The 57,231-nt window shown below is 63.0% G+C and carries 52 protein-coding genes, 1 tRNA gene and 1 riboswitch (1 of these 54 only partly in view); of the genes, 24 read left to right on the forward strand and 29 right to left on the reverse strand.

Annotated features, from left to right (window positions below; all coding sequences use genetic code 11):
• Positions 1-270: 270 nt before the first annotated feature.
• The gene (locus tag AUL31_RS19440) at positions 271-2,211 is read left to right on the forward strand and encodes a M23 family metallopeptidase (protein WP_060610702.1); all 1,941 of its coding nucleotides are present in this window, start codon (positions 271-273) and stop codon (positions 2,209-2,211) included.
• A gap of 15 nt (positions 2,212-2,226) precedes the next feature.
• On the opposite strand, the gene mgrA is transcribed toward AUL31_RS19440, so the two are convergent.
• From mgrA to AUL31_RS19465, 5 genes are all read right to left on the reverse strand, one after another.
• Positions 2,227-3,264, reverse strand: a complete 1,038-nt coding sequence (mgrA, locus tag AUL31_RS19445; RefSeq protein WP_060610706.1) for an L-glyceraldehyde 3-phosphate reductase — start codon at positions 3,262-3,264, stop codon at positions 2,227-2,229.
• 67 nt (positions 3,265-3,331) lie between these two features.
• Positions 3,332-4,312 (reverse strand): extensin-like domain-containing protein, encoded by a 981-nt coding sequence (locus tag AUL31_RS19450; protein WP_060610708.1) that lies wholly within the window; start codon positions 4,310-4,312, stop codon positions 3,332-3,334.
• A gap of 1 nt (position 4,313) precedes the next feature.
• Complete coding sequence (locus AUL31_RS19455; protein WP_244489468.1) at positions 4,314-5,639, reverse strand: L,D-transpeptidase family protein; 1,326 nt, start codon at positions 5,637-5,639, stop codon at positions 4,314-4,316.
• A 123-nt stretch (positions 5,640-5,762) separates the two neighbouring features.
• Positions 5,763-6,176: a hypothetical protein gene (locus tag AUL31_RS19460; protein ID WP_073469589.1), complete on the reverse strand. Its 414-nt coding sequence runs from the start codon at positions 6,174-6,176 to the stop codon at positions 5,763-5,765.
• A gap of 28 nt (positions 6,177-6,204) precedes the next feature.
• Positions 6,205-7,041, reverse strand: a complete 837-nt coding sequence (locus AUL31_RS19465; protein WP_060610712.1) for an aldo/keto reductase — start codon at positions 7,039-7,041, stop codon at positions 6,205-6,207.
• 107 nt (positions 7,042-7,148) lie between these two features.
• Here AUL31_RS19465 and AUL31_RS19470 point away from each other — a divergent pair, with 107 nt between their 5' ends.
• Positions 7,149-7,535, forward strand: coding sequence for a PRC-barrel domain-containing protein (locus tag AUL31_RS19470; RefSeq protein ID WP_060610714.1), 387 nt, complete (start codon positions 7,149-7,151; stop codon positions 7,533-7,535).
• A gap of 56 nt (positions 7,536-7,591) precedes the next feature.
• Here AUL31_RS19470 and clpB read toward each other — a convergent pair whose 3' ends face one another.
• The 6 genes from clpB to AUL31_RS19500 form a co-directional block, all read right to left on the reverse strand.
• A complete protein-coding gene (gene clpB, locus AUL31_RS19475; RefSeq protein WP_060610716.1) occupies positions 7,592-10,213 on the reverse strand; it encodes an ATP-dependent chaperone ClpB in 2,622 nt (873 codons plus the stop codon).
• A 204-nt stretch (positions 10,214-10,417) separates the two neighbouring features.
• Complete coding sequence (locus tag AUL31_RS19480) at positions 10,418-11,713, reverse strand: DUF4167 domain-containing protein (RefSeq protein ID WP_082647034.1); 1,296 nt, start codon at positions 11,711-11,713, stop codon at positions 10,418-10,420.
• A 389-nt stretch (positions 11,714-12,102) separates the two neighbouring features.
• Positions 12,103-12,972, reverse strand: coding sequence for a peptide chain release factor N(5)-glutamine methyltransferase (gene prmC, locus AUL31_RS19485; protein WP_082647035.1), 870 nt, complete (start codon positions 12,970-12,972; stop codon positions 12,103-12,105).
• Positions 12,965-14,044, reverse strand: a complete 1,080-nt coding sequence (gene prfA / locus AUL31_RS19490) for a peptide chain release factor 1 (RefSeq protein ID WP_060610726.1) — start codon at positions 14,042-14,044, stop codon at positions 12,965-12,967. The genes prmC and prfA overlap by 8 nt, the downstream gene beginning before the upstream one ends.
• A 48-nt stretch (positions 14,045-14,092) precedes the next feature.
• Entirely contained in the window at positions 14,093-16,372 is a 2,280-nt protein-coding gene (ptsP, locus tag AUL31_RS19495) for a phosphoenolpyruvate--protein phosphotransferase (RefSeq protein ID WP_060610729.1), read from the reverse strand.
• A gap of 68 nt (positions 16,373-16,440) precedes the next feature.
• The gene (locus AUL31_RS19500) at positions 16,441-17,700 is read right to left on the reverse strand and encodes an aspartate kinase (RefSeq protein ID WP_060610732.1); all 1,260 of its coding nucleotides are present in this window, start codon (positions 17,698-17,700) and stop codon (positions 16,441-16,443) included.
• A gap of 203 nt (positions 17,701-17,903) precedes the next feature.
• Between AUL31_RS19500 and ubiG the strand changes: the two genes are divergently transcribed.
• The 7 genes from ubiG to AUL31_RS19535 all read left to right on the forward strand — a co-directional run bounded on the left by ubiG (position 17,904) and on the right by AUL31_RS19535 (position 25,544).
• Positions 17,904-18,650: a bifunctional 2-polyprenyl-6-hydroxyphenol methylase/3-demethylubiquinol 3-O-methyltransferase UbiG gene (ubiG, locus tag AUL31_RS19505; protein WP_060610734.1), complete on the forward strand. Its 747-nt coding sequence runs from the start codon at positions 17,904-17,906 to the stop codon at positions 18,648-18,650.
• 92 nt (positions 18,651-18,742) lie between these two features.
• Positions 18,743-19,216, forward strand: a complete 474-nt coding sequence (locus tag AUL31_RS19510) for a hypothetical protein (protein ID WP_060610738.1) — start codon at positions 18,743-18,745, stop codon at positions 19,214-19,216.
• A gap of 77 nt (positions 19,217-19,293) precedes the next feature.
• Positions 19,294-22,521: a helicase-related protein gene (locus AUL31_RS19515; protein WP_143190317.1), complete on the forward strand. Its 3,228-nt coding sequence runs from the start codon at positions 19,294-19,296 to the stop codon at positions 22,519-22,521.
• 10 nt (positions 22,522-22,531) lie between these two features.
• Positions 22,532-22,846, forward strand: coding sequence for an RNA-binding S4 domain-containing protein (locus AUL31_RS19520; protein ID WP_060610741.1), 315 nt, complete (start codon positions 22,532-22,534; stop codon positions 22,844-22,846).
• A gap of 161 nt (positions 22,847-23,007) precedes the next feature.
• Positions 23,008-23,346: a ferredoxin FdxA gene (gene fdxA, locus AUL31_RS19525; protein ID WP_060610744.1), complete on the forward strand. Its 339-nt coding sequence runs from the start codon at positions 23,008-23,010 to the stop codon at positions 23,344-23,346.
• Positions 23,347-23,821: 475 nt separating this feature from the next.
• Positions 23,822-24,397, forward strand: a complete 576-nt coding sequence (locus tag AUL31_RS19530; protein WP_039196203.1) for a CarD family transcriptional regulator — start codon at positions 23,822-23,824, stop codon at positions 24,395-24,397.
• 280 nt (positions 24,398-24,677) lie between these two features.
• Positions 24,678-25,544 carry an RNA polymerase factor sigma-32 gene (locus AUL31_RS19535; protein WP_060610748.1) on the forward strand — a complete coding sequence of 289 codons (867 nt, stop codon included), beginning with the start codon at positions 24,678-24,680 and terminating at the stop codon, positions 25,542-25,544.
• A gap of 61 nt (positions 25,545-25,605) precedes the next feature.
• Here AUL31_RS19535 and AUL31_RS19540 read toward each other — a convergent pair whose 3' ends face one another.
• The 4 genes from AUL31_RS19540 to thiB form a co-directional block, all read right to left on the reverse strand.
• Positions 25,606-27,153: a M48 family metalloprotease gene (locus tag AUL31_RS19540; protein WP_244489469.1), complete on the reverse strand. Its 1,548-nt coding sequence runs from the start codon at positions 27,151-27,153 to the stop codon at positions 25,606-25,608.
• Positions 27,154-27,321: 168 nt separating this feature from the next.
• Positions 27,322-28,035, reverse strand: a complete 714-nt coding sequence (gene thiQ / locus AUL31_RS19545) for a thiamine ABC transporter ATP-binding protein (RefSeq protein WP_060610751.1) — start codon at positions 28,033-28,035, stop codon at positions 27,322-27,324.
• Complete coding sequence (thiP, locus tag AUL31_RS19550; protein WP_244489470.1) at positions 28,032-29,630, reverse strand: thiamine/thiamine pyrophosphate ABC transporter permease; 1,599 nt, start codon at positions 29,628-29,630, stop codon at positions 28,032-28,034. Before thiP ends, thiQ begins: the two co-directional genes overlap by 4 nt.
• Complete coding sequence (thiB, locus tag AUL31_RS19555; protein ID WP_060610890.1) at positions 29,620-30,639, reverse strand: thiamine ABC transporter substrate binding subunit; 1,020 nt, start codon at positions 30,637-30,639, stop codon at positions 29,620-29,622. The genes thiP and thiB overlap by 11 nt, the downstream gene beginning before the upstream one ends.
• A 42-nt stretch (positions 30,640-30,681) precedes the next feature.
• Positions 30,682-30,783: riboswitch (TPP riboswitch) on the reverse strand.
• A gap of 48 nt (positions 30,784-30,831) precedes the next feature.
• On the opposite strand from thiB, the gene AUL31_RS19560 reads away from it, so the two are divergent.
• From AUL31_RS19560 to AUL31_RS19590, 7 genes are all read left to right on the forward strand, one after another.
• A complete protein-coding gene (locus AUL31_RS19560; RefSeq protein WP_060610754.1) occupies positions 30,832-31,467 on the forward strand; it encodes a thiamine diphosphokinase in 636 nt (211 codons plus the stop codon).
• 62 nt (positions 31,468-31,529) lie between these two features.
• Positions 31,530-31,606, forward strand: a tRNA-Arg gene (locus tag AUL31_RS19565).
• A gap of 906 nt (positions 31,607-32,512) precedes the next feature.
• Entirely contained in the window at positions 32,513-33,469 is a 957-nt protein-coding gene (locus AUL31_RS20125) for a hypothetical protein (protein WP_244489471.1), read from the forward strand.
• A gap of 441 nt (positions 33,470-33,910) precedes the next feature.
• Positions 33,911-35,017, forward strand: a complete 1,107-nt coding sequence (locus tag AUL31_RS20130) for a DegT/DnrJ/EryC1/StrS family aminotransferase (protein ID WP_159439820.1) — start codon at positions 33,911-33,913, stop codon at positions 35,015-35,017.
• A complete protein-coding gene (locus AUL31_RS19580) occupies positions 35,005-36,000 on the forward strand; it encodes a glycosyltransferase family 2 protein (RefSeq protein WP_200801699.1) in 996 nt (331 codons plus the stop codon). The genes AUL31_RS20130 and AUL31_RS19580 overlap by 13 nt, the downstream gene beginning before the upstream one ends.
• Positions 36,001-36,025: 25 nt before the next feature.
• Positions 36,026-37,012, forward strand: coding sequence for a WxcM-like domain-containing protein (locus AUL31_RS20825; protein WP_060610764.1), 987 nt, complete (start codon positions 36,026-36,028; stop codon positions 37,010-37,012).
• 1 nt (position 37,013) lies between these two features.
• The gene (locus tag AUL31_RS19590; protein ID WP_073469530.1) at positions 37,014-37,385 is read left to right on the forward strand and encodes a GtrA family protein; all 372 of its coding nucleotides are present in this window, start codon (positions 37,014-37,016) and stop codon (positions 37,383-37,385) included.
• A 171-nt stretch (positions 37,386-37,556) separates the two neighbouring features.
• Here the strand turns inward: AUL31_RS19590 and AUL31_RS19595 are convergent, their stop codons facing one another.
• Positions 37,557-37,928, reverse strand: coding sequence for a winged helix-turn-helix transcriptional regulator (locus tag AUL31_RS19595; RefSeq protein ID WP_244489472.1), 372 nt, complete (start codon positions 37,926-37,928; stop codon positions 37,557-37,559).
• An 87-nt stretch (positions 37,929-38,015) separates the two neighbouring features.
• Between AUL31_RS19595 and AUL31_RS19600 the strand changes: the two genes are divergently transcribed.
• A complete protein-coding gene (locus tag AUL31_RS19600; protein ID WP_060610770.1) occupies positions 38,016-38,765 on the forward strand; it encodes an SDR family oxidoreductase in 750 nt (249 codons plus the stop codon).
• A gap of 45 nt (positions 38,766-38,810) precedes the next feature.
• Positions 38,811-39,251, forward strand: coding sequence for a nuclear transport factor 2 family protein (locus tag AUL31_RS19605; RefSeq protein ID WP_244489473.1), 441 nt, complete (start codon positions 38,811-38,813; stop codon positions 39,249-39,251).
• A 10-nt stretch (positions 39,252-39,261) separates the two neighbouring features.
• Here the strand turns inward: AUL31_RS19605 and AUL31_RS19610 are convergent, their stop codons facing one another.
• Complete coding sequence (locus tag AUL31_RS19610; RefSeq protein ID WP_143190316.1) at positions 39,262-39,672, reverse strand: hypothetical protein; 411 nt, start codon at positions 39,670-39,672, stop codon at positions 39,262-39,264.
• Positions 39,673-39,959: 287 nt separating this feature from the next.
• On the opposite strand from AUL31_RS19610, the gene AUL31_RS19615 reads away from it, so the two are divergent.
• From AUL31_RS19615 to AUL31_RS19640, 6 genes are read left to right on the forward strand one after another with little or no spacing between them, the layout of a single operon-like run.
• On the forward strand, positions 39,960-41,003 hold the full coding sequence (locus tag AUL31_RS19615; RefSeq protein ID WP_060610777.1) for an ABC transporter substrate-binding protein: 1,044 nt from the start codon (positions 39,960-39,962) through the stop codon (positions 41,001-41,003).
• Between the two features lie 30 nt (positions 41,004-41,033).
• The gene (locus tag AUL31_RS19620; protein WP_060610780.1) at positions 41,034-41,816 is read left to right on the forward strand and encodes an ABC transporter ATP-binding protein; all 783 of its coding nucleotides are present in this window, start codon (positions 41,034-41,036) and stop codon (positions 41,814-41,816) included.
• Positions 41,813-42,583 carry an ABC transporter permease gene (locus tag AUL31_RS19625; protein ID WP_060610785.1) on the forward strand — a complete coding sequence of 257 codons (771 nt, stop codon included), beginning with the start codon at positions 41,813-41,815 and terminating at the stop codon, positions 42,581-42,583. Before AUL31_RS19620 ends, AUL31_RS19625 begins: the two co-directional genes overlap by 4 nt.
• A gap of 25 nt (positions 42,584-42,608) precedes the next feature.
• A complete protein-coding gene (locus AUL31_RS19630) occupies positions 42,609-43,580 on the forward strand; it encodes a polysaccharide deacetylase family protein (protein ID WP_060610788.1) in 972 nt (323 codons plus the stop codon).
• 9 nt (positions 43,581-43,589) lie between these two features.
• The gene (locus tag AUL31_RS19635; RefSeq protein WP_060610793.1) at positions 43,590-44,420 is read left to right on the forward strand and encodes an NAD-dependent epimerase/dehydratase family protein; all 831 of its coding nucleotides are present in this window, start codon (positions 43,590-43,592) and stop codon (positions 44,418-44,420) included.
• Between the two features lie 22 nt (positions 44,421-44,442).
• A complete protein-coding gene (locus AUL31_RS19640; RefSeq protein WP_060610796.1) occupies positions 44,443-45,195 on the forward strand; it encodes an SDR family NAD(P)-dependent oxidoreductase in 753 nt (250 codons plus the stop codon).
• On the opposite strand, the gene AUL31_RS19645 is transcribed toward AUL31_RS19640, so the two are convergent.
• The 12 genes from AUL31_RS19645 to AUL31_RS19700 form a co-directional block, all read right to left on the reverse strand.
• Positions 45,192-46,085, reverse strand: coding sequence for an IclR family transcriptional regulator (locus tag AUL31_RS19645; RefSeq protein WP_060610799.1), 894 nt, complete (start codon positions 46,083-46,085; stop codon positions 45,192-45,194). The two genes, AUL31_RS19640 and AUL31_RS19645, sit on opposite strands and share 4 nt — an antisense overlap.
• 75 nt (positions 46,086-46,160) lie before the next feature.
• A complete protein-coding gene (locus tag AUL31_RS19650) occupies positions 46,161-46,973 on the reverse strand; it encodes an ABC transporter ATP-binding protein (protein WP_060610801.1) in 813 nt (270 codons plus the stop codon).
• On the reverse strand, positions 46,960-47,946 hold the full coding sequence (locus tag AUL31_RS19655; protein ID WP_060610804.1) for a FecCD family ABC transporter permease: 987 nt from the start codon (positions 47,944-47,946) through the stop codon (positions 46,960-46,962). Before AUL31_RS19655 ends, AUL31_RS19650 begins: the two co-directional genes overlap by 14 nt.
• A complete protein-coding gene (locus tag AUL31_RS19660) occupies positions 47,946-48,920 on the reverse strand; it encodes a FecCD family ABC transporter permease (protein ID WP_060610806.1) in 975 nt (324 codons plus the stop codon). Before AUL31_RS19660 ends, AUL31_RS19655 begins: the two co-directional genes overlap by 1 nt.
• A 37-nt stretch (positions 48,921-48,957) precedes the next feature.
• Positions 48,958-49,887 carry an iron-siderophore ABC transporter substrate-binding protein gene (locus AUL31_RS19665; RefSeq protein ID WP_060610810.1) on the reverse strand — a complete coding sequence of 310 codons (930 nt, stop codon included), beginning with the start codon at positions 49,885-49,887 and terminating at the stop codon, positions 48,958-48,960.
• On the reverse strand, positions 49,884-50,810 hold the full coding sequence (locus AUL31_RS19670; protein ID WP_143190315.1) for a ferric iron reductase: 927 nt from the start codon (positions 50,808-50,810) through the stop codon (positions 49,884-49,886). Before AUL31_RS19670 ends, AUL31_RS19665 begins: the two co-directional genes overlap by 4 nt.
• A 3-nt stretch (positions 50,811-50,813) precedes the next feature.
• Positions 50,814-53,207 carry a TonB-dependent receptor domain-containing protein gene (locus tag AUL31_RS19675; protein ID WP_073469587.1) on the reverse strand — a complete coding sequence of 798 codons (2,394 nt, stop codon included), beginning with the start codon at positions 53,205-53,207 and terminating at the stop codon, positions 50,814-50,816.
• A 155-nt stretch (positions 53,208-53,362) separates the two neighbouring features.
• Positions 53,363-54,313 (reverse strand): FecR family protein, encoded by a 951-nt coding sequence (locus tag AUL31_RS19680; protein WP_060610820.1) that lies wholly within the window; start codon positions 54,311-54,313, stop codon positions 53,363-53,365.
• A gap of 48 nt (positions 54,314-54,361) precedes the next feature.
• The gene (locus tag AUL31_RS19685) at positions 54,362-54,889 is read right to left on the reverse strand and encodes an RNA polymerase sigma factor (protein ID WP_060610823.1); all 528 of its coding nucleotides are present in this window, start codon (positions 54,887-54,889) and stop codon (positions 54,362-54,364) included.
• 329 nt (positions 54,890-55,218) lie between these two features.
• Complete coding sequence (locus AUL31_RS19690; protein ID WP_060610826.1) at positions 55,219-55,503, reverse strand: antibiotic biosynthesis monooxygenase family protein; 285 nt, start codon at positions 55,501-55,503, stop codon at positions 55,219-55,221.
• A gap of 62 nt (positions 55,504-55,565) precedes the next feature.
• Complete coding sequence (locus tag AUL31_RS19695) at positions 55,566-55,973, reverse strand: cupin domain-containing protein (RefSeq protein ID WP_060610829.1); 408 nt, start codon at positions 55,971-55,973, stop codon at positions 55,566-55,568.
• 10 nt (positions 55,974-55,983) lie between these two features.
• Positions 55,984-57,231 carry the 3' portion of an NAD-dependent succinate-semialdehyde dehydrogenase gene (locus AUL31_RS19700; protein WP_060610832.1) on the reverse strand. It continues 156 nt past the right edge of the window, so 1,248 of the gene's 1,404 nt are visible here — the last part of the coding sequence; its start codon lies beyond the right edge, outside the window — the gene reads right to left on this strand; it ends in the stop codon at positions 55,984-55,986.

Here is a 57,231-nt window from a genome sequence, read left to right on the forward strand (position 1 = left end):
CAAAACTGTCGAAAAACCTCAAAAGGCTTTGTACGACAACGACTTGCCTGGACCCTATCTGGGTATCCCCTCCCCCGATGTCAAACCCCAGGGGTGTATTTGCGGCCGAATCTCGGGGAATCGCCCGCCTGAGCCAGCGAATCCCCCGCCTTGGGAGCCCCCCTACGCTCGCCTTATCGACGGCCAAATCGCACGCGAGATTGACAGGCAAGGGATAAACCGGCCAATCGTTTCGCGGTAAGGCCGGGGTGGGTAACGAGCAGGAGCGGAATGAAGCAGGAACGCCATGTGCTCGACGAGTTGGGGGATACGCCTCCGCTGGTCGCCGACAAGCGGCGGCGGCCGGATCGGCGTCAGGTCTCGGCGCGTTGGCTGGCGGGTACGCTTCTGACCGGCGTCACCTCCGTGACGCTGATGGGCATTGCGCTTTCGGCCGCGCATGAGGGCCATCCCGTCCTGGCGCGGCCTGCCGTCCAGAATCTGGCGGCGGCATCCGCGGCGCCCGATGTGCCGACGATCCGCGGCGAGCGCGTCTTTGCGACCGCAATTCCCCTGTCGCGCAGCAAGAAGGTGCTGGAAGTTCCCACCATGATCAGCGACGGCAACCGGGATGTGATCCGGACGGTGCCGATCGCCTATGTGGCGATGATGCTGGGCGCGCGGCATACCGCTACCGAAGATTACCCCGATTTCGATCCGCTGAAGGTATTTGCCGAAGACGACGCCGAGGTCGACGCCGACCGGCTGGGCGAGCAGGGACAGATCTACGGCTCCCGCGTCGAGTCGGATGTCCAGCTTGCCGTCGAGCCCTTCGACATGGCCAGCGCCGACCTGGACGATCTCGACGATATCGGTACGGAAGAGGCCGAGGCGCTGTTGCGCCAGACCGAGGAAGATTTGGAGACGACGCCCGTCCAGGTTGCAGCCTTCCTGCCGTTCGACCCAGGCCGCTTCGATCCGATGAGCGACATCCAGGGGTATGTCCCGGGCTCTGCCTTCCGCGTCATCCAGGAAAACGTCTCCGTATCGCAGGCCGACGACGGCACCGCCCATGCCGGCCGGTATACGGAAGAGATCATTCCGCTGCGCGAGACCTACGGCATCGAAAAGGCGCTGACCGAGAACGGCTACCCCGAGGCAGAGGCCAGCAAGGCGGCGGCGGCACTCGGCAAGCTCTTGGGCCGCACCGAGATGCGCGCCGGCGAAGTGCTCCGGCTTGGCCTCCTGGCGCATGAGGGCGACCCCGGCCTTGTCCGCGTATCGGCCTATCGGGGCATCGACCATCTGGCGACCGTGGGGCGTGCCGATGACGGCGCCTACATGGAAGGTCCGGAACCGCAGCTCAGCCGTTCGGTTGCCGAGGCCTTCGACGAGAACGCCACCGAAGAGCCGATGCGCTCCAGCATGCCGACCGTCTATGACGGCATCTACCAGGCGTCGCTTTCCTACGGGCTGGATGAAAGGCTGGTGCGCCGGCTGGTGCGCCTTCTGGCCGCCGATCTCGATTTCCAGGCGCGCCTGGAGCCGGAAGACAAGCTGACCGTCCTCTATTCGCTGACGGACGGAAAGACGGAAGCCGACGAGAATTCCGATATCCTCTATGTCGAGGCGCGGTTCGGCAATTTCGAGAAGAAATACTACCGCTTCTGGGACCCAGACGCCGGCATTCTCGACTTCTACGACGCCGAGGGGCGCAGTGCGCGCCAGTTCATGCTGCGCAACCCCGTTCCAAACGGGCGCTTCACCTCGTCCTTCGGGTCGCGCCGGCATCCCGTTCTTGGCTATTCGCGCATGCATTGGGGCGTGGACTGGGCGGCACCGCGTGGCACGCCGATCCTGGCCAGCGCATCCGGCACGGTCACCCATGCCGGCTGGACCAGCGGCTATGGACGCCAGACCGTCATCAAGCACGCCAATGGCTACGAGACCTCATATTCGCACCAGAACTCCATCGCCAAGGATGTTGTCGTAGGGGCCAAGGTCCGGCAGGGACAGGTGATCGGCGCAGTCGGATCGACGGGCCTGTCCACCGGCAATCACCTGCATTACGAAGTTTCGGTCAACGGACAGCGGGTCGATCCGATGCGCATCCGCCTGCCGGCAAGCCGCGCCCTGAAGGGCGAGCAGATGGACGCCTTCCAGGAAGAACGCGCCCGTATCGATACGCTGATCGAGGAAGGCGCGGCCGACATGCGGGTTGCCGGCCGCTGACGAAACCTCGCCGCCTCAGGCGGTCGGTTTGATGCTGGAGTGATTGCGCCACAAATCGATGCCGCCCTCTGTGGCGTGGGTATCGATGGAGCGCAATTCCTCTTCTGAGAATTGCAGATTGTTCAGCGCATCCAGGGAATTGTCGAGCTGCTCGACGTTCCTCGCGCCGATCAGTGCCGAGGATACGGCCGGATTGCGCAGAACCCAGGCGATGGCCATCTGCGCCAGGGTCTGTCCACGCGCCTTGGCGATCTCGTTCAGCGCGGAGATCCGCTCGATGTTTTCCGGGGTGATGAGCTCCGGCGAGAATGAAACGCTGCGCGTCGCACGCGAGCCTTCGGGCACGCCATTCAGGTACTTGGTCGTCAGCAGGCCCTGCGCCAAAGGCGAGAAGGCAATGCAGCCGAGGCCGAGTTCGGCCAGCGTATCCAGAAGGCCGTCCTCTACCCACCGGTTCAGCATGGAATAGGACGGCTGGTGAATGACGAAGGGCGTACCCTGCGCCTTGAGAATGCGATACGCCTCGCGCGTCAGCTCCGGCGAATAGGAAGAGACGCCGACATAAAGCGCCTTGCCCGAGCGGACCGCCTGATCCAGCGCTCCCATGCTTTCTTCAAGCGGCGTGTCGGGATCGGGCCGGTGGTGGTAGAAGATGTCCACATAGTCCAGCCCCATGCGCTTGAGGCTCTGGTCCAGGCTGGCGAGGATGTATTTACGCGAGCCGAGATTGCCGTAAGGGCCGGGCCACATGAGGTAGCCTGCCTTGGTTGATACGATCAACTCGTCGCGATAGGGGCGGAAATCCAGGTCCAGCCAGTGCCCGAACTGCTCTTCGGACGAGCCGGCGGGCGGGCCGTAATTATTGGCAAGGTCGAAATGCGTGACGCCCCTGTCGAAGGCGCGGCGCAGCACGGCGCGCCCCGTTTCGAAACTGTCGACACCCCCGAAATTCTGCCAGAGCCCCAGCGAGATTGCCGGCAGTTGAAGCCCCGAGCGCCCCGTGCGCCTGTAGGGCATGTCGTCATAGCGGTTTGCTGCGGCATCGTATGGCATCTGTCGTCCCTCCCGGAAACCTTGAAGTCAGACGCCTTGTAGCTGCGGGGCGACGCAGCCTCAAGTTTCATCGGCAGTAGGTGGAGCCATTGTTGCGTGCAGCGATATCCAGATGGAAATGCGTATCGTGATCGGCATCGGTGCCGGGTCCGAGCACCGTGCGAAACGGACCGCAGGCCGCGCGCCGTGAATCCGCCAGAAACCGATCGTCCGCCGAAGCCGGCTCCTGCCGCTCGACGGTGATGCTCTTGCCCGACCGGAACCCGAAGGCGGCGATGTCGATGGCGCTGCCGCGCGAGTGCTCCGAAATGCGGCTTTCGCTGGCGCGAGCGCGGCACACATAGGTGGATGCGTGCGTGATGGAGGAGAGTTCCTCGTCGGGCAGCGCCTTTTTTGCGGCCGCCACCACGCCCTCGGCCACCCAGATATCCAGCGCCAGTGCCGTGCGGCACAGCATCTGCGTATCGGGGGATACCGTCATGCCGGTGCTGAGGGACTTGATCGTGACCGGGCGCAGCACGCCACAATCACCATCGGCAATCGAATCTCCGATGGAAAATTCGACGCCACGCTTCTTCAACTCGCCCTCGCAGGTCTCCGCATCCAGCAGGGCTTCCGCCGCCTCGACGGATTCCTCCGGCGTCACGGCGGCTTCCGGCGTGGTCGGGGCAGACGGCTCCGGCCTGGTGCGCGCTTTTTCGGGCGGGATATAGGCGGGGCTTGGCTGGGCCGGGCCCTGCGGAGCGGCTTGCGGGCCCTCGGGCATATCGGCGGACGTCGGTTTCGGCTTGGATTCGGGCTCTGGCGCAGGCTGAGGCTGCGGGTCTGCCGCGCCGGGTTCCGGTTGCTCCCCCGGCTTCAGCTCGGGGACAGGGATAGCCTCTTCCGGGATATCCTGCCCTTCCAGGCTGGGAGCGTCCGGTACGGCGGTCTCGCCACCGGGGACCGGCGTCGGAACGGGAGGGTTTTGCTGCGCCCCGGCGGCGCCACAGCCGATGCCGGAAGCGAAAAGGCAAGCGGCGAAGACGACCGGCCGGATGGAGATCATGTCAGTCGTGAAACTCCACGGTTACGCCCGGTTTCACCAGCTTTGCCAGTTCCTGGGCATCCCAGTTGGTCAGGCGGATGCAGCCATGGCTGTTCGTCTTGCCGATCTGCGACGGCTCGGGCGTTCCGTGGATGCCGTAGGTCGGCTTGGACAAGGCGATCCAGACAGAACCGACCGGGCCGTTGGGCCCCGGTGGGATCGTCAGGACGCCGGTGTTGTTGCCCTGCTGGAAATTGATCTTGGGGTTGTACGTATAGTTCGGGTTCAGCGCGATGCGCGCCACGGTATGCGTTCCGGTGGGGGATGGTGTCGCGGATGAGCCGATCGTGGCGGGATAGGCAACGACCAGCCGGCCGTATTCGTCGTAGGCGCGCACCTGCTCGCGGCCCTTGTCGGCCACCACGCGGGCAACCGGCGTCTTGACGTTGGAGCCCGTATCCATCACCCGCAGGATGGTGCCCGGACGGCTGAAATCGGCGCCGGGGTTGATTTCCTTCAGATACGCCTCGTCCATGTGGAACCGTTCGGCCAGCATTTCCGAAACGCGCTCATAGGACATCGCCGGCAGCGTGGCCTTTTCGGCATAGTCCGAAGGGATCGAGGCGACGAAGGGCCCGGCAACGTCCTCGTTGGTGATTTCATACTCCACGACCGCCGGGCCGCCCGTCGCATACAGTTCTTCCAGCAGCGCCTGCGGGCTTGTCGCGTCCAGAAGGCGACCCGTCATTTCGTGATAGGCGGCGACGGCCTTGTTGACGTTGGACCCCATGCGTCCGTCGATGACGCCCGGAGATACGCCCGCGCGATCGAGGATCACCTGCAGCGCGGCCACTTCGGCCTTCGCGTTGCGCCCGGTCGGGCCGGCGACCGCCGGTGCGGGGTTGGTTTCGATCATCGGCTGGCCGGGCGCCGGCATGGCCGGCTCTGCCGGGTTGACCGAGCCCGTATAGGTGTTGTCCACCGGCGGGATACCGGCGCGCTGCGAGGCGCCCGGCGGCGGCAAGGGCATGGAATCCGACGGGCCGGCTCCGTAATTGCCATACGGATCGTATCGCTCTGCCGGTCCTTCCAGAATGGCGCCGGCAGGCGGCGCACGGCGGGCCGGCTCCTCGATCGAGACGACGCGGCCATAAGGATCCACCGTCACGATGCGTCCGTCTTCGTCGATGAAGCGGCGGACGTCTCCCATATTCTGGTTATCGTAATAGGGATCGCGCGCACCGTAGGGATCGCGCCCGTAATCATAGCCGTATTGCGCCTGCGCGGAGGTCGCGGCCAGCGGCAGGATCGCCAGGAACGCGAATGTCCAGCGAGAACGCAACGCCATCATCATCAATCCTTTCCAGCCGAGACGCTCGACCAGAGGTTTCACCGTCCCAAACGAATATGTTCAGGCTTCATTCTATCGCAAGATATGGTTACCGAATGGCAAATACCGAGCAACGCCATCTTATGATCCCGGCCGTGCCGGCCCCTGTTCGGCCCGGCGCAGGCGGAAGCGGACGGGATTGGGCTCGTGATCGTAGATTGCACCGGAATAGACGTCGACGCCGGCACCCACCACGCCCACCCCGGTCATGACGTTGCGTGCCGCCCCCGTGGCTCCAGCGAGGCTGACCCTGGATCGCACCTCCACCGTCTGGCTGGCATAGCCGGGCTTTTCGGCGGTAACGGTGAAATCCTCGGCGCGCGGCGCACGGATCTTGCAGGGGCCGCGGCACACCCGGCCGTAGCTGGTGCGCACCAGCGCGTCCGCCGGCTCCACCTCTATCGTCACGTCATCGTTTGTCCCACGCGCAATCGTGCCGCAGGCCGTAAGCGTCGATAGTGCCAGGCAGAGAAGCGCAATCGCTCGCAGGTTCATCGAAACCTCGTCCAAAACCGATATCGGGTCAGATTATAGACAGTGGGACCTTGCGCGACGGCGGCGGAAATGCGGCGTCCAGCACCGCCATATCCTCGGCCTCCAGATGAAGGTGCAGCGCAGCGGCATTCTGCCGCACATGCTCCTGCGTGCCGGCTTTCGGAATGGCGATCACGTTTCCATCGCGGATCGCAAAGGCCAGCGCCACCTGCGCCGGGCTGACACCGTGCCTTCCGGCAACGCGGGCAAGAGCTTCATGCCGCAGCAAGCTCCCACCCTGCCCCACGGGCGAGTAGGCCATGGCCGGCATCCCCTCGCGCCGCATCCACGGCAGAAGGTCATATTCGGTTCCGCGTTCCTCGGGATTGTAGAGGATCTGGTTGGTGGCGCAGGCGCGGCCGCCAGGCGTTTCCATCAGTTCCTGCATATCGTCCGTATCGAAGTTCGAGACGCCCCACATCAGGATCTTGCCTTCCTGACGCAGGCGGCCCAGCGCATCGACCGTCTCCGCCAGAGGAAAGCCGCCGCGCCAATGCAGCAAATAAAGATCGATCCGGTCTGTGCGCAGGCGCTTGAGACTTGCCTCCAGCGCGCGGATGGTGCCGAGAGACGACGCATGCGACGGGGCGACCTTCGAAACGACGAAGAGTTCGTCGCGGCGCCCTTCCATGGCCTCGCCCACCAGCTCTTCCGAAGCGCCGCCGCCATAGATTTCGGCCGTATCCACCAGTGTCAGGCCGAGATCGAAACCGACGCGCAGCGCCTTGATCTCCTCATCGCGCAACTGGTGGCCCTCGGCCATCATCCAGGTGCCCTGCCCGATGGCCGGAACGCCGTCGCCATCGGCGAAATCTATAATCCGCATTTGTTGTCCAGCCTTTCGATCCTGCTTTCGACAATGCCGAACCGGAACGAGCACGCGGCTTGCGTCGTTCCAGAAGCGGACCAAGGACGAAAAAGGGAGGTATCCCCATGTCCTCGACTTATGAGGTAAGCCCGAACGGTGACGTACAGGTTGGTGCTGACGCCATCGAAGCAAGCCGGGTCAATGGAACGAAAGTCTACAACACCGAAGGCGACAGCCTTGGGCACATCTACGATCTCGTGATCGGCAAGCGCGACGGCAAGGTCAAGTATGCGATCATGTCGTTCGGCGGCTTCCTGGGGATCGGCGAAGAGTACCATCCGCTGCCCTGGGAAGTGTTGAAATACGACGAGCGGCAAGGCGGCTATGTCGTCGGCCTGACACGCGAGCAGCTCGAAGGCGCACCGCATTACTCGGAAAGCGACCGGCCCGACTGGGTCGATCCGGCCTATGGGCGGCGCATCAACGATTATTACGGCCTCGGCTACTACTGACCGGAGCCTGATAGGCAAATAGAAGGGGCGGCCGCGAGGCCGCCCCTTTTTTTGGCTTATGCAGCGAACCGGTCGCCGGGTGTCTCGGCCTTCGAGCCGACAACGTAGAATTGCAACCTGTCGTTGCCAGCCGAAATCTTGACGCTGTCCTCGTCCTTGATCTCGCCAAGCAGGATGCGCTCGGCCAGCGGGTCCTGCACCTCGCGCTGGATCACCCTTTTCAGGGGGCGCGCGCCATAGGCCGGGTCGTAGCCCTTTTCCGACAGCCAGTCGCGTGCCGACGGTTCGAGCTCCAGCGTGATCTTGCGCTCCTGCAACAGCTTTTCAAGCCGCCGCATCTGAATATCGACGATCGCGCCCATCTCGGAGCGGTGCAACCGGTGGAACAGGATCGTCTCGTCGACGCGGTTCAGGAACTCGGGGCGGAAACTGGCCCGCACCACATCCATCACCTGCCCACGCACCAGTTCGACATCCTCGTCGTCCTTGAGCGCCACAAGATACTCCGCGCCCAGATTGGACGTCATGATGATCAGCGTGTTGCGGAAATCGACCGTACGGCCCTGTCCATCCGTCAGCCGACCATCATCGAGAACCTGCAGCAGAACGTTGAACACGTCCGGATGCGCCTTCTCGATTTCGTCGAACAGGATCACCTGATAGGGCCGGCGCCGAACCGCCTCGGTCAGGACACCGCCCTCTTCATAGCCGACATAGCCGGGAGGCGCGCCGATCAGCCGGGCCACGGAATGCTTTTCCATGAACTCCGACATGTCGATGCGCACCATCGCGGTTTCCTCGTCGAAGAGGAAACCGGCCAACGCCTTGGTCAACTCCGTCTTGCCGACGCCCGTCGGGCCAAGGAAGATGAACGATCCGATGGGCCGGTTGGGGTCCTGAAGGCCGGCACGCGCACGCCGCACGGCGCGCGAAACGGCCTGCACCGCCTCGCCCTGTCCCACGACGCGCTGCCCGAGGACATCTTCCATCCGCAGGAGCTTATCGCGCTCGCCTTCCAACATCCGGTCCACGGGAATGCCGGTCCAGCGGGAAACGACCTGCGCGACATGATCGGCAGTGACGGTCTCTTCGACCATCGAACCCGTCTGCGACTGGTCTGCCGTTTCGGCTTCCTTCAACTGGCGCTCGAGGTCCGGAATCTGGCCGTAAGCCAACTCGCCGGCGCGCTGGAATTCGCCATTGCGCTGCGCGATGGCAAGCGCATTGCGCGCTTCGTCGAGCTGGCGCTTGAGTTCGGCGGCATGGCCGAGCTTCGACTTTTCGGCCTGCCAAGTGGCGGTCAACGCATCGGACTGCTCCTGCAGGTCGGCCAACTCGGCCTCCAGCCGCTCCAGCCGGCTGCGGGCGCCATCGTCCTTTTCCTTCTTCAGGGCCTCGCGCTCGATCTTGAGCTGCACGATGCGACGGTCGATCTCGTCCAGCGCTTCCGGCTTGGAATCCACGGCCATGCGCAGGCGTGCCGCGCCTTCGTCGACAAGGTCGATGGCCTTGTCGGGCAGGAAGCGGTCGGTGATGTAGCGGTTGGAAAGCTGCGCAGCCGCCACCAGGGCAGAGTCCGATATCCGCACCTTGTGGTGCTGCTCGTACTTCTCCTTCAGGCCCCGAAGGATCGAGATCGTATCCTCGACCGTCGGCTCGTCCACGAAGACGGGCTGGAAACGACGGGCAAGCGCCGGGTCCTTTTCGACGTGCTTGCGATACTCGTCCAGCGTCGTTGCGCCGACGCAATGCAGCTCGCCGCGCGCCAGCGCGGGCTTCAACAGATTGGACGCATCCATGGCGCCATCCGCCTTGCCGGCGCCGACCAGCGTGTGCATCTCGTCGATGAACAGGATGATGTTTCCGTCGGCCGACTGCACTTCCGACAGAACGGACTTCAACCGCTCCTCGAATTCACCGCGATACTTCGCGCCGGCAATCAGCGCGCCCATGTCGAGCGCCATCAACTGCTTGTCGCGCAGCGATTCCGGCACGTCGCCATTGACGAGGCGCAGGGCCAGCCCTTCGGCGATGGCCGTCTTGCCGACGCCAGGCTCGCCGATGAGAACCGGGTTGTTCTTGGTGCGGCGCGACAGAACCTGGATCGTGCGGCGAATTTCATCGTCGCGGCCGATCACCGGGTCCAGCCGGCCTTCGCGGGCATCCTTGGTCAGGTCGCGCGCATAGCGCTTCAACGCATCGTAGCCCTGTTCGGCGGATGCGCTGTCGGCAGTGCGGCCCTTGCGGATCTCGTTGATGGCGGCGTTGAGGGAATTGGCCGTCAAGCCGGCCTTGGCCAGGATCTCGGAGGTCTTGGCGCTTTTCTCCATGGCCAGGGCAAGCAGCAGCCGCTCCACCGTTACGAAGCTGTCTCCTGCTTTCTTGGCGATGTCCTCGGCCGTGGCGAACACCTTGGCCGTCTGCGGCGCAAGATAGATCTGCCCTGCCCCGCCCGTCACCCGGGGGATGGCGTCAACGGCGGCGTCCACCGCCAGCCTTACGTCCTGCGGCCGGCCACCGGCGCGTTCGATCAGGCCCGTGGCCATCCCTTCCGGATCGTCCACCAGAACCTTCAACAGATGTTCGGGAAGGAATTGCTGGTTGTCGCGCGTGAGCGCGAGGGTCTGCGCGGCTTGTACGAAGCCCCGCGCACGCTCCGTGTATTTCTCGATATTCATCCGGTCATCTCCTTTACGGCGACGGCCCGATCTTCGGCATCCATCGCCACACCGTGGAGTCGGTTCCCTTCAGGCGAACCGCTGCAGCGGATATGGGATGGGTCGAGCCTGCCGAAAAGATGCCCCGGTAAAAGATTGGGCGCAAAGAAAAAGGGCCGGCAAAGCCGGCCCAGATTCAATCCGATCCCATGCAGCAGATGGCGATCAGCTATCCGAACCCACAAGAAACGCGGGCAGATGGTTCTCATCGGATGCGTCGTCATCTTCCGCCTTCTTGCGGCGGGCGCGGGGGGCCGGCTTGCGCTTGGGCGCTTCCGAACCGGCGTCATCGCCCTCAACCTTGGCGGCGGCGCGGGTACGCCGGCGCGGAGCGGGCTTCGCATCGGCATCGACCGCGTCGACGGCATCGGCGCTTACGGTGGCGGGGGATTGCCCGGCGGCCGGAGCCGGAATTTCGGCATTCACCGGTGCATCGGCGCCGGCTGCCGCCTCGTCTTCATCGCGGCGCGGGCGACCGCGCCGGCGGCCCTGCTCGGCCTTCACCTCGACGGACGGCGTCGTCGACGCGTCGTCGGCGAATGCAGGCGAATCGATTTCCGGCTGCGGTGCGCCCACGGCGCCGACATCCTGGCCATCGCTGCCGACCTGCCCGTCGCCACGCTCGCGGTTGAAGCGTTCGCGGCGCTCGGCAAAGCGGGTGCGACGATCGTCCCGGTCACGACGGAAACTGCCGTCATTGCGGTTGTTGTTGTCGTTGCGATTGCCGTTCTGGTGATTCTGGCCGTCTTCACCTTCGGCCACAGCCTCGGATGCGTAGCCTTCGCCATTGCCCTGCCGGTCGCGGAAATTATTGCGACGGTCGCGGTCGCGGTTACCGTCGTGGCGCTGGTTATCCGACCGGCCGCCATCCTGACGGTTCTGGCCGTCGTCACCTTCGGACCCGGCCTCGGACGCGTAGCCCTCGCCATTGCCCTGCCGGTCACGGAAATTGTTGCGGCGGTCGCGGTTGCCGTCGTTGCGCTGATTGTCCGACCGGCCGCCATCCTGGCGGTTCTGGCCGTTGTGCTGGCGCTCGCCGCCATTGTGTTGACGATCGCCATTGTGCTGACGCTCGCCCCCATTGTGCTGACGATCGCCATTGTAGCCGTTGTGCTGGCCGTTGTTGTGCTGGCCGTTCGGGGCGCTGCCCTCGACCGGCAGATCGTCGCCCTCGTCCTCGTCGCCATCATAATCGCGCTCATTGGACTGGAGTTGGAAACTCCCCTGCGCGGCGGCGACGATGCGCCCGTAATGCTCGGCGTGCTGAAGATAGTTTTCCGCCATGACGCGGTCGCCGGAGGCCGTCGCATCGCGCGCCAGCGTCGTATATTTTTCGGCGATGTGCTGGGCCGTGCCGCGAATCTTCACGTCCGGTCCATTGGATTCGTAGCTGCGCGCCAGCGGATTCGGGCCCTTGCGCCCACGTCCACGCATACGCTTGTTCTGCTGTTGTGGCCTCATGCTTTTCCTGTCTTTGGATCACACGGTCCGTTTCGGTCGGCGCATGAAAATCGCGCTGCCTGTTCGTCCGGTCTGGCCCCATCTTTTCGGGCGGCACAGGCCGCCACGCATGAAAATCAGCGTTTGAGCAGTTGCGGCAGAATCCGCTTCAGCGAATGCGCCGCCCATGCTCGCCATGTTTCGTGTTGGTCGTGTCCCGCGAGTGTTCACCGACACCTGGACGGATCGGAGCCTTTTCGGGGGGCTTTCGGCGCGACCGCCTCGTATGAAGCGCTGCGCCAGCCCTGCCGAATATCCGTCTCTGGATTTAGTCCTAGTGGCTCCGAAGCGCGCTCACAAGAGGTTTGTTGGTCCTCTTCCTATTTAATTGTGCATTGTGTTCGTAATTGTCATCGGGCGGAACGCCGGAACAGAAGTGCACGCTCGTGCCCGCCGAGGTCCGCCTTGGACGTGACGAAAGCAAGCCCCGCATGCTCCATCAGGTTGCGCACGTCGTCGCCCTGGCCAGCGCCGATCTCCAGCAGCATGTCGCCGCCCGGCCGCAGAATGTTCGCCGCGCCATCAGCCAAGGCGCGGTAGGCATCGAGACCATCCGCACCGCCGTCCAGCGCGCGGCGCGGGTCGTGACAGCGGACACCGACATCCAGCCCATCGATCTCGTGTGAAGGAATATAGGGTGGATTGGAAACGATGGCGTCCAAAGGCTCGGTAATCGAGCCCATATAGTCGGATACAAGCGGGCGGATGCGGTCAGAGACGCCGGCCTGCCGCGCATTCTGCATAGCGGTGTCCAGGGCGCCCTGCGCGATGTCGACGGCGATGCACCTGGCAAGCGGAAACGCGGCCAGCAGCGACACCGCTATGGCGCCCGTGCCGGTTCCGATATCGGCAAACAGAAACGGCGTTTCCCGCCCGAAGCGGGCGGACAGCGCCTCGATGGCCAGATCCACCAGGGCCTCGGTGTCCGGCCTTGGTTCCAGCGTATCCGCCGACAGCGTGAACTCGTGGGCGTAGAACGGACGATAGCCGAGGATGCGGTAGACCGGCTCGCCCGAAATCCGCCGCAGAAGCCTTTCCCGGAACGGCTCCACCGGCTGCGCAGGGCGTTGCCCGGAGCGCAGGTGAAGATCCGTCGACGTCAGGCCCAGGCTGTCCATCATCAAAATGCGGGCATCCGCCGCAGCGCTGTCGATGCCGGCCGCAGCCAGCTCGGCCCGCGCCTCTGCCAGAAGCTCGCCGATGGTGGGCACCTCAGGCATCGACACCCATGGATGCCAGTTGCGCCGCCTGATGATCGGCGATCAACGCGTCGACCAGCTCGTCCATCTCACCTTCGATGACGCGGTCGAGCTTGTAGAGGGTCAGGTTGATGCGGTGGTCGGTCACGCGCCCCTGCGGGAAGTTGTAGGTGCGGATGCGCTCCGACCGGTCGCCCGAGCCCACCTGCGAGCGGCGCGCCTCGGACCGTTCGCTCTCGACCCGCTGCCGCTCCATGTCGAACAGGCGCGCGCGCAGAACCTGCATGGCCCGCGCGCGGTTCTGGTGCTGGGACTTTTCGGACGAGGTGACGATGATGCCGGTGGGCAGGTGGGTGATGCGCACGGCGGAATCCGTGGTGTTGACATGCTGGCCGCCGGCGCCGGATGCGCGCATCGTATCGATGCGGATATCTTCGGCGCGGATTTCGATGTCCACATCCTCGGCGACGGGCAGCACGGCCACCGTTGCCGCCGACGTGTGAATGCGCCCGGACGATTCCGTTGCCGGCACGCGCTGCACCCGGTGCACGCCCGATTCGAACTTCAGCCGCGAGAAAACCCCCTTGCCGCGCACCTCGGCGATCACCTCGCGATAGCCGCCGACTTCACCGTCCGAGGCGTCGAGGATCTCCACCTTCCAGCCACGCAACTCGGCATAGCGCTGGTACATGCGGAACAGGTCTCCGGCAAAAAGGGCGGCCTCCGAGCCGCCGGTGCCGGCCCGGATTTCCAGGATGGCGCCCTTCTCGTCGGCCGCGTCCTTGGGCAGAAGCAGGATCAGGATGTCGTCCGACAGCGTCTCGATGCGGTCGGCCAGTTCGTCCATCTCCGCCGCGGCCAGATCGCGCATTTCGCGGTCGGCGCTCGGGTCGTCCAGAAGGCCCTTCAGGTCGGCGCGCTCGCGCGTGGCGGCATTATAGGCGCGGATGGCCGCGACGACGTCTTCCAGCCCGGAATATTCCGCGGCCAGGCGCGCATAAACCTCATGCTCCGGTCCCTTGGCCATCTCGGCCTCCAGGTGCTCGGACCGCTTGAGGATTTCGTTCATCGTATCGGCAGGCAAGATCGCCATGGGATTCCTGAATTGATGCGTTTGGCTGTCGGCGCGCGCAGCGCCGGCCTAAAGCGGGATGGAGTTGCGGGCGGCGTAATCCCGCAGGAAATCTCGAAGCCGGCCCTGCCGGAACCTGTTTTCCAGGAAGGCGTCGAGCTCGCGCGACAGGTCCCCGGCATCGAGCTCCAGCAGCATCGCCTTGACCGGTCCGATCGAGGACGTGGTCATGGATATGGATTTGAAGCCCAGCGCAATCAATGCCATGGCCGACAATGGCTGTCCCGCCATCTCGCCGCACAGCGTCACGGACACGTCGTTGCGCTCTCCCGCCCGCAGGATTTCGCGCAGCGCCTTCAGGAAGGGCGGAGACAGGTCGTCGAAGCGCCCGGCAATCTGCGCATTGCCGCGATCCACGGCACAGAAGAACTGGAACAGGTCGTTGGAGCCGATGGATACGAAGTCCACCAGCGCCATCAGTTCGTCGAGCTGGTACAGCATCGACGGCACCTCGATCATCGCGCCCAGCTTCAGGCGGCGCGGCATGACATGGCCAAAGCGCGTCTGCTGCTTGAACTCGCGGGAGATCAGGTCGCGCGCCTGCTTCAACTCCTCCATGTCCGTCACCATGGGGAACATGACGCGCAACTCGCGCCCGCCTGCCGCGCGCAGCAGGGCGCGAAGCTGGGTGCGCATCAGGCCGGGCTTGTCGAGCGCCAGCCGCAAGGCGCGGTAGCCGAGTGCGGGGTTTTCCTCGGCCGACTGGTGCAGATAGGACAAAACCTTGTCGCCACCGACATCGAGTGTGCGGAACGTCACGGGCTTGTCGCCGGCCGCATCCAGCACGGAGGCGTAGAGCCGCTCCTGTTCGCTGGTCTTTGGCATTGCCGAAGCAACCATGAATTGCAGCTCCGTCCGGAAAAGACCGACGCCGTCGGCGCCGGAATCGGCCAGTTGCGGCAGGTCCACCAGAAGGCCGGCATTGACCAGCAGCCGGATGCGGCGTCCGTCCTTCGTCTCCGACGGCTGGTCGCGTAGCTGCCGGTAACGCTCCTGGCGCAGGGCCCGGAAGGCCACGCGCTCGGCGTAGACGTCTTCGATGTCGGAGGGCGGGCGCAGATGGACCACGCCCTTTTCCCCGTCCACGATGATGGCGTCGCCCTTTTCGGCCATCGAGACCGCGCCCTTGGCCTGTCCCACCACCGGGATGCCCAGCGCCTTGGCCACGATGACGACGTGGCTTGTTGCCGCGCCCTCTTCCAGCACCAGGCCGCGCACCTGCTCGCGGCGGTAATCCAGAAGCTCGGCCGCGCCCATGTTGCGGCAGACGATGATGGCGTCGCCCCCGCCATCCTCGCCGAACAGGTCGGCGGCCTGCCCCATCAACTGGCGCAGCAGGCGGTTGGCCAGATCGTCGAAATCGTGCAGTCGCTCGCGCAGATAGGGGTCGGCCATGTGCATCATGCGCGCCCGCATGTCCGACTGCACTTTCTCGACCGAGGCTTCCGCCGTCAGGCCGTTGCGCACCGCCTCTTCCAGCTTGCGCACCCAGCCCCTGTCATTGGCGAACATTCGATAGGCTTCGAGCACCGCGCGATGCTCGCCCTCCGCCGCGATGTCGCGGCGGGACAGCATGTCCTCGATGGAGATGCGCAGTGAAGACAAGGCACCGTCCAGGCGCGCCACTTCCCCCTCGACATCCTCGTTGAACAGGTTGGTCACCACGACGCGCGGCTCGTGCAGCACCACGCTGCCGAGGCCGATGCCATCGGCCAGCGCCGCACCCTCGATCATCACCGGACGCGACAGATCCAGCACCACGCCCGGCCGCGACAACCCCTCTAGGCTGCCGGCGGCCACCATCTCGGCCACCACCATGCCGACGGTTTCGAGCGCTTCGGTCTCCTCGTCGCGGTAGACGCGCTTGGCCTTGTTCTGCACCACCAGCACGCCCAGGATGCGGCCCGCCCTCAGGATCGGCACCCCCAGGAAAGAGTTATAGATCTCTTCTCCCGTTTCCGGCAGATAGGTGAAGGCCGGATGCTTCTGGGCATCATTGAGGTTGAGCGCACGGGCCGTCGCGGCGATGGTGCCGACCAGGCCCTCGCCGAGGCGCAATTGCGCAAGGTGGACCGAGCCGGGGTTCAACCCTTCCGTCGCATAGAGTTCGAGTACGCCGTCGGCGCGCAGGATATAGAGGGAGCACACCTCCGCCACCATGTTGGCGGCGATCTGCCGGACGATTTCGTCCAGCCGCGCCTGGGGCTCCAGCGGCTCGGCCATCAGTTCGCGCATGCGGCGCAACAACACCCGCGGCCCGGGGGAATCGCTTCGCGTCAAGGGCGTCATCCGTCCGTCACGTTGGGACATCGCCCGCGGGGCGATGTCGATTCGGGCGTTCGAGATGGCGCCCGTGCTCAGGGACGAGCTTTGTCGAGACCGTACACCGAATGCAAGGTCCGAACCGCCAGTTCGGAAAACTCGCCGTCGATCAGAATGGAGATCTTGATCTCCGATGTGGTGATGGCGCGGATGTTGATGCCCCGGTTCGCCAGTGCCTTGAAGGCCGTCGCCGCAACACCCGTATGGCTGCGCATGCCGATGCCGATGACGGACACCTTCGTCAGGCCGCCTTCCGACTGGATGACGTCGAAGCGCATGTCCGACTTGGCGTTTTCGATGATGGTTGTCGCCTTGTCGAGGTCGCTGGCGGGCACCGTGAACGTCATGTCGGTGCGCGTGCCGTCCTCGGAGATATTCTGCACGATCATGTCGACGTTCACGCCGGCATCGGCCAGCGGGCCGAAGATGGCGGCGGCGATGCCGGGCCTGTCCTCGACGCGGCGAAGCGATATCTGCGCCTCGTCCTTGGCGTAGGCGATGCCGGTAACGACCTGCTGTTCCACGATTTCATCCTCGTCGCAAATGAGGGTACCCGGCGGGTTTTCGAAATCGCCCATGCCGGGCGCATCCGGATCCTCGAAAGAAGAACGCACGAATGTGCGCACCTTGTGAACCATCGCCAGCTCGACCGAGCGCACCTGCAGCACCTTGGCGCCCAGCGACGCCATTTCCAGCATCTCCTCGAAGGAGATGCGGTCCATGCGGCGGGCCTTCGGCTCTATGCGCGGATCCGTCGTGTAGACGCCGTCGACATCGGTATAGATGTCGCAGCGGTCGGCCTTCAGCGCGGCCGCGACGGCGACGGCGCTGGTGTCCGATCCGCCGCGTCCGAGCGTGGCGATCCGCCTGTCGGGCGCGATGCCCTGGAAGCCGGCGATCACCGCCACCTGCCCCTCGGCGAAACGGCGTATGATATCGGACCCGTCGATATCCTCGATGCGGGCCGCACCATGGGCAGTGTCGGTTGCAATGGGGATCTGCCATCCCATCCAGGAGCGGGCATTGACGCCCATCGACTGCAGCACGATAGCCAGGAGGCCGGCCGTGACCTGCTCTCCGGATGCGACGACGGTATCGTACTCGCGTGCGTCGTGGATCGGCGATGCCTCGCGGCACCAGCTCACAAGCTCGTTGGTCTTGCCCGACATGGCGGAAACGACCACCGCCACCTCGTGACCGGCATCGACCTCGCGTTTGACGTGACGGGCCACGTTGCGGATACGGTCGACATCGGCCACCGAGGTGCCGCCGAATTTGAGGACGAGACGCGCCATGGGACAAAGAGCTTGATGTTGTCCGGCAGCGTGACACCGCCGAAAAGTTGAAATGACACGCGACACCAGGCCGCACCTGCAGCCCGGATCGCGAAAGCGCCGCTCAGTAACCGAAATTACGGCTTGCTGCAAGAAGCCTCCGGTTGACTTGCCGGACGGGGCAGCCCATCCACCTAACCCTGACCAAGGCAGGCGGAGGCATCATGTCCGACAACAAGGCGACGACGATCGACGCGGCGGAGGTGGAGCGTTTCTCCCGGCTGGCCGCCGAATGGTGGAACCCGCATGGCAAGTTCCGGCCGCTGCACAAGTTCAACCCCGTCCGCCTCGAATGGATCCGCAACGAGATCGTGCGGCATTTCGGCCGCCATGCGCTGGCGCCGCTTCCGCTGTCCGGCCTGCGCGTCCTGGATATCGGCTGCGGCGGCGGCCTCGTCTGCGAGCCGCTGGCCCGGCTGGGCGCCGCCATCACCGGCGCCGATGCCAGCGCCACCAATATCGAGGTTGCCCGCCTGCATGCCGCCGAAGGCAACCTTGACATCGACTATCGCGCCACGACGGCCGAGGCGCTGGCGGAAGCGGGCGAAACCTACGACGTCGTCCTGGCGCTGGAGATCGTCGAGCACGTCTCCGACGTTCCGTTTTTCTTGGCCACCTGCGCCGGCATGGTGCGGCCCGGCGGGGTGATGGTGGTTGCCACCATCAACCGCACGATGAAGGCGCTGGCGCTGGCCATCGTCGGCGCGGAGTATGTTCTGCGCTGGCTGCCGCGCGGCACCCACTCCTACGAGAAACTGGTGCGCCCCGAGGAAATCGAGCGCCCGCTGGAGGCCGCCGGCCTGACGCTGGCGGCACGGACGGGCGTCGCCTATAACCCGCTGGCCGGCAAATGGCGTGCGACCTCCGACACGGACGTCAACTACATGTTGTCCGCCACCCGCCCGGCTTGACGCCGCGCACTGGAAATTCGAAATGCAGTCTGATAGTTGAAGCTGAGATCGGCGATCATGTTAATGGCCGCCCGGACTGCGGGAACCGTCGAATGACCTCGTCTGCATCGCGCAAAACCGTATACCAGCCCGAAGGCAGGGTTCTGGCGTTTCCCGCCTGCCCCACCTCGTCACGCATCATGCCGGCGCTGGAGACGCTCGACGATTCCCAGCGCATCCTGCTCGACCGCCTGCGCTGGCTTGCCCTGCGCAGTCGGCTTGCCCCGAAGCCGAATCTGGAAAAGGCGTGCTTTCTGCTTGCGGCGGGGCGCGAGGCTTCGTTGGAGCGCTATTCCGTATGCTTCTTCCGCGGGCTGGCCGACCACGCCCGCCGCGACATGGAAATCTACCGTCCTGGCGCCCGGGCGGTCAGCGACGACGAAACCTGGTTGCTGCGCCTGATGGCCGCATGGCGGCGGAACGAGCCGCGCGCCGCATCAGCGCTCGTCGCATGGCGGGTGGAGCCTTCGCACCAGCGTTGGCTGCGGTTCCTGTCCGAAGGCCTGTCCACGGCGCTGGATGCCTGAAACCTGTTGACGGTCGTCGCGCGCACCACGGGGTGATTGCGTTACGCCCGCCCATGTCCCAACTATCGGGTGACATGATGGACATGCGCCCGATCAATACCAGACCGCCTGCCCGGCCCGAGCGCTTCGACGCGACCGGTGTCAAAGCGGTTCTCGGACCCACCAACACCGGCAAGACGTGGCTCGCGATCGAGCGCATGGTCGCCCATTCGTCGGGCGTCATCGGCCTTCCCCTGCGCCTTCTGGCGCGCGAGGTGTATCAACGGGTCGTCGACCGGGTCGGCGTCGGGGCGGTTTCGCTGATCACCGGCGAAGAAAAGATCAAGCCGCCGAACGCCCGCTACTCCGTCTGCACCGTCGAGGCGATGCCCGTGGATTCGGGGGCGGCCTTCGTCGCCATCGACGAGGTGCAACTGGCCGGCGACCTGGAGCGCGGCCACGTCTTCACCGACCGGATCCTGCATATGCGCGGCCGCGAGGAAACGCTCCTCCTCGGCTCCGCCACCATGCGCGGCGTGCTGGAGCGCTTGATGCCGGGCATTGCGGTGCAGACCCGGCCGCGCCTGTCGCAACTTCTCTATGCCGGCTCCAAGAAGATCACCCGCCTGCCACGCCGCAGCGCCATCGTCGCCTTTTCGGCGGACGAGGTCTACGCCATCGCAGAGCTGATACGGCGCCAGCGCGGCGGCGCCGCCGTGGTGCTGGGCGCGCTCAGCCCGCGCACGCGCAATGCGCAGGTAGAGTTGTACCAGAATGGCGATGTCGAGTTTCTGGTGGCCACCGATGCCGTCGGCATGGGGCTGAACCTCGACGTGGACCATGTGGCATTCGCCCAGGACTGGAAGTTCGACGGCTTCCAGTACCGCCAGCTTTCGCCGTCCGAATACGGCCAGATCGCCGGGCGCGCCGGCCGGCATGTCCGTGACGGAACCTTCGGCGTGACCGGACAGGTCGATCCGCTGCCGCAGGAACTTGTCGAGGCGCTGGAAGCCCATCGCTTCGAGCCGCTGAAGGTCTTGCAATGGCGCTCGCGGCAGCTCGACTTCGCGTCCTGCGACGCGCTGCGCCAAAGCCTGGACGCGGCGCCCAGCGCGCCCGACCTGACCCGCAGCCTGCCGTCCGTCGATCAGCGGGCGCTTGGCCTTCTGGCGGCCGATCCCGGCATTGCGCAAATGGCCAGGGGCGCGCGCGCGGTGGAACTTCTGTGGGAGGCCTGCAAGCTTCCCGACTATCGGCGAATCGCTCCGGCCCAGCATGCGGACATCATCGCGTCCATCTACCGGGACCTGATCGGGCGCGGCCATGTCGCCGAAGATTACATGGCGGCGCAGGTTCAGCGGGCCGACTTCACCGAAGGCGATATCGACGCGCTGTCGCAGCGGATCGCGGAAATCCGCACCTGGACCTATATTTCGCACCGGCCCGGATGGCTTGCCGATCCGTCACACTGGCAGGAAAAGACGCGCGCGATCGAGGACAGGTTGTCCGACGCGTTGCACGAGCGGTTGACGAAACGCTTCGTAGACCGCAGGACAAGCGTCTTAATGAGGCGGCTGAGAGAGAACGCATTCATGGAAGCTGAGATCGGCGGCGACGGCAAGGTGCTCGTGGAGGGTCACCATGTAGGCGAGCTGCAGGGGTTCAGGTTCACGCCGGACGCCAAATCCGACGGCCCCGATGCGAAAGCCGTGCGCGCCGCGGCGCAGAAGGCCCTGTCCGGAGAGTACGACAACCGGGCGGAGCGCTTCGCGAACGCACCAAATGGCGATTTCGCCCTCGGTTCGGATGGCCTTCTGCGATGGCTTGGGGCCCCAGTCGCCGTGCTGAGCGCCGGCGACTCGCCCTTGCGTCCGCGCATCGTGCTTCTGGCCGACGACCAGTTGGCCGGCGCCCAGCGCGACAAGGTACAGGCCCGGGCCGAGCGTTATGTCACCTATCAGGTCTCGACCGTGCTGAAGCCACTGGTGGACCTGGAGGCCGGCGAAGGCCTGGAAGGCACGGCCAAGGGCATCGCCTATCGCCTTGCCGAGAATTTCGGGATTCTGCAGAGACGCGAGATCGCCGATGACGTCCGCAGCCTGGATCAGGACGCCCGCGCGGCCCTGCGCGCCCTGGGTGTACGCTTCGGGGCCTATCACATCTTCCTGCCCATGCTGGTCAAGCCTGCGCCGGCGCAGCTTATCACCCTTCTCTGGGGCATCCGCAACGACGGTCGCGATAGGCCCGGCTTCGGCGAGGTACCGCAGCTTCTGGCCACAGGGCGCACCTCCGCGCCGCTGGATGCCGGCTTCGACCCCATCTTCTATACATTGTCCGGCTATCGCGTTCTTGGCCGCCGCGCTGTGCGCGTCGACATACTGGAGCGCCTTGCCGATCTGATCCGCCCGGCTCTGGCTTGGAAGCCCGGCGTCGGCAAGCGCCCGGAGGGTGCATTCGACGGCCGCGAGTTCCAGGTGACGGCGGCGATGATGTCCATTCTGGGCGCGACGCCCGACGACATGGACGAAATCCTCAAAGGACTCGGCTATCGGGCACGCAGCGTCGAACAGGCCGAGGTAGAGCGCCTGGTCGCCGCGCAGGAGGCCGCATCCGCGCCGGCCCTGGCCGAACTGCCGTCCGAAGACGCCAAGATCATCGAGGAAGCCGCAATCGCCGCGCCCGCCGAGGCGATATCGCCGCGCGAGGAAAGCGAGGCGGCCTCGCCGGACGGTTCAGCCGAGACACAGGCCGAAAGCCCATTGATGCAGCCCGCCGCGGCCGTCACCGACGAAGAAGCCGTCGAGACGGTGCCGGAAGACGCGCCTGTTCCCGTCGATGCCATCCTGTCCGACAATACGCCGGCAGATACGGTGGACATCATAGCCGGCGAGGCTGTGGCGGATGATGAGGCCGTGGCCGCAACCGATGATGCGGCGGACGCGTCGGTGGACGCCGCTGCGGAAGAGCCGAAACTTGTCCAGCTCTGGAAGCCGCATCGCGGCGAGGGCCGCGGCGGACGGCGCGACGATGCGCGCGCCAATCGCGGCGGCCAGCAGCAGCGACGCCGCCCGGGGGGAACCCAGGGTGCCCAGGCCGGTGCACCCGGCGAAACAAGGCGCAACGACCGCGAGGGCCAGGAGGGTGCGCAGCAGCGCAAGCCCTGGCAGAAGCCCAAGCGCGCGGAAGGGCGTGGCAAGCCGAGGCCGGACCAGGATGAGCGCAAGCCCGCCATGCGGGAAGACAGGCGTCCCGAGCGGCAGAAGCCGCTGGACCCCGACTCCCCGTTCGCCAAGCTGGCCGCGCTGAAGGATATGCTCAAGAAGTAAGGGCCGGGGAATGGCGGCAGGGGAGCAGCGTATCGACAAGTGGCTGTTCTTCGCGCGCGTCGTCAAATCGCGCAGCCTTGCGCAGAAGCTGGCCATCTCGGGTGCTGTCCGCGTCAACCGCGACAAGGTGGACCATGCCGCACGGCTCGTGCGGCCGGGCGATGTCCTGACCATACGCCTGGACAGATCCGTTCGTGTGTTGCGTGTGCTGACGTCCGGAGACAGGCGCGGCCCGGCCAGCGAGGCGGCCGCCCTCTTCGAGGAGCTGACATCCCCGGCCCCACCCGCCGACACGGATGAGCAAGGGAAATCTTTATCGCGATAAGGGCTTATGGCGACAAGCTTTGCTCTTGCAACGCAACCGGCAAGGGGCTACCTCCGCCCGGCGTGGCGACCTTGTCCCAATGTCGGGTCGCCGCAGCCAGCCTCATTAACCAACCGGCGTGATCCTGACCGTTCCGCCGGTGCGTCCGGGAACAGGGTGACATGACCTACGTGGTGACTGACAACTGCATTCGTTGCAAGTACACCGACTGCGTGGAGGTTTGCCCCGTCGACTGCTTCTACGAAGGCGAGAACATGCTCGTCATCCATCCGGACGAATGTATCGATTGCGGCGTCTGCGAGCCGGAGTGCCCGGCCGAGGCGATCAAGCCGGATACAGAGCCGGGCCTCGACAAGTGGCTGCAGCTCAATGCCGACTTTGCCGAGAAATGGCCCAACATCACGATCAAGCGAGACGCTCCGTCCGATGCCAAGGATATGGATGGCGTGGAAGGCAAGCTCGAGAAGTTCTTCTCCACGGAGCCCGGCGCCGGCGACTGACAAGCTTTACGCAGGGTTAGGCCGCTAACAATCCTGGCTGAGGGTCGCTCAGCCGGCCTTCGGCTGACGCACTGCGGCAAATTTCAGGGCACCACTGCCCACTCGAAGTTGAATCGAGAACAAAGGCGTCGATATGCGATATCGGGCCGCATGCTGCGGCGCGCATACGATCCCTGCAATTTCCTTGAGTTTTATGCGGAATTAGGGTATTATTTTCGCAACAGTCGAATGCTGGCTTGCTTCAACTTGCATCACCCGGCTTCGTGGCACTTCCGAAAGGCGTTTCTTCGTCACCGTTGGTTGCACTCATCCGGCTTTGGCCGGACAGGCAATCTTGGCCCCGCGAAACCCTGACGGCAGTGCAGACTGTCGTGCCATCATGAGGTGGCCCGCGCTCTAATCCGGCGACCCTGCGTGTCGTCCCCGTGCATAGCGGCACTCGAGGCCGCGCACAACAGGGAGTTTTATCAGGCGTATGAGCATTCAGAAGAAGACCTCCCAGCGTCAAGGTTTCAAGACTGGTGAAAGCATCGTCTACCCCGCCCACGGCGTCGGTCAGATCGTAGCCATCGAAGAGCAGACGGTTGCGGGGATGAAGCTCGAACTCTTCGTCATCGACTTCGAAAAAGACAAGATGCGGCTGAAGGTGCCGGTTGCCAAGGCGGAGTCCGTCGGCATGCGCAAGCTGTCCGAGACGGATTTCGTGGACAGGGCGCTGAAGGTCGTGCAGGGCCGCGCACGCGTCAAGCGTACGATGTGGAGCCGCCGCGCCCAGGAATACGACGCAAAGATCAATTCCGGCGATTTGATTTCCATCGCCGAGGTGGTCCGCGACCTGTACCGCGCCGACAGCCAGCCGGAGCAGTCCTACTCCGAGCGTCAGCTTTATGAGGCGGCCCTTGGGCGCATGGCGCGCGAGCTCGCGGCCGTCAACGAAGTGTCCGAGACGGAAGCCGTGCGCCTGATCGAGATCAACCTCAACAAGCGCCCGGCCCGCGCCAAGGTTGCCGAAAACGACGAGGACGAGATCGAGGCCGACGAGGCCGCCTGATCCACAGTCTGACGGCCCTCTTAAGAAAGCCGGCCTCTGCGCCGGCTTTTTCTTTGCGCGGGCTTTCCCGCACGCCCCTTGTCAATGCCGAAATACCGCCTGCGACCATTATGACCACCCTTGTCCCTTGCCGCGGCGGCCGGGCGATCTATCTCGCAGAAATATTCCACCTTCCGGGAACCAACGGTTGCGTGCGGGGTTATCCTCGTGCGTGAGACGATGGGGGTGGGTACGAGCCTCGCGTGACACGTACTGTCAGATTTCAGCGAAAGGCTCCGAGATGAAATCCCAGTCCGCAGGCCGCGTAATGATCCGGGCAGCGATGGCCGCGCCCTATCTCCAAAGAGACGAGGAATACCAGCTCGCAGTTCGTTGGAAGGACCTGAAAGACCAGGATGCGCTTCATCGCATGACGGCCGCCCATATGCGGCTGGTGATCTCGATGGCATCGAAGTTCCGCCATTTCGGCCTTTCGATGAACGATCTCATCCAGGAAGGACATGTCGGCCTGCTGGAAGCGGCAGCCCGCTTCGAGCCGGAGCGTGAAGTTCGCTTCTCTACCTACGCGACCTGGTGGATCAGGGCGTCCATACAGGATTACATCCTGCGCAACTGGTCGATCGTCCGTGGCGGCACGTCCTCTGCACAGAAGGCGCTTTTCTTTAATCTTCGTCGTCTGCGTGCCCGTCTGAGCCAGGGGTCGGAGAGCCTGGCCTCGAGCGAAATGTACAGGGAAATCGCGCAGGCGCTGAACGTGTCGGTGGGTGACGTCGCGCTGATGGACAGCCGTCTTTCCGGACCGGATTCGTCTCTGAATGCACCGTTGATGGAAGACGAGTCGGGCAGTGCCGACAGGCAGGATTTCCTGGTATCGGACGCCCCGCTTCCCGACGAGATGGTATCCAGCTCCATCGACGACGAGCGCCGCGTTATCTGGCTGACGGACGCGCTGGATGTGTTGTCGGACCGCGAACTGCGCATCATCCGGGAACGCCGGCTGCAGGACGATGGAGCAACGCTCGAGGCGCTCGGAAGCGAGCTCGGCATCTCCAAGGAGCGTGTCCGCCAGATCGAGACGCGCGCACTGGAAAAGCTCCGCGCTGCCCTTCTGGCGCGCAACCCCGATCAGGCGGCCTATGTAAGCTGAGGCTTGAAGGCGGCTTATATCCGAAAGGGCGGTGTCCAGCGACGCCGCCCTTTTTCATGCGCTATTCGGAGATGATCTTGTAGCGTGAGCCGGTCCGCACGCCGCCGGCGTCACTCAGGCCGTTCAACAGCCGGAACAACTCCACCTTGCGGTCCACACCCTGCATGCGCGCGGCGATCGAGGCTTCGGTATCGCCGATGCCGGCCGTGACGACGCGGATGCGCAGCGGCTTTAGGCCCTGGCGCTCTTCTGCCGTCATCGTACGGAAGCTCTGCGAGATTTCCCGTGCGATCGGCTCCAGCCGGCTCGACGATGCCGCCGGCATGGCGGTCAGGAAGCGGTAGACCTGTCCGCCGACACGGATCACGGTGATGTCGAAGGCATAGGCGCCGCCCTGCGCCTTGGCGTTGACCGCCTCAAGTCCGTGCACGCGCATCGGCTGGACGGATGCCTGGTCGAGGCCGCCGATCCACCCGCTGCGCACATAGTCTTCAAGCGGCGTGCGCTCGGACACCGCGACGCCATCGAAGCGGATCGCGGTGTCTCCCGGTCCGGTCGCCAGCACCGCCTCGGCCGTATTGTCGATCACGAAGTCACGCGGCACGCTGAATGATATGCCGAGGCCGGGGTGGAAGAAATTGCGCTCGCGGACATAGCCTTCCGCAGCCGTATCGCCGAACAGCATGCCGTCGATGCCGGTCAGATAGCGGTCCCTGTCGGTAACGCCCGTTCCCGGTCCGCCGAACTCTGCAGCATGCCGGCGCGCGAAATCTATGCGCTGCGCCGATGCCGGATGGGATGCGAGGAAGTCCAGTTCCGGGTTGGTGGCCTGGAAGGCGTTGCGGAAACGGCTGAAGGATTCCATCGCCTCCAGGAAGCGGGCGGCTGCATAAGGATCGTAGCCGGCCCGGCCGACGTGGCGGATGCCGAGGGCATCGGCCTCGAGCTCCTGGTTGCGCGAGAAGCTGGCAAGGCTAAGCTGGCCCTTCGCCAGCGCCGCCTGCCCGGCCTGCGGGCTGGACAGAACCTCGCTCACCACGCGACCGGCCAGTTCCGCCGCCTGCTCGCGCTCCTGGCGCTTGATGCCGTGATTGGCAGAGACGTGCCCCATCTCGTGCGCCAGCACGGCGGCAACCTCTGCCGAGTCGTTGGCCAGCGCCAGAAGGCCGCGCGTGACGTAGAGATAACCGCCGGGCAGCGCGAAAGCGTTGATGTTGGGCGAATTCAACACCGTAATCGAATAGGCCCTGGTCGGATCGTCGGAATAGGCGGCCAGCCGTCCGACGACGGCGGCAAGCGCGCGCTCCAGTTTCGGGTCCGAATACGCACCGCCATAGGCGGCCAGGATTCGCGGATGCTGCGAGCGTCCGATCGAGGATTGCGGATCGCTGGATTGCGCGCTCTCGAAGCTGATCGGCTGACGCTGCTGGGCCGGCAGGAAACCTGTCTGGTTCGACGCGCCGGAAGCCATGTCTTCCATGCTGGCGCCAAGCGACGTGCAGGCCGACAAGGCCAGCCCCGCCGAAAGACAGGCGAGTACGCGCCAGCCCGCGCGCCTGTCGCGCAGGCCGGCAGGATCGCCCCGTCTAACCGACATGGTGGCCGTCATGATTCCCCTAACCCCTCGTCGCGGCACTGCATTGCGCTGTATTGGTAGCGTGCCCGGCAGCACCCGCGAAAGCACCGAGGCGCAACAGGTGCGCGAATAACCGTCGATAGCCGATTGCCCGCCAAATCCGACCGAAATATGGGGGCCCACCAACGGCGGTGCCAGCCTTTACCCGGTAAGATATGCTGCCAGCGCGGGGTTGGGCGGAGGACCAAGCATCTCGGACGTCGTACCGATGGCGGCGATGCGCCCGTTTTCCACATAGGCGATGCGGTCGGCATAGCCGATTGCGTCGTCCGGCTGGTGCGTCACCATAAGGATCGTCAGTCCGGCCTCGCGCCGAAGGCGCGCCATCAGCGCCAGGATATCCTGCCGCATTGCCGGCCCGAGGGCCGCGAGCGGCTCGTCCAGAAGAAGCAGCGGCCGTTTACGCACCATCGCACGCGCCAGAGCAACGCGCTGCCGCTCCCCGCCCGACATGGCAGCCGGTAGCCGCTTGCCGAAACCGGCCAGACCGACCGCGTCGAGCGCGGCCAGCGCCGACTGCTTCTCGGCCGGGCTCGCACGCAACGCTGTCGTCAGCCCCAGCAGCACGTTGGCCTCGGCCGTCAGGTTGGGAAACAGGTTGTTTTCCTGGAAGACGAAACTCACCGGCCTGTCGGACGGAGCCGCGGTCGTCATGTCGCTGCCATTGAACAGCACCCGGCCCCGGTCCGGTTGCAGAAACCCGGCCACGATATCCAGGAGCGTCGATTTGCCGGCGCCGCTGGGGCCGATGATTGCCAGCCATTCTCCGGCGGCCACGTGCAGATCGAACCGCAGCGTCAGGCCCTCATGGGCAAAGGCTACGTCGTCTAGGACAAGGGCGTTTTGCGCTGTCATGGCGTCCTGTCGGTTTGGGCGCCGCGCTCGGCAAGCCACATCAAGGTCAGGCAGGTTGCGGCCAGGATCAGGGCGATGCCGGCCGCATCGGCGGTACGATAGCTGCCCATGCGCTGCAGCAGGAGATAAGGCAGCGTGACAAGGTCCTGGCTGCCGAACAGGGCGACGACGCCAAGATCTCCGAGCGAAAGCGACAATCCGAAGGCGAGCGCAAGCCCCAGCGGACGCCGCAGCGCCGGCCAGAGCACCAGCCGCCAATAGGCCCATTCGCGAATGCCCAGATGGGCGGCAAGCCGGGCGCGCTGCGCCTCCGCGCGGTCCATGGCCGGCGTCAGGACGCGCAACATGAAAGGGACGGCCATCACCGCATTGGCCGTCACCACAACCAGCGGCGCCAGCGATGCGACTGCCGCAACCTCACGCAGGATCAGGAACCAGCCCGCACCCACCACGATCGGTGGAACCACCAGCACGACGCTACCGGCATAATCGACAAGGCCGCGTCGCCTGCCCTGCCGGCCGAGGGCAAGCGCCAGCGAAAGGGCAAGGCCCATCGCCGTGGCCGAAACGGCGATCGCAAGGCTGGTCAGAAGGGCGCGCTGTACGGCTGGCTGCATCGCAAGCCCGCGAAGATCGGAGGCAAGGCCATTCCAGAGGATGGCGCCAAACGGCGCCAGGATGAAAGCCAGGCCCATCACGATCAAAGCGGTATCGCCCAGGCGGGCGGCAGGGCCGTCCTTGTCGTAGCGGCGCGCCCTCCCCCCGAGCGACGTGATGCCGCCATCCGGCCGGCCGAGGACGGACGATACCGCAAGCACGAGGGATACGACAACGATCTGCAGCAGCGACAGCGCGGTCACGCGGGCCGGGTCGAAATCGTAGCGGAGCGCCTGGTAGATGGCCACTTCCAGCGTCGTGGCCGAGGGCCCGCCACCGAGAACCAGCACGATGGCGAAGCTTGTGACGCACAGCATGAAAACCAGCGTCAGGATGCCAGGGAGAGCGGCGCGAATGGCCGGCCACTCGACGAGCCGGAAGGTAGCCCGCCGCCCCATCGACAATTGCCCCGCCAGTTTCCAGCTTTCCGCCGGAATGGCCGACAGGGCCGCAAGCATCAGCCGCGTGGCCAGCGGCATGTTGAAGAACACATGCGCGATCAGGATGCCAGTCAGGCCGTAGATATCCAGCCGGCCGATCCCGGCCGCCGCCAGCGCCGAAGACAAGACCCCCGAGCGGCCGAAGACGGCGAGGATGCCGAGCGCCGCAACCAGGGTGGGCAGGGCCTGCGGCAGCAGCATGACGCGCAGGATGAGTTGTCGGCCGGGAAAGACACGACGGTGCATCGCAAGGGCCAGGGGCAACGCGAAGAGTGCCGACAGAAGCGCGGACAGCCCCGCCTGCATCAGGGTAAAGCGGAGCACGCCGTGGACATAGGGGTCGGCCGCGACGACAGCCAGGGCCGGACGTGCCCCGGTGGCCAGCGGCAGCGCCAGGAAAGGCGCAAGCAGCACCACCGCGATGAAGGCGAGGCCAAGCGTCCCGGCGAGCCGGCGCCCGCCGCTTGGTTTCATCCGCAGGATGGCGTCAGCGGCCAATCGCCTGCAACCATTCCTGCGTCCAGGCCTGCCGGTTGGCGGCTACGTCCTCGGGATCGATCAACAGCGCCTTGGCCGGGGATACGAGTTTGCCGAAGGCGTCCGGCAGAGACTGCGATGGTGTGACCACCGGTAGCGTCCAGTTGGTCACCGGAATGAAGGACTGAACCTCCGGCGACACCAGATACTCCAGGAAGGCCTTGGCAAGGTCCGGGTGTTCCGAGGTTTTCAGAACCCCGGCGATCTCGACCTGCATGTACTGCCCTTCCGAGAAGCGGGCAGCCTTGTAGCGCTCGGTTCCTTCCTCGACCATGTGGTAGGCCGGCGAGGTCGTATAGGACAGGACGATGGGCGCCTCGCCGCTGGTGAACAGCCCGTACGCCTCGCTCCATCCCGGCGTCACCGTAAGGATACGTGGGCTCAGTGCCTTCCACTTTTCTGCGGCGGCGTCGCCATAGACGGCCTTCATCCACAAAAGCAGGCCAAGGCCGGGCGTAGAGGTGCGCGGGTCCATGATGACGATCTTCTCGTCGGCCGGCCCGGCGATCAGCGCGTCGAAGCTCTCGGGTACGTTGGAAACCGTTTCGCTGTCGTAGACGAAGGCCAGCGGCGCATAGTCGAACGGCACGAAATCGGCATCGTCGTAGGCGACGGGCAGATCCAGCGTCGACAGGTCGATTCCCGACGGCGCGAACAGGCCGGTCGCGCGCAGTTCCGGGATGAGATCGGTGGTCATCCCAAGGGCGACATCCGCCTTGGTACCCTCCCCTTCGAGACGCAGGCGATTGAGGATGCCGACGCCGTCGTCGAGCCCGACGAAGCGCAGGTCGCAGCCGCAGATCGCTTCGAAGCCCGTCTCGATGCGCGGACCCGGCCCCCAGTCCGGTACGAAGCTGTCATAGGTATAGACCGTCAGGACCGGTTTTTCCGCATCCTGCCCGAGTGCTTGAGACAGGGGAGCGGTCGCCAGAGTCGCAAAAAGAAGGGAGGGCAGCAGCAGCGTGCGCATGAGGCATCCATGGTAGCCGGAAGGCGCAAGCGGCAGCCGGGGCCGGCGGCCATCTCCCATCCCTCCGCCGGTACGAGCCGGATCAGGTTCTTCGGGTTGGCTCTTGCCTCTCAGCCCCCGTATGGGGCACCCCGTGAGTGGACGCCATTTTAACGCCTGCCAGTTCGGGCGCAAGCGCAAGGGAACGCCGCCGTGACTTCTTTCGCCCTCTTGCTTGCAGGCGATATCAGCGCCGGTGCCGCCTTGCGCGCGGCGATCGCGGGCCGGCGCGTCATCGCCGCGGACGCAGGCTTGCGCCATGCGGCCGCGCTGGGCGTGACGCCTGACCTGATCGTCGGCGATTTCGATTCGGTCGATCCAGCCACCCTCGACGCCTACCCGCTCGTGCCTCGCCACGACCTTCCGCGCGACAAGGGCGAAACCGACGGAGAAACGGCCTTGCGCCTGGCGGCAGACATGGGCGCGGTGGACCTGCTCGTCATCGGGGCGCTTGGCGGCGCCCGGACCGATCATGCCTTCTCCAACCTCAACATGGCGGTCGCCCAAGCGGACCGGTTCGACAGGCTATGGCTTTTCGACGGGCGGGAGCATGTCTTTCCGCTTGTGCCGGGCCGGACCCTGCGCCACGCGGCGCAGCGGGGCATGCAGTTTTCCGTCTGCAAATTCTCGGCCCTGTCCGGGCTGACCATCCGCGGCGCGAAATGGCCCCTCGGCAACATCGAGCTTCCCTTCGGGTCTCTTCTCACCCAGTCCAACGAAGCGCTGGGTCCGGTCGAGATCGAGATTTCGGCGGGCCGCGCCTTCGCCATTTTCAGCGCACAGGAATAGTCGGGCACGGACATTTTCCACCTTTGCGGCCGGCCGCTCTTCGCCTATTGTCCGCGCCGGCTGGTCCCATAGCTCAGCAGGATAGAGCACCAGATTCCTAATCTGGGGGTCGTTGGTTCGAATCCAACTGGGATCACCAGACACATCTGGTTGTTACCGCGTGTGTCAGCGAGAATAACGACGCCCCTCCCTCGCCAGGCGCCAGTTGAACTAGGTCTGGCACTCTGCCGCGCAATGAAAGCTTCACAGCCTAGCCGCTTCAGCAGGTCAGCCAAGTTGGTTCTTATACTTGCGTTGATCAACGGTGAGACAGCCTTTGCCATCTCACTGGATCAAACGTTACAGCGTTTCTCCGATCCTGCGCGCCGAGGCAACGGTTGAAGGGAAAGCGTCCAATGGTTGACATAGTCGGCGCTGGCATTGCGAGAGTATTGCCCGGCTGGTCGGCGGCCTTATTATGGGATAGGACATCGATCTCTCTGTTCCATAATACCGCCCGTGATAGCTGGGGTGGCGCGTAGTGGCATCATCGGCCTCTCTGGTGTGCCTCTGGGGGAACCTCAGCAATTCAATGGCTCATGTATCAATAAGCCAGCCGCGCACTGCTTAACGGGATTGCAGGCGAACACTCAACAGACGGTAGCAAAAGAGCAATATGCTTCATATAAATGCAAGTACATTTAAGAGTTCGCGTTTTATCGCATTCTCACTTACGTTCGGAGTAATGGCGCTCTACTGCTACGCTAACTCCGACCTACCTTTCCTAGGTGACGCATATCATACTTGGGAAGTCGCAAGAACACTATACGACGAAAACAGGGAGACATCTTACGTCGAGTATCGTGGGCCATTTACGTTCATACTTTATAACTTGCTATTTAAAATTTCTAACCTGATTGGCGTTAGCGAATTAATTACACTTCGGTTCTCGTTGTCGATGATGTTTGCCTTTCTAGTTGTATACATTTTTCCTAAACTATACGAGTTTATATTATCAAAGCGCATAAGAATACTAGAAATATGCCTATTCTCTTTGTGGAATTTTGTGTTCTTTTCTGGCTATTATTTGTATCCGCAAACCGATACAACAGCTCTATTTTTCTTTGCGACTGGCTTATTAGCCTTAGTCAAGGCCCTGAATGAGGGCAGAGGCCGATGGTACGCGCTAGCAGGTATCCTGGTTGCCTTCTCGATAATGCTCAGGCTGAATTACGTAGTATCAGTTCCGATATTGCTCGTCATTATCGTGCTGCGCCAGAAGCTTTCAAAGCGAACTGCATTCGCTGCAGTTTTTCTCTTGGGATGCTTCCTCATGCCGTTATCAGCTCTGGTTTGGATGAATACGTCAGCCGCTCCAAAAAACAGCGTGCTTGAAGGCCAACTCAAAGGCGGCCTACAGTTTCGCAAAGTTGAGTGGAACGCTGGAGATGCCACATACCCCGGATCACTTGTATTTCCTGACAAACGAGGTGCAGAAATCCTATCGAAGGAAGGCATCAAAAGCAGCAAGGAATCTTTTTTTGATGGCGCCATCCCGGCAACCCATTATGCGCGCTTATGGCTGACATACCCGAAAGACATGGCAATAATTTACGGACAACATTTTTTTTCCGGGATTGATATAAAGTATAATAGTGTTTATATTTATGATTTCTCACGCAACATTATGTTGATTTCCGCCGTCAATTTTTCAGTTCTGTTTATCGCTTTGCTTGCTGCAACCAAATTAGTGCGCTGGTGCGGTGACATGAAAATGCAAAGAATTTTAATGCTGATTGCGTTAGTTTTCCCTGCGTTTTCAGCGATCCCATTCATAGTGGAGGTTCGCTTCTTTATGCCTTTAATAGTCGGCTACAGCGCGTTGGGAATTTTTGCGTTAAGGGATTGTCTCCCCTACATGGTCAGGAAAGATTTTTATGTCCAACTTCTGATATTCGTGGGACTTTGCCTGCTCAACTCGTCGTCCATGTTTGAGACTACTGACCCCGTTCTTCTCTGGTAGCGTCATCCGTCCCATATAATATACCTGCGTCGCAACGGTGTCTTAACGCCAAACACAACGACAGGCCGCGCTTGAAGCGGCTTGCCCGCTTCGCCGTTTAGAGCAGAAAGCTCCGAAGGCGCCATACATGCCCGATCTGATCGCACCAAACAGGCGTAGACTGTAGCTACCCTCTATCTGCCGAGATCGAGACTTTAGTTTGGATCAGATCAGAGATGCGAAGCGGACCCCCCCTCTATGGCATCACTCTTCGGCATGCGGCCCGTGCCGCGCGTCTTTGCCACAAAACTCTAGGTCTTGTGCGGCAACGAAGTAAAAATGCGTGATTGTGATTTGCCTTCAGGTCTCAGGCCTTCCGCGTCGGCGCAAAATGACGTAGCTAACCTTCGGTAGCGGACGGGCGACAGAAAGCGATCACGAGTCAATATGCCGAGAATCCCCTTGAATAACCTGAGACGCAACATCGACGAGTACGCCGCGCCGTTGCTAGAAGCTGCCTCGGAAACACTGGCTTCGGGCTGGTGGCTAAACGGGAAGAAAACTGAAGCTTTCTGCGCCGAATTCGCTGCCTATGTCGGGGTGGAACACTGTATCGGTGTCGCCAACGGGTCAGACGCCCTTGAGATCGCATATCGAGCCATTATCGCATCTCGCCGGCCTGCGGGCCGGGAAGTGATTACAGTTCCCAATGCTGGCGGTTACTCCGCAATCGCCTGCCATCTGACCGGGCTTGTACCCGTCTATGCAGATATCGACGAAGCAAGCCAACTTGTATCGATCGATTCCATACTTTCGTGCGTGAGCCCTGACACTGCGTTTGTGGTTGTAACGCATCTCTATGGTGGGGCAGTGGATGTGCCCGTGCTGCGGCGCCGAATGAACGAGATGGGACGAGGCGATATCGCAATCCTGGAAGACTGCGCTCAAGCTCATGGCGCTCTGGTTGGGGGCAGAAGGGTCGGGAGCCTTGGGGATATAGCGACATTCAGCTTTTACCCCACAAAGAACCTCGGCGCTTGCGGTGATGCGGGAGCGATCGTCAGTAGCGACGCCGATCTGGCGGCCGCTGCGAACGCACTGCGCCAGTACGGCTGGGCCGCGAAATACACGATCGGCGAGCCATTTGGTCGGAACTCTCGCCTTGATGAGGTCCAAGCGGCGATCCTTTCGGTTCTCCTGCCTCGATTAGACGAGGCCAACGCTCGCCGAACCTTCATACTGGATCGCTACGCAGCGGCACTACCGAGCGGGATAGTGCTTGTTCGAGCGCCAACTAATACGGTTGGTCATCTGGCTGTCGTTCTATGCGGTCAGCGGGACAACCTGCGGCAGCACCTGACCGAGAATGGTATCGGCACTGATATTCACTATCCAGTGCTTGATGTCGACCAGCCTGCCTGGGGGAGATTGCCGAGCAGAGAGGCGCCAGGGGGGCTAACTGTGGCGCGGACCAGCGTCCCGCGTCTGCTAACGCTACCCTGTTTTCCGACAATGCGTGAGGATGAAATCAACAACGTTTGCGAGGCGTTGAGCTCGTGGCAGATCTAGCAACCTCTGCCAACGGCATAGCTCCTGAACTGTCTGATGCCAAGTTACGATCCCTCGTAATCCCGATTTACGGCAACGAGGAAAATGTCGAGGATCTGGTCGAGGCCTTGAACGCACTTGATCGCGACGTCGGCGGAATGGAGGTCGTGTTTGTTGTCGACGGCTCACCGGACCGTTCGGGCGAGTTGCTGCTGGCAGCCCGCGAACGCATGCATTTCGAATCGCAGATTGCGTTTCACAGCCGAAATTTCGGTTCCTTTACGGCCATTCGCACAGGTATTGAGTTGAGTAAAGGTCAGGTGATCGCTGCAATGGCGGCCGACCTGCAAGAACCCCCTGAGCTCATTTGCAAATTCTACGCGATACTTGAGAATGATGACGCCGACGTTGTTTTCGGTCAACGCATGGGCCGACATGACGCTTTGCTTCGTGATGCCCTTTCAAACGGCTTTTGGTGGCTCTATCGGAAGCTCGTTGTCAAAGACGTCCCCAAGGGCGGCGTCGACATATTTGGCTGCAACCGGATGGCGGCAGACACGGTCCTCGAAATAGCAGAGCCGAACAGCTCTCTGATTGCGCAGCTGTTCTGGATTGGCTTTCGACGCACCTTTGTACCCTACGAACGGCGCAAGCGGCTGAAGGGTACGAGCTCGTGGAACCTTTCGCGTCGCCTCCGCTACATGATGGACAGCATTTTTTCATTTTCCGACCTCCCGATCCTTTGCGTGCTGTGGTTCGGTGTTGCCGGCTGCTTCCTAAGCCTGACCTTTGGTCTAGTAATAGCCTTTGCACGCATCGCCGGCTTCGTGACAGAGCCCGGCTACGCCGCAATCGTTGTATTGGTTACATTCACCGCTTCGGCGATGCTTGCCGTTCAGGGCATCCTTGGTTCATATCTTTGGCGAACCTTCGAAAATACAAAACGCCGCCCCTTGCGCATCATCAGCAGGGTAGTGACTTCTGTCGGAAGTCCTCGGGCCTAGCATCATCAATCGGCGGAGCTGCAGTTTGTCGCAAGCATCATACAATCAGCCATTCGTCCACCCTCAAGGACTATGTGAAACTGAAAACGTCGGCGCAGGAACAAGGATTTGGGCCTTCGCACACGTGTTGCCAGGAGCCAGGCTCGGACGGGATTGCAACATCTGCGATCACGTTTTCATTGAAAACGACGTCGTAGTGGGCGACGGCGTGACAGTGAAGTGCGGCGTGCAGCTTTGGGATGGAGTACGGTTGGGCGACCGTGTCTTCATTGGCCCCAATGTCACTTTCACCAACGACCGCTTCCCTAGGTCGAAGCAATATCCAGAGGCATTTCTCCAAACGGTTGTGGAGGATGACGCGTCAGTTGGAGCCAATGCAACAATCCTGCCCGGAGTAAAGATAGGTCGCGGTGCGATGGTTGGCGCTGGGGCGGTCGTGACGCGCGACGTTCCGGCCAATGCAACGGTTGTTGGGAACCCGGCTAAAATCATCGGCTACCAAGACAATTCGGCGACAAAACGCGAGGGGACTGAGGGGTCATCGACGATCTCCGAAGGTGAATTGGGCGTGGCAATAGGGAGTCGCGTTCAACTCGGCATCGGCCGCTGCTTCGTAGAGCGCTTGCCTCATTTCACTGACATGCGCGGTAGCCTCACTCCATTGGAACTGAATAAGGGGCTTCCTTTTGCGCCAGCCCGAATATTCCTGGTTTATGGTGTAGCCAGTCATCACGTGCGAGGAGAGCATGCCCATCATCGCTGCGAGCAGTTTCTTGTCGCCGCACATGGAGGGGTCTCTGTGGTGCTTGACGATGGAATGCATAGGCGCGAGGTTCGCCTCACGGATCAGACCATGGGCCTATATCTTCCGCCAATGGTTTGGGGGGTGCAGTATAAATTCGATCGTGAAAGCGTCCTGATGGTCGCGGCCTCACATCTATACGAAAGCAATGACTACATCCGCGACTATGGCGATTTTTTAAAGTTGGCGGCCGCATCGAGCAAGAGCTGATTTGCGCACATCCTTAAAATCAGATGCAGTCCGCTTTATTGTTGCGGGCGCCTTGAATGCGGCTTTAACCTTGCTCGTGTATCAAGCCCTCCTTTACGCGATGTCTCATCAACTTGCTTACGCGTTTGCCTGGTTAACGGGGATCGCGTTCATTATGATTTTTTATCCTGCTCGAGTGTTTCCAGAAGGCCGTACAGCACCCGTTGATCGCTTGTTATTGGGAGCGACGTATCTCGGCGTTTTTCTGTTTGGCCTTGCGTTACTTCAAGGACTGGACCATGCGGGAATTGCGCCACGCATCGGCATTCTTATTGTTATGGTTGCGACGACCGCTGTCAATTTCCTCGCCGCGCGCTTTCTGCTGCGAAGATAAATTCGATAAAGCTGCTGTTCGATCCGCCGCGTACGAATCGTCGTCCTCACCACACTGGCTCACCGAGTAAGGGCGTCGCGTTCACCTCGCACGATTCACTCGTGCGCACTTGTCCAATATCCGCTTATGCGGGACTGAACTGGGACATGAGCTAAGGACTCTTTGTTAGGGTCACGAGCCATGCGACGGTAAGGCTTTTGCCACAGCTGGCACAAGGCCGTGGGCCTCGAGTTGGGTTCGATGCTCGTTGCCCCAGACGCAGAGCGGCATCAGCGCCTCGACCAGCGTCTCCCCGAAGGGCGTCACGGTGTAGTCGACCTTGGGCGGCACTTCGCTGTAGTCACGACGCACGATGACGCCCGCCGCGACGAGCTCTCGCAACTGTTGGATCAGCACCTTCTCGCTGATGCCTGTCACCAAACGCCGAAGATCACCGAAACGCCGTGGCCCCGGGCGCAGGTGGTACAGAATGATCGGCTTCCATTTGCCGCCCATCACGGCAAGCGCGACGTCGAGGCCGCAGTCGCTGTTACCCTGGCTCACATCCCGATCCTTTCACTAACCTTTTTGTCCGTACTAGTCTCTGCGCCAGCGCCTGTCCATATCGGCTCCAACACTAAGGAGACGTCGATGGATCGTTTGAAAGACAAGGTGGCCGTCATCACAGGCGCCAATAGCGGTATCGGTTTGGCAAGCGCCAAACGCTTCGCAAGCGAGGGCGCGCGCGTCTTCATGACGGGCCGAAGGCAGCGCGAGCTCGACGCAGCGGTGGCCGAAGTCGGCCACGGCGCAATCGGCGTACAGGGTGACGTAGCAAGCCTTGTAGACCTGGACAGGCTTTTCGAGATCGTGGCCCGGGACGCCGGCCGGATCGATGTCCTGTTTGCAAATGCCGGCGGCGGTGAATTCGCGGCTCTTGAAGACATCACCGAAGAGCATGTCGAACGCACTTTCGCCACCAACGTCAAGGGTACGCTGTTCACGGTGCAGAAGGCGCTGCCGCTTCTGGTGGACGGCGCCTCGGTCATCCTGACCGGCTCTACGACCGCCAGTTCGGGGGCGGCGGCGTTCAGCGTATATAGCGCCAGCAAGGCGGCAATCCGCAGCTTTGCCCGCAACTGGTGCCTGGACCTCGCCCCGCGCCACATTCGCGTCAACGTGCTGGTGCCAGGCGCCACCTCGACGCCGGGCCTCCACGGCCTGTCGCCAAGCGAGGAAGCGGGGCGGTCGTTTGTCTCGGCCATGGAGGCGCAGATTCCGCTTGGACGGCTTGGTTCGCCGGACGAGACGGCCGCCGCAGCCCTGTTCCTGGCCTCCGCGGAGTCGAGCTTCGTCAACGGCAGCGAACTGTTCGCCGATGGTGGGCAGGCGCAGATCTGAGCACCGCTCGCCCGCCCTGTGTCCGGTTTTAAGAAGGACCCCATCATGCGTGACAACGAAACGATCATCCGCGAGCTATACGACCTGGCCGAAGGCGAAGGATCGGACATGGAGCGGTTCGTCGCCGCCTTCTCCGACGACGGCTACCTGACCGATATTCCCACCGGGGCAACGCTGCGCGGTCGAGCGATCGGCGACTATATCGGCAGGCTGACCACCGCCTTCCCGGATATTCATCGCGAGCTCTCCAAGCTCTACACGGCGGGTGACGTCGTGGTGGTGGAACTGGCCATTCGCGGAACGCACCTCGGCGATCTGGTCCTGCCCTCCGGCACACTTGCGCCGACAGGTCTCACGATCGATGTTCCGTGCTGCGACGTGTGTTCCACCTGGCGAACGGCAAGGTCACGTCATTCCACTGCTACAATGCCGCGTCCATCACTGCGCAGCAGCTTGGGATCGAAGGTGGATAACCCTTCGCCTTAGCGATTTGGGCTCACCTAACCAATCCCGGCTCGCCGGCGTCGATCATGCGGGCCAGATGCTCAAATGCTTCCTTCCATGCATTCGCGGCTTCATGATCGAGTTTGGCCGTCAATTGCTGCTCCAAAGCCTGCGACCGCGCAACCGACTGCATTACCGAAGCGTGTATCTCTTCGTCAGAGGCACCATGCCTCGTCATTTCGACGATCTGCGCTTCGACCCGCTCGGCGATCATTGCTTCACCGGTCGCATGATCGGCAGACCCGGCACGCTTCTCGGCCTTGGCAAGGATTATCATGGCGGTCTCCGCGTCCGTCCGATCTTTGTCTGACGCGCTCGGAGCGGTGGCCTTGGCGATTATGGCTTCGGCTATCCGTCGGGCACCGACCTCGTATCCGCTCTTCAAGGTCTGATCTGGGTTCACGCGGCCTTTCTCCCAATCGGTTCCGGTATCAGCCAATCGATCGCCGACCAAATTGTGGGCGCATCGTCGCTTTCGAAGCGGAAAATTTAATCAGGACGAGGTCGGCCCACTTTCCGATGCTTGAGCCGCAATCCTTACCAACGTCGGCTCTAAAACTGCCTGAAAATATCCGAAACGTCCGGCTGTGTACGCCTATATATTAGGCAGTCCAATCTATTGCAATTCCGATCAGCACCGGACATTATAGAGAACATTGTTCTCTATATAGAACTTTTGGGGACGTCATCATGGTGTGGGATTCTGTATCGCGTCGCAGCCTTCTGAAGGGTGCGGCGGCCTTGGCCGGAGCCACGGCGGCAACTCGGCTCATTCATCCGTCCTTCGCTCAGGCCGGGCTTGAAACAACCGACATTGAACTGATCAGCGTGCGCGATCCGCAGCACTCTGCCCAGATAGCTTTGGCGCAGGAGCTGGGGTTCTTCGAGGAAGCCGGCCTCAACGTTGCCGTCAACTACACCGTCAATGGCCCTGACCTGCCCAGTCTTGCCGCAAGCGGCCGCGTACAGATCCTGGCTTCGGCACTAGAGCAGCTCGCATCTCTCCGCGAAAAGGGGATCGACTTCAAATGGGTGATGAAGCTGTCCGACATTTCCAACACCCAAGGCGTGGTCATCGGCAACAATTCCGGCATCGACAAGCCGGCCGATCTGGCTGGCAAACGCGTCGGCATGTATAGCGGCGCCGCCGTAGAGCTTGCCATTCTCAACATGTGCAAGGACTACGGAATCGATTTCTCCAGCCTGCAGTTCGTCAATGTCGAACCGCCTGAACAGGCCATGGCCCTGATGCGCGGCGATATCGATGTGATGGCCTGCTGGGAACCCTATGTCTCCAACGCCGCCAGGATGGGTGGGCGCGTGTATTTCACCGGCAGTCGGTCCTACATCGAAGACCCCAATACGCCCAAGGCGGTGAACTACCTTTATCTCTCCACTGGCCTTGCAACCACGGGCGACTTCATCGAAGCCAATCCCGGCACGCTCAAGGCCCTGATCGGCGCGCTGGCCAAGGCGACCGCGGTCATTGTTTCCGACCCGGAAAGCACTGTGGAGCCGATCTCCCGCAATCTTGGCATTCCGGCCGACGGCCTCCTGGCCATCCTCCAGGCCAATGACTACAGCCCCATCGTCGATAACCGCGTGATCGAAGGCTACCCTGTCTACCAGGATTGGGCGATCAGTCGCGGCTACCTCGAAACCGGTGCGCCCATTGCCGACCTGCTCGACATGAGCCTCCTGCGTGAAGTGCTGCCCGACGCGGTTCGCATCTAGCCCCGACACCGCCCACCGGAAAACATACCCATGTCTCACAGCGTTGCTTTCGAGAATGTCGGAATGACATTCCGCGGCCGGCGTGGTTCCCAACCCTATACGGCGCTGGCGGACTTCTCCCATACGGTCGCCGAAAACGAGTTCATCTGCCTTCTTGGTCCCAGCGGCTGCGGAAAGTCGACCGTGCTCAATCTGGTGGGCGGCTTCGCCCAGCCCACAAGCGGGCGCATTCTGGTGGGCGGCAAGCCTGTCGACGGCCCCGGACCCGACCGGGGCATGGTCTTCCAGCAGTATGCGCTGTTCCCCTGGTACACAGTGCAGCGCAATGTTGAACTGGGCCTCGAAGCGCGTGGCCTCCCCGGCCCGGAACAGCGCGAACGTGCCGAACGCATGCTGCGCACCGTCGGCCTCTGGGACCATCGCCTCAAATATCCCAAGGAGCTATCCGGCGGCATGCGTCAGCGCGCAGCCATCGCCCGTACCCTCGTTGCCGAGCCCGACGTCATCCTGATGGACGAGCCCTTCGCCGCGCTGGATGCCCAGACGCGCGAGCACCTGCAATATCAGCTGCTCGACATCTGGGAGACGCTCAAGCGCACTGTCATCTTCGTCACCCACAGCGTCCAGGAGGCAGTGCTGCTTGGGGATCGCGTCACCATCATGGGCCGCCAGGGCGGCAACATCATCGCCAGCATCAAGAGTCCGCTGCCTCGTCCACGCAATCGGCTCGACGACGCCGTCGTCGCCTTCGAACGCGAAGTTCATCGCCATCTCGAACTGGCCGAAGGCGTCCATTCAGAGGATGCACGATGAGCGTGTCGCGCTTCACTGTTTCGCCCAAAGTGCTGAGCCTCTGCGCCGTGCTGCTCTTCTGGCAGGGCCTCGCCTGGCTCAACGAAATCGTGCCCTTTTACAATGCGGTGCTGGTCCCCTCACCCCTTCGCATTCTGGTTGCCGGGTGGCAGCTGGCTGTGACCGGCGTTCTATGGACCCACATCACCGCGTCGGTGCTGCGTGTACTGACCGGCATGGCCATTGCATTGCCGCTGGCGGTTCTGCTTGCGGTGCTGGTGACGGGCAGTCGCCTGGTCGAAATCGTCATCGATCCTGTCATCGAGCTTCTGCGGCCTATGCCGACTTTGGCGCTCCTGCCGATTTTCATCGTCTGGTTCGGCATCGGCGAGACGACCAAAATCCTGTTCATCGCCTACAGCACCTTCTTCATTATCTTCATCACCGCGGTCGAGGCGATACGGGACATTCCACCCGTCCTCTACCAGGCCTCGGGCAGTCTCGGTCTCAACCGCCGCCAGACCTTTTCCCACGTCACGTTACGTGCCGCCCTGCCGCAGGTGATGGTGGGGGTGCGGCTGGCTCTCGCCACAGCCTGGTTTGTCATCGTCGGCGCCGAGTTCATCGCCGCCAATGAAGGCCTTGGCTACCTCATCAACTTTTCCCGCGTCTGGTTCCAGATCGACAACATGATGGTTGGCGCGGTGGTCATCGGACTTCTGGGCCTGTCGAGCAATTACCTGTTCCTGGCGCTTGAAGACCGTCTCTTTGCCTGGCGCGAGCGCTAGGCCCCCTCCCAACAGGAAGTCACCCATGTCCAATCCTCGTCTCGACGTCCTCCAGGACCCGCCGGGCCCCGGCCCGGTACGCAATTTCACCGGCTATGGCCGACGGGGCCTCAAGGTCACCTGGCCCAATGGCGCCAAGGTGGCCCTGGCCCTGGTGCTCAACTACGAAACGGGAGCCGAAGCCTCCTGGCCCTCTGGTGATCGCAAGAACGACCGGATCTTCGAATTCCCCTATCCGCTCGATTCCCGATATCGCGACCTCGCCAACGAGTCCGTCTCCGAGTACGGCGGCCGCGCCGGCGTCTGGCGCCTGCAGCGCATGCTGGACGATCTCAAGCTCAAGATCACCTTCTCGGGTTGTGCCGTCGCCTTCGCCCGCAATCCCGAGGTTGGCGCCTATGTGCAGGAGGCCGGCCACGAGGGCTCTTCGCATGGGTATCGCTGGGAAGAGGTGTGGACCATGTCTCGCCAGGAGGAAAAGGAGCGCATCGCCGCTGCGGTCGATATCATCCGGCAGACCTGCGGCGAACGGCCCATCGGCTGGCAGACCCGCCACAGCGGCTCGCTCAACACGCGCGAACTGCTCGTGGAGGAAGGCGGCTTCCTGTACGACTGCGACTCCGTCGCCGATGATGTCCCCTATTATGCCGACGTCCTGGGCAAGCAACATCTCGTGCTGCCTTACAGCAGCACCTACAACGATCATCGCTTCATCATCGCCCAGGGCTATTCGAAGCCGCAGGACTTCTTCGATTATTGCAAGGATGGCATCGACTATCTCCGCCGCGAAGGCGAAACCCGTCCCAAGGTGATGACTATCGGCATCCACGCCCATTGGATGGGGCAGGCAGCCCGCACCGCCGCGCTTCATCGCTTCCTGGAATACGCCATGAGCACGGGTGACGTCTGGATCGCCCGCCGCCGCGACATCGCCGAATGGTTTCGTGATCACTATGACGCGTTCGTCAGGGATACCGAGGCGGAAACGCTGCGCTGAGGTTGGGTCATGCATTGTCTCGTTACCGGCCACAAGGGTTTCCTCGGCCGTCGGCTCAGCGCCGCCTTGATCGATTTCGGACATAGCGTCACCGGGTTGGATACCCCGGCAGGTCAGCCGATCGATCTGCGTGACGCTCCCGCCATCACCGACTGCATCATGGCAGCGCGCCCCGAGGTGATCTTCCACCTGGGCGGCGTATCCGGTCCGATGCTGCTCAACGACGCGCCCGGCCAGGTTCTTGCCATCAATGGTCACGGCACGCTCAACGTCATCGAGGCGGCCGGCCGGGCCGGCGTGCGCCGACTGATCTTCGCCTCCTCTGTCGCCGCGCATCAGCGCGTCGGTGGGCGGCCGGGTAGTCTCTATGCGGTCAGCAAGACGCTCGGTGAGCAACTGGTTGCCTGGGCCGGCAGCACCATGGAAACAACCAGCATCCGCATCGGCTCGGTTTTCGGTCCGGGCCGCGCCACCGCCAACCCTCTGCACCAGATGATCGCGGAAGGTCTGGCGACCGGCGTGGTGCCATATCCGGCAGGCAACATGGAGCCCAGCATCGAGGTCGGCGACTGCGCCCGGCTTTTCGCCGGTCTCGCCGATGCGGCAAGGATGGCCCCCCACTATGACGCCGTCCGCTACTGTGTCAGCTACCGGGCGGCTGCCGAGACGATCTCTGCCGCCGTCGGTGCGCAGGCGCATCCGACCGCGTTGGAAGAGAGCTTTCTCTACGACACGACGTTCGACGTCGAGCCACTGGCGCGCGACTCCGGAAGCGGGCCGCCGCCCAGCTTCTCGGACGCCATCGGGCAACTCGTCCAGACCGTGCGCGAAGCCGCCTGATCTCAATCAAAGGAAACGCATCATGGGATTGCTCAGCGACAAGACTGCCTTGATTACCGGGGGCGGGGGTGGCATCGGCGGCGCCATTGCCCAGCTCTTTGTCCGCGAAGGCGCCCGAGTCTGCCTCGTCGACCGCCGGGTCGACGCTTTGGACGAGCAGATGGCGGCCTGCGATGCAATCAGCGCCGGTGCCGCCTGCGCCTGCCTGCACGACGTCACCAGCGAAACGGGCGTGGAGGCAATATTTGCCGAATACCTGTCACGCTTCGACCGGCTCGACATCCTCGTCAACAGCAGCGGCGCCATCTCCGAGATGGCCCTTGCCGACATGTCCCTGGCCAGCTGGAACGCCGTAATGAACGGCAACCTGACCAGCGTTTTCCTGGCATCGCGTGCTGCCCTGCCCATCATGCGCAAGGAGCGCTCGGGCCGGATCATCAACATCGCCAGTCAGATCGGACAGCGCGGCGCGGCGCGCTTTACGCACTATGCCGCGGCCAAAGCCGGCGTTATCGGCTTCACCAAGGCCTTGGCCCGCGAAGTGGCGCGGGAGGGCATACTGGTCAATGCCATCGCGCCCGGACCCGTCCTGACGACGTTCAACGCCAACCTAGACCCGGCCACGATGGCCGGCACGCAGGACTTGCTGCCGCTGGGCCGTGCGGCTGTGCCGGATGAGGTCGCCCCGACGGCGCTTCATCTGGCGGCCAGCCCCTCAGGCGATGTCTATGTCGGCCAGACGCTCGGACCCAATAGCGGCGATGTGATGCTTTAGCCTCGCGAGGCGGCAGGGGGATAGCCGGCCGGAAGCCGGCTGCCCAGGCGCTGATGCAAGCGGCCAACCGCCCGCTGCAGGGCGCCGGCGATCGCGGCTTCGCGCGGCAGCATGGATGGCACCGTTCCCACGCAATCGAGGGTGAAAGCCACCTCCCCCTTACGGTTGAACACCGGCAGAGCGACAGCCATTACGCCTTCGGTGAACTCGCCAACGCTGCGGGCATAGCCGCGCTGGCGGGTCTCTGCCAGCTCGGCTCGCACTGCCGCTTCGCCAACGATGGTTTCGGCCGTGTGCTTGTGAAAGGTGATGCGCGCCAACTGGCGGTCGACCTCGGCGCCGGATCTCCAGGCAAGGTTCGCCCTCATATGCGCGGATGCGTCGGCGGGCAGCCGGAACCCCATCGGGTAACTGATCTCGACATTGTTGCTTGCACTGCGCTTGTCAACCACCAGAAAACCGCCATCCGGCAGGGGTTTGGACAGGACACACGATGTGCCGGCCTCCTCGCTGAGAAGGTCCAGCGTCGGCAGAAGCTCGCGCATCGGCAGTTCTTCGTCGAGTGCGCCGGACAGGTCGCGCGCGATACCCACATAGAGCCGGTAGCGCTTGCTGGCGGCATCGAACAGCAGCCAGTCGTGATCGCACAGGGTGCGCAAGATGCCGTGGCCGTGCGATTTGGTAACGCCGGTCGCCCGCACGATCTCGGCCAGGGTCAGCCCGGCCGGGTAGCCATTGAGAAGCTTGAGAATGCGGACGGACTTGTCCACCGCCGGAACAAGACTGACGCCCTCGGCCTCGGGCGGAACTTCGACCTCACCCCGGAGTACCCAATGCTGGTCAACCAGGTCCAGCTTTTCATAGGCCTGACCAGCAGTTTGATGTCGCATGGGCAATTGGCATCTCCTTGGAAAACAGCTGTCGATCACTGTACACAGGTTTGCCGTGGAAGCGGAAATCCAAACTCACCCTGCTGCCCGTGGCCCGTCGGCCGTGCCCGCCGGTACGACGATCAGAGCGTCGTCGGCGGGATCGACAACGAAGCGCAATGGCAGGTCGAATACGCCTTCGAGCACAGGCAAAGCAGATGCCGGGCTGGCGGCGGTCACGATCCGCCCGCCCTTCATCGCAACCAGCCGGTCCGCGAGGCGAAGTGCCTGGTTGAGATCGTGCAGAACCACCACCATCGTCTTGCCGCTCTTCTTGAACTTCCGCAGAAGTTTCAGCACGTCGACTTGATGCGCGATGTCGAGGAAGCTTGTCGGCTCGTCGAGCAACAGGATGTCGGCGTCCTGGGCCAAGGTCATTGCAATCCAGGCGCGCTGGCGCTGGCCGCCACTCAAGGTTGCCAGTTCCCGGTCTCTCAGATCGCAGATTCCTGCCATCTCAATCGCGGTTTCGAAAGCGGTTTCGTCCGCCCTGGACCAGCCGCCGAACAGCGACCTGTGCGCATAGCGGCCCTGACGGACGATGTCGCGCACGGTCAGGCCGGCCGGTGCCGAAGGCGATTGGGGCAGAAAGGCGATGCGCCTGGCAAGCGCCTTGCGAGACAGACTGGACAGCGGCGCACGAGCAAGCTCGATCGTACCGGCCGTCGGCATCAGCAAACCTGCAAGGCAGCGCAGAAGTGTAGACTTGCCGCAGCCATTGGGGCCGATCAGAACGGTCAGGCTTCCCGGCAGGATGGTGAGATCCAGGGCCTCGATGACCGGTTTTCCCGGATAGCCGGCGGTCAGACCGCTGACGGATATCAGCGGATCGGCATCAACCTTCGGCATTGCGGTTCCTCCAGAACAGCCAGCCAAAGGCCGGGGCACCGATCAACGCTGCGACAAGTCCGGCCGGAAGCTGGGCCGGCGCAATCAGTGTGCGGCCTGCAAGGTCGGCCGCGAGCAGAAGCGCGGCGCCGACCAGCGCGGCAGTGGGCAGCAGGCGGATATGCGCTTGGCCGACAAGACGACGCGCGATATGGGGCGCGACAAGCCCCACAAATGCGATCAGGCCGGACACGCAGACAGCGGCTGCCGAGAGGAGGACGCACGCCAGCATCAGAAGAAGGCGTGTCCGTTCGACGTTCTGTCCGACACCTCGAGCGGTCTCGTCGTCGAACGCGATCGTATCGAGTTGGTGAGAGGCCATCAGGATAAGAGGTCCGAGGAGCGACAGCCACAGGCCAAGCGCCCCGATCTGCTCCCAGCTCGCTTGATAGATCGAGCGCGACAGCCAAACCTGAGCGCGCTGGACCGTAGCGACATCGGAGAAAACTGCCACGAAACTGATCAGCGTTGTGCTGACGGCGCTGAGCCCGATACCGACAAGGATGATACGCAGTGGATTCGCGCCGCCACGCCAGGCGAGCACGTAGATGGCGACCGCCATGGCCAGGCCACCGGCAAAGGCAGCCATGCCCATCACACCCATTCCTGCAGCCGGCAACAGGGTCAGGACGATCATCGCGCCACATGCAGCACCGCCGTTGATGCCGATGAGGCCTGGCTCTGCCAGGGGGTTTCGCATGATTGTCTGCGCAAGTGCGCCGGCGACGGCAAGGGATGCGCCGACAAGCACACCGAGCAGTATGCGGGGCAAGCGGACCGTATTGACGACGAGGGAGACGGCTTCGTTTCCTTCGGAACGCTGGAAAAGGGCGCCGAGAACTTCAGCGAAGGACAGTGGCAGGTCGCCAAGGCAAAGAGACATCAGCGCAAGCGATACGATCGCCGTCGACAGGATCACCACCGCGCGTAGCATCAGGACATCCTTACGCGGCGCGCAAGGTAGATGAAGACGGGCGCGCCGATGGCGGCCATGGTGATGCCGACCGGAAAATCGGAGCCAGGAAGGGCATGGCGAAAAATGCCGTCGGCGCAGACGACGAGCAAGGCGCCGCCGAGCGCGCTGACTGGAATGACAAGGCGATAATCCGGGCCGACAACGAAGCGAGCCATATGCGGTACGACGAGACCGACAAAGCCGATCGGTCCCGCCATGGCGACCGCGCTGCCGGCCAGTATGACCACGAGCCCACCCGCGGCGAGCCTCCACAGAACGATGTTCTGGCCGACTGCCCGGGCCAGGTCGCTGCCGAGGCTCAGCGTCGTGACATGGCCACCGACAAGGATGCTGATCACAAGGCCGACGCCTATATAGGCGATCAGCGGCCGGACGAGGTCCATTTGCCGACCAGCCAGGGAACCGACGGTCCAGAATCGGACGGTGTCGAGCGTCGCCTGATCGAGGATGAGGATGGCGGTGGTCACGGAGCCGAGGAACGCGGAGATGATGACGCCAGCCAGCGTCAGCTTCAACGGCGTCGCACCGCCGGTTCCGACGGAACCAAGGCCATAGACGGTTGCGCCGGCGGCAGCGCCGCCCAGAAAGGCAAACCAGGCATAAGCGTTTGCGGAAGCCGGCTGGAACAGAACGATCGCGGCAACCACGGCAAAGGCTGCGCCGGCGTTGACGCCGAGCAGACCGGGCGAGGCCAGTGGATTGGCCGTGATGGCCTGCATCAGGCAGCCTGAAACGGCGAGCGCTGCGCCTGCGCCTGCGGCGGCAAGGATGCGGGGCAGCCGCACCGTTCCGACGATCAGGGCTTCGCGCGACCCGTCGGCATGCAGCAAGGCGGCCAGGACGTCGGCGGGTTCCAGCGACGCCGACCCAAGCATCATCGCCCACAAGCATGCCACAGGGAGGGCAATGAGGAGGCCCAGGCAGACACCCATCGGCGGACTGCCGGCTGCGCGGTCCGGTGCGGATGTCCTAGGGTGCAGCAAGATAACGCTCCAGGTCGTCCAGCACGCGATTGGCCGCGGCGACACCGCTGAACTCCATCCATGTGCCTGCATCGACGCGGTACACCCTGCCGGCTTTCACCGCAGGCAGCATCTGCCAGAGCGGATTGCCTGTCACTTCCTCGTGCCGACCACTGGTGTCGGAATTGTTCGCACCGCCGACGATGTAGAAGAGGACATCGCCGTCCAGTTGGGCAAGGTCTTCCCAGTCGGGCCGCTTGACGGTCGGTCCTTCCGTCGCGGTCTCATAGGCCGTGCGTCGCACGCCGGCTTCGGCAGCGACGGCAAACGGCGCATAGGCGTTTGGTGCGTCGAGATAGACCTGGAAATCCCATGGGGTAATGCGCACCACAGACAGGGTATGGTGGGTGAGCTTTCCGCTAAGGCTTGCGGCACGCGCCTCGAAAGGCGCGAGCAACGCGTCGGCACGGCCTTCCTGCCCGACGATCTTGGCCAGGGTCCGATAATAATCCTTCCAGTCGGCAGACCCGATCAGGACAGTGGGCGCGATACGCGATCCCATGATGCGTGCGGGCTCGCCAAGGGCCGCGCTGCCGATGATGAGGTCCGGCCGAAGTGCGATGATGGTTTCGAGACTGGGCTCCATGAACGAACCGAGATTGCCGATCCCCCGTGCCTCGGCTTCCGTCCTGAGCGCATGATCGCTCATGCCCATGAGGGGCGCGCCGACCACCGGAAGGTCGAGTTCGATCGCCATGCCGAGGCTGTAGCCTGGGTCGAGGATCACGATGCGCTGCGGGCTCTTCGGCACGCAGACCGTGCCGCCCATGATACCGTCATCCTCGATCGATCGGCCTTCGCATGCCTGCGCAACGTGCGGAATGGACAGGGCCACGACGAGTGCGATCACCCAAAGGAAGCCGCGCATCAGGGTCATTGCATCCCATCCTGTCGAAGCTGGCTGCGCAGGCGGTTTTCAAGGTCGCGATTGCGTTCGATCGGATCGCGGTGGACGCAGGTTGAGCAGTAGCGGCCAGTGCGCGACGTATAGAAGCGACAGCAACCACCCCGCGCCCGGTAGGTACGGGATGATAGGATGCGCGAGGGGTCGTCGGTTGCCCGAACGCTGATCGAGAAGTGGCTGGTCTGGCGGTTGTTGAGCGGCGATCCCGGATGCTTGATGATCGCCAATGCTTCCAGCCTGGCTTCTTCCTCGTTTCCGATCTGCCTGCCAACTTCCAGAAATACCGCCAGGATCTGGTCTGCAACCAAACGCCATAGCGCACTCCTGGACAGCCCGCTCAGACTGGCGAGCAAATGCACGACCGGCTGGAAGTGACCTTCCAGATCCGACCGCAGCGTGTTTCGAAGGCACTCGCCGCCCCGCGGCGTGTGACACGGATGAACCTGCAGCTCCTGGTTATCGGTTGCAAAGCGCTCCGACAGAAAATGAAGTGCAACTTCGGTTTCCTCGACCGATCTTCCTTCGTGTGTCGTCATGCCTGTGGTGAAGGTCAGGGCAACATGGTCGGGTCGAATTTCGGGCAGGATGCGCAGCGTCAGATACGGCGCAGCCACGCCCATCGCGACAAGGGATGAGTGGTCGATGATGAGGTATGCGGCCTGCGCCTTCCGATCGAGGTCGGTGGTGTAGACCGCCTGGGCGCTCAGCCATGCGTCCATGATTGTCGCGTCCGCCAGGATGTCGGAGACGGTTCGACAACCCGATGGAGCCGTGCCGATACTGACGCGAAAGCCCTTTCGCGTCCTCGCCAGGTTGGTGATCAAGGTGGCGAGGGGCGAAACCTCCGGTTCCGCGCCGTGGCCCGTTCTCCCGATCGCATCCTGCCCTTCAGTCACCCCCTAGAACCGCCCGCTGACCCGGAGCCCGAAGCTCCGGCTATCTCCGATGGACGCGAGGTCTCCACCAGCCGAAATGCTGGTCAGATAGTCTTCATCGAAGAGGTTCTTGGCAAAGGCTGCAATCGTCAGCCATTCGGTCTCGTAGCCGAACTGCGCATTGACCAGCGTGAAGCCGTCAACGAACTGACCGGACGAATTGGCAAGGTCGCCATTGCTGAAGAAGCCATCCGTGTAGGACACGTCCGCACCGGCAAAGAAGCCCATTTCATGGCGGTACAGGCCGCCGATGGTTGCAGTCAGCGTCGGTGCTTCCGGAAACTCGTTACCGCGCAGATCAAGGCCATCGGCCGTCACCCCCTCGTCGAAGCGGGTCTTCAACAGACCGACCGAGGAGAACAGTTCGATGCTCGGCGTGGCCAGAAGGCGCGCCTCCAATTCCGCGCCGTAGGCATGCGATTTCGCGCTGTTCGCCGTGACGGTCTGGCCCGGGAAGTTCGGATTGTAGGTCAGGATCTGCTGATCGCGGTAATCGTAATAGAAGACGTTGCCATTGAGCTGCAGCCTGTCTTCGAGCCACTGCGAGCGATAGGCGACCTCATAGGACCAGAGATATTCCGGCTCGATCCTGTTGATTGAGGTCGAGCCCGGCACGGCCTCCGAAAAGCCGGCGCGGTAGCCGCGACTGGCCGTCAGGGCGACGCTTTGGCTGGGTGTTACATCGAAGGAGACCCCCGCCTTGGGCAGGAAAACCGTGTTCGACACAGCGTTGTTTTCGTCGAGGGAGCCGAACGCCGGAAGGCCCGTGGCAAGGGTCTCGTCCAGGTTGAGCGCGACACCGCGATAGTCGGCCGAAACCTTGTCGCGCAGGATGCGACCTCCGGCCATCAAGGTCCAGCGATCGCCGACCTTCAGCCGGCCATCGCCATACAGCGCGATGGACTCGGTACGGTTCTGCGCTTCCAGCGTCTGGATGTTGATGAGCGGAACGCCGAACGGCGCCAGCAGGGTCGTGTCGATATGCGAGTCGATGTCCGTCGTGAAGCGTCCTGCAAAGATGCCGGCCACGCCCGAGAACCGTCCATCGGCCGGATCGTAGGTCAGGTGCAGATCCTGGGAAACATCCTTGCCTTCGCGCGTGTCATCGCGAATGAAGGAGAACCCTTCCGGGCTTGCGATCCTCACGTCGGTATCGGCGAGCGCCGTCACGGATTTCACCGTCCAGTCCGGCGAGAGTTCGTAGCTGAGGTCGGCGACGTAGCGGTTCACGTAGGTGTCGCGGTATTCGGCTGCGCTGTTGGTTGGGTCATCGAAACGCCGCGCGAAGAAGTCCGGGCCGCTGACGAAGCTCCATCCCGGCTTGTCATGCGTGCGACTGATGCTGAAAAGGCCGGTCAATCCAGGCAGCGCCTCCGGTGTGAATAGCAGCTTGCCCCGGATCTCCTGGAACTCGTCTTCGCCGAGGGACGCGATTGCGGGGTCGGCATAATGGATATCCTTCGTCTCCTTCCAGCCCTGCCCGGACACGCGGAATGCAAGCTGATCGGCAATGATGGGCGACGAAAGTGCAAAGGCGCCGGAAAGAAAGTCGTTGTTGCCGACCATGCCGTCGACCAGAAATTCCGGTGTCCAGGTCGGGTCCTTCGTCTTCACCACCACAGAGCCGGCAAGGGAATTGCGGCCCTGCAAGGTCGACTGGGGACCGCGCAGCACTTCGACCTGCTCGACATCCCAAACGCCCCGGCTTCCACGCCTGGTCGCCTCGATGCCCTGTTCGACGCCGTCGACGACAACGGATACCACCGGCGAGGAACGGCTTGGTTGGGTGACGCCTTCGGCGCTGAGGCCGCGGATGGCGAAACTGGTGTTCCCGCTGCCACTGTTGAAGGAGCGGACATTGGCCATGCGATTGACTGCCTGACTGATCGTGTTCAGGCCGTCGCGCTCGATCTCTTCTCCGGTCACCACTCCGACACTCGTATAGGTGCTGGAAAGGTCGCGGGAGAATTTCTCACCCGTTACGGTAACGGTATCCAGTGCGATGACGCCGGACCCGATGGATTCCTCCCCCGAAACGTCGGCGCTCTGTCCGGAAGGCACGGTCAGAACTACGGTCCGGGGACCGCTGAAACTGTACGAAAGCCCTGTTCCGTCAAGCAGATGGCGTATCGCTTCCTCGGCGGTAAACTGGCCGCTCAGACCGGCCGTCTGCATGCCGCGGACGAGCGCGCTGTCGAAACCGATCTGCAATCCGCTTTGGCTGGCAACAGCATTCAGCCCGGAGGCCAGGCTTCCGGCGGCAACGTTGAAGCGAACGGTTTCCTCCTGGGCGGACGCGATGGTCGGGACCAACCCGGCCGCCGTCAGGACGACACTCGACGCCGCAAGCGCCAACATGCGTGCCATCGACCCATAGGAGAAAGAACGAACGGTCTTTCGGTTATGCATTGCCCCACACCCTCGACGCCGCACGCGCCACCCCAGCGCGTAAAAATGCGGGCGTTGCAGTGAAGACGAATGGGAGTGGTCGTTTGGGCCGTCAGCGTGCAAACTTAATAGATCAAAGTGACAAAGGGCCCGGCCCGGGCTGTCCGTAAGCCAAAAGCCTGGGCAAAGCTGGCCAGCGTCTCGTCCGGCTTCGTCAGGTCGAACGTCCCGGAAATAGCGCGGGCGCGAAGCGCAGATCCGACAACGACGACCTGCCCCGGCAAATGGCGGGCCAGTTCCTCCACCACCTGGCCGAGGGGACGATCCTCAAAGACGAGCCGACGGTTGCGCCAGGATGTTTCGGCCACGGCATCGACCACGCTGACCGGTCCGAGATGGCCGTCCGGGTCGTAGCGGAGCTGGTTGCCGGGAGTCAGGCTTATGCGCTCGGTTCCGCCTTCCCCGGACACTTCGACGACGTGCTCGGTCACCGTGACTTCCGTGGCGGCAGAGCCCAGATTGACGTTGAAGGCTGTTCCGAGCACCCGGATCTCGCCGCCGCCCGCCTTTACGGTGAAGGGCCGTGCAGGGTCGCTCGCTACTTCGAAATACGCTTCGCCGCGAAGCAGCGAGACTTCACGCCGGTCCGGGCCGAAATCATAGGCTATCGAGGAACGGCCGTTGAGCAAAACCCGCGAGCCATCGACAAGGGTGATCGAGCGCAGCTCGCCCGGCGACGTCATGTCATCGGCGACCAGTCTCATCGGCACGTCGGCAAGCCAGATCGTTGCTGAAACTGCCAAAGCAAGAACCGAGACCGTGCCGATGATCGGCGTTCGACTGCCACCCTCCAGCGCCTGCCGCGTTGCTTTCGGATCCGCAGCCAAGGCCGTGCGGCTCTGGCCTAGAAGCGACTGCGCCTTCTCGAAAGCCGAGCGGTTGAGGGGGTCCTGATCGAGCCAGGTATTGAAGCGGACACGTTCCGACGGGTTCAACTCGCCATCTTCGAGGCGAAGCAGCCAATCGATGGCTTGTTTGCGAGATTGCTGCCGGCGTTGCGTCAATGGCTGGGTCATCCTGTCCTGCCTATCTCATGACAAGACGAATGACAGCGTCAAAAAGGCTCATTCCGAGTCGAATTCATCCATGCGATCGAGGCAGTGAAGGAGCGCCTTGCGCAAATGGCGATCCACCATGCGTCGCTGGATGCCAAGGGCGGTGGCGATCTCTTCCTTGGTGACACTCCCGAGACGGTGAGCAACGAAAACCGTCCGGCACTGTGGCGGAAGCTCCAGGATCGCGGCGCGCAAGCATGCCAGCCTTCGCGGCCGATCGAGAAGGTTCGTGATATCGGTTCGATCTGCAGGGATTTCAATTGCCTGGGCGTCGAGAGCTGCGAAGAGACGCGCCTCGAAGGCGGCTCGGCGACCCCGATCTATTCCCAGATTGATAGCAGCCTTGATCAGAAAGGCCTTTATCGAGCGCGCACCATCCAGCGCCCGCGGTTTTCCCGACAGCGCTATATAAAGGTCGTGGACGATTTCCGTCGCCTGCGACGATGACGCGCCGCGACGGCTGACTGCCGACCTGATCTCGTCGTAGTAGGTCTCGATGGCGGCATCTATGAGCGATTTCTGCTCGCTGGCATGCATGGATTGAAGGCTCGTTACGCGACCCCGTCCACAAGCCAAATATGACCATTATAGTCAAGTAATTTCTCGGCCCGTTAAACCATGCAAGGCGCAACCGTTAGCTACTAGGATAGTGGCATCGTCACCGATGCCGACGTTCGCGTGCATCAATCCGCATGCCGTAGTCGGATTTAGGTCGCCACGAAGGCGGTGGGCTACCACCGGTTTCATGTCACGGCCCCAGTGTTCGAATTGTCCTAATTTAACATATGAAACAATCTTGGCGCTCAGTTCACTGCCAAAGCCAAGTCTGCGGACTGCCCTATGGCAGCCCGCAGGCAGGCGCTTCGTCAGATGACCGCTTTGGAATGGGTAACGGTCGGCGGCACCCTGAAGAAGGGCGATGCCAGTCGTCGCCATTCGCCGAACGCGTCCGACTGCCGAAAATCGACCGTGTGATTTTCGACTGTCTCCCATTTGACGATCAGGCGGTAGACATCCGGGTTCTCCACCACCCTGTGCAGCGACAGGCCGTGGCAGCCCTTGGCAGCCAGAAAGAGCGGCTCGGCCTGCCTGACTGCGTCTTCGAACCCTGACGGGTCCGTCACTTCGATTTCCGCGATTTCCACATACATGCGCTGACCTCAGATATCGGGCTGAAAGTTACGACGTGAAGCGACACTTGACGTGCCCAGGGTCACGCGGGCTTGTGGCCGTGTTCGGCGTCTATTGTCCGCGTCTCGCCGGTTTCGATCATCGTCCGCGTGGCGTCGATGGTCGCGTAGGTCCAGAATATCCGCATGGGCTTGTCGGTCGGATTGATGAAACGATGCGGAACATTCGCCGGGATCCACGTCGTGTCGTTGGCTTCCAGCCGGTGCTGTACGCCATCGATCTCGGCGATTGCCTGGCCTTCGATGACCATGACGCTCTCTTCGCAATTGTGCTTGTGAACGCCGATCGCCGCACCAGGATCGAAAGCGGTAATCCCGTTGATCATGCTGGTGGATCCACAGCGACGGGTTACCAGAGGCGTAGTCCTGGCACCGCCGCCGCGGTCGTTGGTTTTCAGCTCGGTTGGCCGCAGGATTGCCGCTTCGGTCATGGTCTTCTCCCTATTTGGTCGCCTCGACGGGCTGGGCCGCGTTGGCCGGGCCGATCCAGACGGTCTTGATGTTGGTGAATTCGCGGATTCCATAGACGCCGAGTTCGCGGCCATATCCCGAACGCTTGATGCCCCCGAACGGATAGCGGGGGTCGGAGGCGGTCATCCCGTTGATGAAGACCGCGCCCGCCTCGATCGAACGGGCGAGCTGCTTTGCGCGCTCGATGTCCGCGGTCCAGAGGGCGGAGCCAAGGCCGAACTCGCTGTCGTTGGCAAGCCGGATCGCTTCATCGGCATCCTTGGCACGGATAATGGCTGCCACCGGACCGAATGTTTCCTCGCGGAAGGCCACATGATCGGGCGTTACATTGTCGAGCACGGTCGGCGCGTAGAAATAGCCTGGTCCGTCGACCGGCGTGCCGCCGAGCGCCAGCGTTGCTCCGCCTTCAACCGAACGCTCGACCTGGGCGTGCAGCGTGGAGCGCAGGTTTTCCCTGGCCATCGGCCCGATATTAGTGTCGCGCGCCATCGGATCGCCGACCTTCAGGGCCTTGGCGTGCTCGACGAACAGCTCGACGAAGCGATCGGCGACGCTGTCCTCGACGATGAAGCGTTTGGCATTCACGCAGGATTGGCCGACATTGATGTAGCGTGCCTTTACCGCGGTCTCTGCGGCCTTCTCGATATCCGCATCCGCGAGTACGATGAACGGGTCGGAACCACCCAGCTCCAGGACCTGCTTCTTTAAGGCTTTACCCGCCTGCGAAGCAACGATGGATCCAACCTCGGTCGATCCGGTCAGAGTGACTGCGGCGATCCGGTCGTCGGCTATGAGCGCTGCGACCTTGGAGTTGTCGATCAAGAGCGTGGCGGTCAACCCCGCAGGAGCGCCGGCCTTCTCCATGACCTCCTGAACCGCCAGGGCGCATTCCGGAACGTTGTTCGCATGCTTCAGGACAGATCCGTTGCCAGCGGCCAGTGCCGGGGCGGCGAAACGGAAATACTGCCAGAACGGATAGTTCCAGGGCATGATGGCCAGAACCACGCCGAGTGGGTCGAACGCGACCACACTTTCCGATGCGTTCGACGGCACCGGCTCGTTTGAAAGGTAGGCGACCGCGTGTTCGGCGTAGAAGTCGCAATTATAGGCACACTTCTCGATCTCCGCCTCGGCCTCTGCGATCGGCTTGCCCATTTCCCGAACGATCATCTCGGCATAACGCGACTTGCCGGATCTCAGCGCTTCCGCCATGCGGGT

The sequence above is a fragment of the Aureimonas altamirensis genome (assembly GCF_001463885.1).
Lineage (GTDB): Bacteria > Pseudomonadota > Alphaproteobacteria > Rhizobiales > Rhizobiaceae > Aureimonas > Aureimonas altamirensis.

Bases quoted from the DNA above. Each gene is read 5' to 3' on its own strand.
- AUL31_RS19460 (WP_073469589.1), bottom strand. From the start codon at position 6,176: ATGAACCTGCGAGCGATTGCGCTTCTCTGCCTGGCACTATCGACGCTT.
- AUL31_RS19515 (WP_143190317.1), top strand. From the start codon at position 19,294: ATGGACATGCGCCCGATCAATACCAGACCGCCTGCCCGGCCCGAGCGC.
- AUL31_RS19440 (WP_060610702.1), top strand. From the start codon at position 271: ATGAAGCAGGAACGCCATGTGCTCGACGAGTTGGGGGATACGCCTCCG.
- AUL31_RS19690 (WP_060610826.1), bottom strand. From the start codon at position 55,503: ATGTATGTGGAAATCGCGGAAATCGAAGTGACGGACCCGTCAGGGTTC.
- prmC (WP_082647035.1), bottom strand. From the start codon at position 12,972: ATGCCTGAGGTGCCCACCATCGGCGAGCTTCTGGCAGAGGCGCGGGCC.
- AUL31_RS19615 (WP_060610777.1), top strand. From the start codon at position 39,960: ATGGTGTGGGATTCTGTATCGCGTCGCAGCCTTCTGAAGGGTGCGGCG.
- AUL31_RS19535 (WP_060610748.1), top strand. From the start codon at position 24,678: ATGAAATCCCAGTCCGCAGGCCGCGTAATGATCCGGGCAGCGATGGCC.
- AUL31_RS19455 (WP_244489468.1), bottom strand. From the start codon at position 5,639: ATGGCGTTGCGTTCTCGCTGGACATTCGCGTTCCTGGCGATCCTGCCG.
- AUL31_RS19695 (WP_060610829.1), bottom strand. From the start codon at position 55,973: ATGACCGAAGCGGCAATCCTGCGGCCAACCGAGCTGAAAACCAACGAC.
- AUL31_RS19605 (WP_244489473.1), top strand. From the start codon at position 38,811: ATGCGTGACAACGAAACGATCATCCGCGAGCTATACGACCTGGCCGAA.
- AUL31_RS19500 (WP_060610732.1), bottom strand. From the start codon at position 17,700: ATGGCGCGTCTCGTCCTCAAATTCGGCGGCACCTCGGTGGCCGATGTC.
- AUL31_RS19685 (WP_060610823.1), bottom strand. From the start codon at position 54,889: ATGCATGCCAGCGAGCAGAAATCGCTCATAGATGCCGCCATCGAGACC.
- AUL31_RS19655 (WP_060610804.1), bottom strand. From the start codon at position 47,946: ATGCTACGCGCGGTGGTGATCCTGTCGACGGCGATCGTATCGCTTGCG.
- AUL31_RS19680 (WP_060610820.1), bottom strand. From the start codon at position 54,313: ATGACCCAGCCATTGACGCAACGCCGGCAGCAATCTCGCAAACAAGCC.
- AUL31_RS19480 (WP_082647034.1), bottom strand. From the start codon at position 11,713: ATGAGGCCACAACAGCAGAACAAGCGTATGCGTGGACGTGGGCGCAAG.
- AUL31_RS19465 (WP_060610712.1), bottom strand. From the start codon at position 7,041: ATGCGGATTATAGATTTCGCCGATGGCGACGGCGTTCCGGCCATCGGG.
- AUL31_RS19530 (WP_039196203.1), top strand. From the start codon at position 23,822: ATGAGCATTCAGAAGAAGACCTCCCAGCGTCAAGGTTTCAAGACTGGT.
- ubiG (WP_060610734.1), top strand. From the start codon at position 17,904: ATGTCCGACAACAAGGCGACGACGATCGACGCGGCGGAGGTGGAGCGT.
- ptsP (WP_060610729.1), bottom strand. From the start codon at position 16,372: ATGACGCCCTTGACGCGAAGCGATTCCCCCGGGCCGCGGGTGTTGTTG.
- fdxA (WP_060610744.1), top strand. From the start codon at position 23,008: ATGACCTACGTGGTGACTGACAACTGCATTCGTTGCAAGTACACCGAC.
- AUL31_RS19665 (WP_060610810.1), bottom strand. From the start codon at position 49,887: ATGACCCTGATGCGCGGCTTCCTTTGGGTGATCGCACTCGTCGTGGCC.
- AUL31_RS19650 (WP_060610801.1), bottom strand. From the start codon at position 46,973: ATGCCGAAGGTTGATGCCGATCCGCTGATATCCGTCAGCGGTCTGACC.
- AUL31_RS19540 (WP_244489469.1), bottom strand. From the start codon at position 27,153: ATGACGGCCACCATGTCGGTTAGACGGGGCGATCCTGCCGGCCTGCGC.
- AUL31_RS19675 (WP_073469587.1), bottom strand. From the start codon at position 53,207: ATGTTGGCGCTTGCGGCGTCGAGTGTCGTCCTGACGGCGGCCGGGTTG.
- thiQ (WP_060610751.1), bottom strand. From the start codon at position 28,035: ATGACAGCGCAAAACGCCCTTGTCCTAGACGACGTAGCCTTTGCCCAT.
- AUL31_RS19635 (WP_060610793.1), top strand. From the start codon at position 43,590: ATGCATTGTCTCGTTACCGGCCACAAGGGTTTCCTCGGCCGTCGGCTC.
- clpB (WP_060610716.1), bottom strand. From the start codon at position 10,213: ATGAATATCGAGAAATACACGGAGCGTGCGCGGGGCTTCGTACAAGCC.
- AUL31_RS19470 (WP_060610714.1), top strand. From the start codon at position 7,149: ATGTCCTCGACTTATGAGGTAAGCCCGAACGGTGACGTACAGGTTGGT.
- AUL31_RS19660 (WP_060610806.1), bottom strand. From the start codon at position 48,920: ATGGGTGTCTGCCTGGGCCTCCTCATTGCCCTCCCTGTGGCATGCTTG.
- thiB (WP_060610890.1), bottom strand. From the start codon at position 30,639: ATGCGCACGCTGCTGCTGCCCTCCCTTCTTTTTGCGACTCTGGCGACC.
- AUL31_RS19520 (WP_060610741.1), top strand. From the start codon at position 22,532: ATGGCGGCAGGGGAGCAGCGTATCGACAAGTGGCTGTTCTTCGCGCGC.
- AUL31_RS19450 (WP_060610708.1), bottom strand. From the start codon at position 4,312: ATGATCTCCATCCGGCCGGTCGTCTTCGCCGCTTGCCTTTTCGCTTCC.
- AUL31_RS19645 (WP_060610799.1), bottom strand. From the start codon at position 46,085: ATGCGACATCAAACTGCTGGTCAGGCCTATGAAAAGCTGGACCTGGTT.
- AUL31_RS19510 (WP_060610738.1), top strand. From the start codon at position 18,743: ATGACCTCGTCTGCATCGCGCAAAACCGTATACCAGCCCGAAGGCAGG.
- AUL31_RS19625 (WP_060610785.1), top strand. From the start codon at position 41,813: ATGAGCGTGTCGCGCTTCACTGTTTCGCCCAAAGTGCTGAGCCTCTGC.
- AUL31_RS19600 (WP_060610770.1), top strand. From the start codon at position 38,016: ATGGATCGTTTGAAAGACAAGGTGGCCGTCATCACAGGCGCCAATAGC.
- AUL31_RS19630 (WP_060610788.1), top strand. From the start codon at position 42,609: ATGTCCAATCCTCGTCTCGACGTCCTCCAGGACCCGCCGGGCCCCGGC.
- AUL31_RS19640 (WP_060610796.1), top strand. From the start codon at position 44,443: ATGGGATTGCTCAGCGACAAGACTGCCTTGATTACCGGGGGCGGGGGT.
- mgrA (WP_060610706.1), bottom strand. From the start codon at position 3,264: ATGCCATACGATGCCGCAGCAAACCGCTATGACGACATGCCCTACAGG.
- prfA (WP_060610726.1), bottom strand. From the start codon at position 14,044: ATGGCGATCTTGCCTGCCGATACGATGAACGAAATCCTCAAGCGGTCC.
- AUL31_RS19620 (WP_060610780.1), top strand. From the start codon at position 41,034: ATGTCTCACAGCGTTGCTTTCGAGAATGTCGGAATGACATTCCGCGGC.